56 protein-coding genes (2 of these 56 running past the window's edge) are annotated in these 57,671 nt (G+C 43.6%); 32 read left to right on the forward strand and 24 right to left on the reverse strand.

Translation table 11 applies throughout. The features are described from left to right. Both BMW86_RS23530 and BMW86_RS23535 read right to left on the reverse strand, forming a co-directional pair. Positions 1-122: the 5' portion of a hypothetical protein gene (locus BMW86_RS23530; RefSeq protein ID WP_143056673.1), read on the reverse strand. It extends 496 nt beyond the left edge of the window; 122 of the gene's 618 nt are visible here — the first part of the coding sequence; the start codon lies at positions 120-122; its stop codon lies off the left edge, out of view. Positions 123-201: 79 nt separating this feature from the next. After that, the gene (locus BMW86_RS23535) at positions 202-642 is read right to left on the reverse strand and encodes a hypothetical protein (RefSeq protein WP_089784526.1); all 441 of its coding nucleotides are present in this window, start codon (positions 640-642) and stop codon (positions 202-204) included. A gap of 426 nt (positions 643-1,068) precedes the next feature. Here BMW86_RS23535 and BMW86_RS23540 point away from each other — a divergent pair, with 426 nt between their 5' ends. After that, positions 1,069-1,944, forward strand: a complete 876-nt coding sequence (locus tag BMW86_RS23540; RefSeq protein ID WP_089784528.1) for a hypothetical protein — start codon at positions 1,069-1,071, stop codon at positions 1,942-1,944. A 122-nt stretch (positions 1,945-2,066) separates the two neighbouring features. Here the strand turns inward: BMW86_RS23540 and BMW86_RS23545 are convergent, their stop codons facing one another. The 3 genes from BMW86_RS23545 to BMW86_RS23555 all read right to left on the reverse strand — a co-directional run bounded on the left by BMW86_RS23545 (position 2,067) and on the right by BMW86_RS23555 (position 4,581). After that, the gene (locus tag BMW86_RS23545; protein ID WP_089784530.1) at positions 2,067-3,029 is read right to left on the reverse strand and encodes a phosphatidylinositol-specific phospholipase C; all 963 of its coding nucleotides are present in this window, start codon (positions 3,027-3,029) and stop codon (positions 2,067-2,069) included. A gap of 161 nt (positions 3,030-3,190) precedes the next feature. Then, positions 3,191-4,087, reverse strand: coding sequence for a site-specific tyrosine recombinase XerD (xerD, locus tag BMW86_RS23550; RefSeq protein WP_089784532.1), 897 nt, complete (start codon positions 4,085-4,087; stop codon positions 3,191-3,193). Positions 4,088-4,161: 74 nt separating this feature from the next. Beyond that, entirely contained in the window at positions 4,162-4,581 is a 420-nt protein-coding gene (locus tag BMW86_RS23555; RefSeq protein WP_089784534.1) for a nucleoside-diphosphate kinase, read from the reverse strand. Positions 4,582-4,822: 241 nt separating this feature from the next. Between BMW86_RS23555 and BMW86_RS23560 the strand changes: the two genes are divergently transcribed. Beyond that, entirely contained in the window at positions 4,823-5,827 is a 1,005-nt protein-coding gene (locus tag BMW86_RS23560; protein ID WP_089784536.1) for a DHH family phosphoesterase, read from the forward strand. A gap of 27 nt (positions 5,828-5,854) precedes the next feature. Beyond that, entirely contained in the window at positions 5,855-6,736 is an 882-nt protein-coding gene (locus BMW86_RS23565; protein WP_089784538.1) for an FKBP-type peptidyl-prolyl cis-trans isomerase, read from the forward strand. 62 nt (positions 6,737-6,798) lie between these two features. On the opposite strand, the gene cdaA is transcribed toward BMW86_RS23565, so the two are convergent. Both cdaA and folP read right to left on the reverse strand, forming a co-directional pair. Then, positions 6,799-7,605 carry a diadenylate cyclase CdaA gene (cdaA, locus tag BMW86_RS23570; protein ID WP_089784541.1) on the reverse strand — a complete coding sequence of 269 codons (807 nt, stop codon included), beginning with the start codon at positions 7,603-7,605 and terminating at the stop codon, positions 6,799-6,801. A 31-nt stretch (positions 7,606-7,636) separates the two neighbouring features. Then, positions 7,637-8,479, reverse strand: coding sequence for a dihydropteroate synthase (gene folP, locus BMW86_RS23575; RefSeq protein WP_089784543.1), 843 nt, complete (start codon positions 8,477-8,479; stop codon positions 7,637-7,639). 97 nt (positions 8,480-8,576) lie between these two features. Here folP and BMW86_RS23580 point away from each other — a divergent pair, with 97 nt between their 5' ends. The 6 genes from BMW86_RS23580 (at position 8,577) to BMW86_RS23605 (ending at position 12,862) form a co-directional block, all read left to right on the forward strand. After that, entirely contained in the window at positions 8,577-9,665 is a 1,089-nt protein-coding gene (locus BMW86_RS23580; protein WP_089784545.1) for a BT_3928 family protein, read from the forward strand. A gap of 3 nt (positions 9,666-9,668) precedes the next feature. Next, positions 9,669-10,721: an ABC transporter permease gene (locus BMW86_RS23585; protein ID WP_089784547.1), complete on the forward strand. Its 1,053-nt coding sequence runs from the start codon at positions 9,669-9,671 to the stop codon at positions 10,719-10,721. Positions 10,722-10,805: 84 nt separating this feature from the next. After that, the gene (locus BMW86_RS23590) at positions 10,806-11,324 is read left to right on the forward strand and encodes an RNA polymerase sigma factor (protein ID WP_089784550.1); all 519 of its coding nucleotides are present in this window, start codon (positions 10,806-10,808) and stop codon (positions 11,322-11,324) included. Next, positions 11,311-11,793: a hypothetical protein gene (locus BMW86_RS23595; RefSeq protein WP_089784553.1), complete on the forward strand. Its 483-nt coding sequence runs from the start codon at positions 11,311-11,313 to the stop codon at positions 11,791-11,793. The genes BMW86_RS23590 and BMW86_RS23595 overlap by 14 nt, the downstream gene beginning before the upstream one ends. Positions 11,794-11,831: 38 nt before the next feature. After that, complete coding sequence (locus BMW86_RS23600; RefSeq protein ID WP_089784555.1) at positions 11,832-12,347, forward strand: DUF4252 domain-containing protein; 516 nt, start codon at positions 11,832-11,834, stop codon at positions 12,345-12,347. Beyond that, positions 12,344-12,862, forward strand: coding sequence for a DUF4252 domain-containing protein (locus BMW86_RS23605; protein ID WP_089784558.1), 519 nt, complete (start codon positions 12,344-12,346; stop codon positions 12,860-12,862). The genes BMW86_RS23600 and BMW86_RS23605 overlap by 4 nt, the downstream gene beginning before the upstream one ends. A 42-nt stretch (positions 12,863-12,904) precedes the next feature. On the opposite strand, the gene BMW86_RS23610 is transcribed toward BMW86_RS23605, so the two are convergent. Next, on the reverse strand, positions 12,905-13,192 hold the full coding sequence (locus BMW86_RS23610; RefSeq protein WP_089784560.1) for a DciA family protein: 288 nt from the start codon (positions 13,190-13,192) through the stop codon (positions 12,905-12,907). 24 nt (positions 13,193-13,216) lie between these two features. Beyond that, the gene (recF, locus tag BMW86_RS23615; protein ID WP_255372988.1) at positions 13,217-14,293 is read right to left on the reverse strand and encodes a DNA replication/repair protein RecF; all 1,077 of its coding nucleotides are present in this window, start codon (positions 14,291-14,293) and stop codon (positions 13,217-13,219) included. A 189-nt stretch (positions 14,294-14,482) separates the two neighbouring features. Between recF and pdhA the strand changes: the two genes are divergently transcribed. From pdhA to BMW86_RS23640, 5 genes are all read left to right on the forward strand, one after another. Next, the gene (pdhA, locus tag BMW86_RS23620; protein ID WP_089784565.1) at positions 14,483-15,493 is read left to right on the forward strand and encodes a pyruvate dehydrogenase (acetyl-transferring) E1 component subunit alpha; all 1,011 of its coding nucleotides are present in this window, start codon (positions 14,483-14,485) and stop codon (positions 15,491-15,493) included. A 135-nt stretch (positions 15,494-15,628) separates the two neighbouring features. Then, complete coding sequence (locus BMW86_RS23625; RefSeq protein WP_089784568.1) at positions 15,629-16,327, forward strand: tetratricopeptide repeat protein; 699 nt, start codon at positions 15,629-15,631, stop codon at positions 16,325-16,327. Positions 16,328-16,350: 23 nt separating this feature from the next. Next, on the forward strand, positions 16,351-16,842 hold the full coding sequence (gene ribH / locus BMW86_RS23630) for a 6,7-dimethyl-8-ribityllumazine synthase (RefSeq protein ID WP_089784571.1): 492 nt from the start codon (positions 16,351-16,353) through the stop codon (positions 16,840-16,842). A 63-nt stretch (positions 16,843-16,905) separates the two neighbouring features. After that, positions 16,906-17,625, forward strand: coding sequence for a (Fe-S)-binding protein (locus BMW86_RS23635; protein WP_089784574.1), 720 nt, complete (start codon positions 16,906-16,908; stop codon positions 17,623-17,625). A gap of 24 nt (positions 17,626-17,649) precedes the next feature. Next, positions 17,650-18,060 carry an EVE domain-containing protein gene (locus tag BMW86_RS23640; RefSeq protein ID WP_089784576.1) on the forward strand — a complete coding sequence of 137 codons (411 nt, stop codon included), beginning with the start codon at positions 17,650-17,652 and terminating at the stop codon, positions 18,058-18,060. Here the strand turns inward: BMW86_RS23640 and BMW86_RS23645 are convergent, their stop codons facing one another. Further along, entirely contained in the window at positions 18,061-18,894 is an 834-nt protein-coding gene (locus tag BMW86_RS23645; protein WP_255372989.1) for a phosphatase PAP2 family protein, read from the reverse strand. Between the two features lie 81 nt (positions 18,895-18,975). Between BMW86_RS23645 and BMW86_RS23650 the strand changes: the two genes are divergently transcribed. Beyond that, positions 18,976-19,665: a Sir2 family NAD-dependent protein deacetylase gene (locus BMW86_RS23650; protein WP_089784581.1), complete on the forward strand. Its 690-nt coding sequence runs from the start codon at positions 18,976-18,978 to the stop codon at positions 19,663-19,665. A gap of 42 nt (positions 19,666-19,707) precedes the next feature. Here BMW86_RS23650 and BMW86_RS23655 read toward each other — a convergent pair whose 3' ends face one another. Then, the gene (locus BMW86_RS23655; protein ID WP_089784583.1) at positions 19,708-21,033 is read right to left on the reverse strand and encodes a saccharopine dehydrogenase C-terminal domain-containing protein; all 1,326 of its coding nucleotides are present in this window, start codon (positions 21,031-21,033) and stop codon (positions 19,708-19,710) included. A 389-nt stretch (positions 21,034-21,422) separates the two neighbouring features. Here BMW86_RS23655 and gyrA point away from each other — a divergent pair, with 389 nt between their 5' ends. Both gyrA and BMW86_RS23665 read left to right on the forward strand, forming a co-directional pair. Next, positions 21,423-24,032: a DNA gyrase subunit A gene (gene gyrA, locus BMW86_RS23660; protein ID WP_089784586.1), complete on the forward strand. Its 2,610-nt coding sequence runs from the start codon at positions 21,423-21,425 to the stop codon at positions 24,030-24,032. A 109-nt stretch (positions 24,033-24,141) separates the two neighbouring features. After that, entirely contained in the window at positions 24,142-25,383 is a 1,242-nt protein-coding gene (locus BMW86_RS23665; protein WP_089784588.1) for a tetratricopeptide repeat protein, read from the forward strand. Positions 25,384-25,433: 50 nt separating this feature from the next. Here the strand turns inward: BMW86_RS23665 and BMW86_RS23670 are convergent, their stop codons facing one another. From BMW86_RS23670 to BMW86_RS23685, 4 genes are all read right to left on the reverse strand, one after another. Next, on the reverse strand, positions 25,434-25,820 hold the full coding sequence (locus BMW86_RS23670; RefSeq protein ID WP_143056674.1) for an anti-sigma factor family protein: 387 nt from the start codon (positions 25,818-25,820) through the stop codon (positions 25,434-25,436). Beyond that, positions 25,817-26,383: an RNA polymerase sigma factor gene (locus tag BMW86_RS23675; RefSeq protein WP_089784592.1), complete on the reverse strand. Its 567-nt coding sequence runs from the start codon at positions 26,381-26,383 to the stop codon at positions 25,817-25,819. Before BMW86_RS23675 ends, BMW86_RS23670 begins: the two co-directional genes overlap by 4 nt. Before the next feature lie 107 nt (positions 26,384-26,490). Continuing rightward, positions 26,491-27,585: a tetratricopeptide repeat protein gene (locus BMW86_RS23680; RefSeq protein WP_089784594.1), complete on the reverse strand. Its 1,095-nt coding sequence runs from the start codon at positions 27,583-27,585 to the stop codon at positions 26,491-26,493. Beyond that, positions 27,575-28,150 carry a hypothetical protein gene (locus BMW86_RS23685; protein ID WP_089784595.1) on the reverse strand — a complete coding sequence of 192 codons (576 nt, stop codon included), beginning with the start codon at positions 28,148-28,150 and terminating at the stop codon, positions 27,575-27,577. Before BMW86_RS23685 ends, BMW86_RS23680 begins: the two co-directional genes overlap by 11 nt. An 81-nt stretch (positions 28,151-28,231) precedes the next feature. On the opposite strand from BMW86_RS23685, the gene BMW86_RS23690 reads away from it, so the two are divergent. Then, positions 28,232-28,993 carry a C40 family peptidase gene (locus BMW86_RS23690; RefSeq protein WP_089784597.1) on the forward strand — a complete coding sequence of 254 codons (762 nt, stop codon included), beginning with the start codon at positions 28,232-28,234 and terminating at the stop codon, positions 28,991-28,993. Positions 28,994-29,038: 45 nt separating this feature from the next. Here BMW86_RS23690 and BMW86_RS23695 read toward each other — a convergent pair whose 3' ends face one another. The 4 genes from BMW86_RS23695 to purE form a co-directional block, all read right to left on the reverse strand. Then, a complete protein-coding gene (locus tag BMW86_RS23695) occupies positions 29,039-29,581 on the reverse strand; it encodes an inorganic diphosphatase (RefSeq protein ID WP_089784599.1) in 543 nt (180 codons plus the stop codon). 165 nt (positions 29,582-29,746) lie between these two features. Beyond that, complete coding sequence (locus BMW86_RS23700; protein ID WP_089784601.1) at positions 29,747-30,229, reverse strand: DUF4878 domain-containing protein; 483 nt, start codon at positions 30,227-30,229, stop codon at positions 29,747-29,749. A gap of 194 nt (positions 30,230-30,423) precedes the next feature. Continuing rightward, on the reverse strand, positions 30,424-31,395 hold the full coding sequence (locus BMW86_RS23705) for a PhoH family protein (protein ID WP_089784603.1): 972 nt from the start codon (positions 31,393-31,395) through the stop codon (positions 30,424-30,426). Positions 31,396-31,525: 130 nt separating this feature from the next. Then, positions 31,526-31,981: a 5-(carboxyamino)imidazole ribonucleotide mutase gene (gene purE / locus BMW86_RS23710; protein ID WP_089784605.1), complete on the reverse strand. Its 456-nt coding sequence runs from the start codon at positions 31,979-31,981 to the stop codon at positions 31,526-31,528. A 204-nt stretch (positions 31,982-32,185) separates the two neighbouring features. On the opposite strand from purE, the gene BMW86_RS23715 reads away from it, so the two are divergent. Together BMW86_RS23715 and BMW86_RS23720 are read left to right on the forward strand one after the other, a co-directional pair. Then, entirely contained in the window at positions 32,186-34,381 is a 2,196-nt protein-coding gene (locus BMW86_RS23715) for a PAS domain-containing sensor histidine kinase (protein WP_089784607.1), read from the forward strand. A gap of 8 nt (positions 34,382-34,389) precedes the next feature. Further along, the gene (locus BMW86_RS23720) at positions 34,390-34,788 is read left to right on the forward strand and encodes a response regulator (protein ID WP_089784609.1); all 399 of its coding nucleotides are present in this window, start codon (positions 34,390-34,392) and stop codon (positions 34,786-34,788) included. Here the strand turns inward: BMW86_RS23720 and rpe are convergent. From rpe to thrA, 5 genes are read right to left on the reverse strand one after another with little or no spacing between them, the layout of a single operon-like run. Then, on the reverse strand, positions 34,785-35,444 hold the full coding sequence (gene rpe / locus BMW86_RS23725; RefSeq protein ID WP_089784611.1) for a ribulose-phosphate 3-epimerase: 660 nt from the start codon (positions 35,442-35,444) through the stop codon (positions 34,785-34,787). The two genes, BMW86_RS23720 and rpe, sit on opposite strands and share 4 nt — an antisense overlap. A 1-nt stretch (position 35,445) precedes the next feature. Then, positions 35,446-36,459 carry a tetratricopeptide repeat protein gene (locus BMW86_RS23730; protein ID WP_089784613.1) on the reverse strand — a complete coding sequence of 338 codons (1,014 nt, stop codon included), beginning with the start codon at positions 36,457-36,459 and terminating at the stop codon, positions 35,446-35,448. Positions 36,460-36,505: 46 nt separating this feature from the next. Continuing rightward, positions 36,506-37,795 (reverse strand): threonine synthase, encoded by a 1,290-nt coding sequence (thrC, locus tag BMW86_RS23735; RefSeq protein ID WP_089784616.1) that lies wholly within the window; start codon positions 37,793-37,795, stop codon positions 36,506-36,508. Positions 37,796-37,811: 16 nt separating this feature from the next. Continuing rightward, a complete protein-coding gene (locus BMW86_RS23740) occupies positions 37,812-38,738 on the reverse strand; it encodes a homoserine kinase (RefSeq protein WP_089784618.1) in 927 nt (308 codons plus the stop codon). A gap of 16 nt (positions 38,739-38,754) precedes the next feature. Further along, complete coding sequence (gene thrA, locus BMW86_RS23745; protein WP_089784620.1) at positions 38,755-41,202, reverse strand: bifunctional aspartate kinase/homoserine dehydrogenase I; 2,448 nt, start codon at positions 41,200-41,202, stop codon at positions 38,755-38,757. A gap of 765 nt (positions 41,203-41,967) precedes the next feature. Here thrA and BMW86_RS23750 point away from each other — a divergent pair. From BMW86_RS23750 to BMW86_RS23810, 12 genes are all read left to right on the forward strand, one after another. Continuing rightward, the gene (locus BMW86_RS23750; protein WP_089784622.1) at positions 41,968-43,125 is read left to right on the forward strand and encodes a homogentisate 1,2-dioxygenase; all 1,158 of its coding nucleotides are present in this window, start codon (positions 41,968-41,970) and stop codon (positions 43,123-43,125) included. 355 nt (positions 43,126-43,480) lie between these two features. Next, positions 43,481-44,473 carry an aldo/keto reductase gene (locus tag BMW86_RS23755; protein WP_089784624.1) on the forward strand — a complete coding sequence of 331 codons (993 nt, stop codon included), beginning with the start codon at positions 43,481-43,483 and terminating at the stop codon, positions 44,471-44,473. A gap of 293 nt (positions 44,474-44,766) precedes the next feature. Continuing rightward, a complete protein-coding gene (gene hppD / locus BMW86_RS23760; RefSeq protein ID WP_089784625.1) occupies positions 44,767-45,903 on the forward strand; it encodes a 4-hydroxyphenylpyruvate dioxygenase in 1,137 nt (378 codons plus the stop codon). Between the two features lie 386 nt (positions 45,904-46,289). Continuing rightward, positions 46,290-47,039 carry a L,D-transpeptidase family protein gene (locus tag BMW86_RS23770; RefSeq protein WP_089784630.1) on the forward strand — a complete coding sequence of 250 codons (750 nt, stop codon included), beginning with the start codon at positions 46,290-46,292 and terminating at the stop codon, positions 47,037-47,039. 136 nt (positions 47,040-47,175) lie between these two features. Continuing rightward, positions 47,176-47,751, forward strand: coding sequence for a gluconate 2-dehydrogenase subunit 3 family protein (locus BMW86_RS23775; RefSeq protein ID WP_089784632.1), 576 nt, complete (start codon positions 47,176-47,178; stop codon positions 47,749-47,751). A gap of 30 nt (positions 47,752-47,781) precedes the next feature. Beyond that, complete coding sequence (locus BMW86_RS23780; RefSeq protein WP_089784634.1) at positions 47,782-49,479, forward strand: GMC oxidoreductase; 1,698 nt, start codon at positions 47,782-47,784, stop codon at positions 49,477-49,479. A gap of 3 nt (positions 49,480-49,482) precedes the next feature. Next, on the forward strand, positions 49,483-51,180 hold the full coding sequence (locus tag BMW86_RS23785; RefSeq protein ID WP_089784636.1) for a GMC oxidoreductase: 1,698 nt from the start codon (positions 49,483-49,485) through the stop codon (positions 51,178-51,180). A gap of 239 nt (positions 51,181-51,419) precedes the next feature. After that, complete coding sequence (locus tag BMW86_RS23790) at positions 51,420-52,385, forward strand: hypothetical protein (protein WP_143056675.1); 966 nt, start codon at positions 51,420-51,422, stop codon at positions 52,383-52,385. Between the two features lie 102 nt (positions 52,386-52,487). After that, a complete protein-coding gene (locus tag BMW86_RS23795; RefSeq protein ID WP_089784640.1) occupies positions 52,488-53,891 on the forward strand; it encodes a GumC domain-containing protein in 1,404 nt (467 codons plus the stop codon). 20 nt (positions 53,892-53,911) lie between these two features. Further along, positions 53,912-54,976, forward strand: a complete 1,065-nt coding sequence (locus tag BMW86_RS23800) for a tail fiber protein (protein WP_089784642.1) — start codon at positions 53,912-53,914, stop codon at positions 54,974-54,976. A 216-nt stretch (positions 54,977-55,192) separates the two neighbouring features. Beyond that, complete coding sequence (locus BMW86_RS23805) at positions 55,193-56,377, forward strand: hypothetical protein (RefSeq protein ID WP_143056676.1); 1,185 nt, start codon at positions 55,193-55,195, stop codon at positions 56,375-56,377. A 170-nt stretch (positions 56,378-56,547) separates the two neighbouring features. Beyond that, positions 56,548-57,671, forward strand: partial view of a hypothetical protein gene (locus BMW86_RS23810; RefSeq protein ID WP_177189371.1) — the 5' end (the start) only. Its footprint extends 2,257 nt past the window's final position; the window shows 1,124 of its 3,381 coding nt (coding positions 1-1,124); it begins with the start codon at positions 56,548-56,550; its stop codon lies beyond the right edge, outside the window.

Genomic DNA, 57,671 nt, shown 5'->3' on the forward strand with positions numbered 1-57,671 from the left:
TTTTTCCAAAAATGTCCTATAAACAGGGAACCATATGCGAAAATCAGGCTGCTTAACAGGTAATAAAACATCCACTTACCACCCTTGTCAAGTACTTTAAAATAAATGAGAAAGGGGATCAAAAGCAAGCATTCGATCCCCCCCATAATGTAAAATAACAATAGATATGCGTACACTTAGAAAGGGTTTAAATCAATGAACTCAAGGGCAATATGTAGGGCAAGGAAGGCCGCCATCGAGGGCTTTCCCACCACTTGTAGTAGCAACACTATCAGCGCTACTTTCTGATTCGTCTGTACTTGCTGCTGCGGAGCGTGTTGCAGCATTAGGTTTCTGGGGATGCATGATCACATTCTTTCCATCCTCGTTTACGGGATAGATAACCATTTTCTTGTCATCTTTACCGTCTCCATCCAGATCAATACCATAATAGATACGCATGCCTACGATTTTGTCTTTGCCGTTGTCGTAATTCAGTACTTCATCCAGCTTATCTTTACCAAAGAAGTAGGCTTGGGTAAAATCATCATGGTGATGATGATCTCTTTCACGTTTACAATACGCCTCTCTTAATTTAAGTGCATCTTCTTCCGGAATAAAAGTCCCTGCATCAGGGTGAAACGTTTTAGAAATTGTACTCATGTGTTGTTGTGGTTTTTAATAGGCGGTAAAATTATCATAAATATTTTCTCCACAAAGAGAAAGCTTTTATTACATGTTTGTGGGATACGGATAGGGGAAGTTGATGTAAATGTTTGATTATTAATATTTTGAAAAAAATAGCTTGCGTTTGTACCGGTTTTGTTTGCGTATTTTACCCGTAAAAATGCGTAGAAGTACGTATTTATTTTTTACAGTAGGTTAACTCTTGTTTCTTTTTTGCTTCTGAACAATCTTTGCAATGTCGGTTAGAGATCGCGACTCTTTCCAACGAGCAATCTTTGGTGGGCCTTTCTACCCATGTTTGTTCTTATCCTTTACTAGTCTATGCAGAGAAAAAGCAGCTGTAAATGAACAGCTAAGAAGAGGTTAAGTAATGCTAACCCTTCTTTTTAAAACCTTAAAGCTATGTGTTACCTATTAATCGGAAACATTTCTGCATTGATCTCAGATGATTGTATAGAACCTTTGGTAAATGCGCGTTTACGTGTTTATTTACCGGATGGTAGTTACCCCACTGGTTACCCCAAAAGAAATATTTTTAATGGACCCGGTCAGCTGTCCTCAGCTGACGTAGCCGCTAAAAGTGATCGTTTGCTTGCGGAGGCTACGCTGGATGAGAGGGGCAATTTTACATTAAGCTGGGAACAATTGCATCTTTTTACAGAGCCATTAGAACTGGATCTCTGTTTCGACCGGATGCCCGAAGAACAACAAGTCTCAGGAAAGGGCACCGAGCGTCATTATCACCTGAGCACACTGGTGCCGCACTGGAAACGTTCATTGCAGCGATACGTAGCAGCTTTTGCCTACGTAATACCAGCCGAAAACTGGAGCCAGATAAGGGCCAGTTATGGTACATGGGTGATTGCCGGCGCTGTCCGGAAAATTCACCCGAAAGAGGGACAGTCACAATTAAGGGTAGAAGTGTACAATGCCATTGGGCACCGTTTACTGGCCAGCGCCAGGACAGATGAAAAGGGACGTTATCAGCTGCGTTTTGGCAGAAGGGAACTTACGGCAGGCCGTCTGATGCTGATCAGGGATTACCGGCTAAACACAGCACCGGATGTATACTTTAAAGTGTACAGGGACAACCGGTTGTTGTGGGAAGAAGCAGCGGAGCTGGCAACAATGCCGGGGCGTAAATCCATTGCTTCCTGTAGTGTAATCAACATCAACATGCAACAACGGCCTGTTGAGAAGAAATCCACCGGTTATGTATCGGGTTTGTTAAGCAGCTGGGCAGTTGTGGGGAGGAAATCGTCATTAGTAAGTTATTAGTTTCTAAGATATCATTTAACCTATATTAATTAAGCAATGTCTGACCCCTGTTGTTTGCACATCCCATTTATATAAAAACAGCTACCCATTCAGCCAGTTCCCGGGTAGCTGTTTTTTTCCTCTTAGAAATTTGTATTGTAAATCAATGTCGCTCTTGCTGATTCAGCAAAATCCATCGGAATAATACCAAACCTGCCGTGAGTGTTACTTGTAAAATAAGTAGTTACACTTGGGTTGATACTGTTTGATACAGTAGGAATGCTTGGGATGCTAAAAATCAGGGATTTGTATCCGCTGGTAAAGTTCACATACAGTACTGCAGGGTTCAATGTTTTAGCTTCATTTAACAATGCGCTGATGTTGTTCCATTTAGCAGTGTTATCAGGTACTACGTACTGGTCCTGTACTCTTAGACTGGCATTGCTGTTACTGATGGTAAAGGTGGTGTTATCTCCCCACGCAGTAGCGTCTATACCTTTAGGAGTGGTGGCCGCGCCGAATCTTCTCAGCAACATGATTTTACCTCTTACCTGGCCTAGGGTAGGGATGGTTGCACCCAGTGACCAATAGCTGGAATAAGTTTGTACATAAGAGTCGAATGTCTGCTCAAAAGTGCGGGTATTGTTTGAAGCGTCGTATTCTTCTTTTACGCTCATTACGATACATTCTCCCGGATGGCTGTTCAGGAAAGCCTTACAGGTTAACATTACATCATTGAAATTCTGATTCTGATAAATAGAACCATGATGAATAGCGAAGGCATTGTCAATGTGGCGGCAACGGATATCCAGGAAACGGATACCTGCTTCCAGTTGTTCTGCGATGGTCAGGTTCTGACATTTGGCAGTACCGGATACTGGTTCAAAACGGGCACCACTGTCGTGGGTACCAGGGATAGATAATGCGGCCAGACTACTATTGTCCGGCAGGGATGTCATCCAGTTGTTGGTAGCAACTGTGGCTGCCTGGGCAACGGCAACTTCTTTGTTAAGGGATAAATCTGGTGTAACATCTTCTTTTTTACAGCTGGAAAATGAAACGGCCAGCAGCATGCCTGCGGCAAACATCAAACGTGTGTTTCTCATGGGTGTGAGTGTTTATAGGTTAGGTATCGAATAACGTGTTACAGGGCATCACGGGTACGGGTATAACTGAGGCTGTAAATAGTTACAGCACTTAGCTTCTCTCGCAGTAAAGACACGGCTTGCGGAGCTTTTAACTAGTGTTAACAATACGGTAATATTTGTCAGAAACGGGGGTGAAACTGCTGCAGTGTATTGCGTAGAAATTCTCTGTCGAGGTGCGTATAGATTTCTGTTGTAGTAATGCTTTCATGGCCCAGCATTTCCTGTACGGCTCTCAGGTCTGCGCCACCTTCTACGAGATGTGTGGCAAAGGAATGGCGGAAGGTATGGGGGGATACCTGTTTGGTAATACCTGCGGCAGCAGTGAGATCTTTTATCACCAGGAAAATCATTACACGGGTGAGGGCACTGCCACGGCGGTTGAGAAAAAGAATGTCTTCCTGTCCTTTTTTAATAGGTACATGTACTCTTACTTCTTCTTTATAAATATTGATGTATTTCATGGCATCCCTTCCGATGGGGATCAATCTTTCTTTATCTCCTTTTCCTACTATGCGTATAAAGCCTGCATCAAAATGAAGCTGTGATATTTTGAGACTGGTGACTTCACTTACGCGTAGTCCGCAGCTGTACATGGTTTCTAAAATAGCGCGGTTACGCTGACCTTCCGGAGTACCTGCTTTTACTTTGGCGATGATGCGTTCTATTTCATCAAAGGTGAGTACGTCGGGGAGCTGGCGTCGTGTTTTGGGAGCTTCCAGCAATTGGGTAGGATCTATCTTAATGATATCTTCCAGCAGCAGGTATTTATAGAAGGCTTTGATACCGGAGATGATCCTGGCCTGTGAGGTGGCGGTCATACCCAGGGTAGCGATGGATTGTACGAAGTCCTGAAGGTGGGAGAGAACGACCTGGTCCGGTGGTAATTTATGACCGGCAGACAGCAGGTATTGAGCCAGTTTCTCTACATCCCGCAGGTAAGCCTCGATAGAATTGGCGGAAAGAGAGCGTTCCAGCTGCAGGTATGCTTTGAATCCTTTGAGGTATATATCCCACATGAGCGGTAAGATAAATTAAAAAGAGGGTGTATCAGACCAGATACACCCTCTTTTTTATAATGTTCAACCTGGAATTAGAACTTTTCCAGACCGGAGAAGAAGAAATTGCCTTCAATTTCAGCGTTTTCGTCAGAATCGGAACCATGAACCGCGTTACGGCCGATAGATTCTGCGTACAGCTTGCGGATAGTACCTTCTTCAGCGTTAGCCGGGTTGGTAGCACCGATCAGTTTGCGGAAATCTTCCACTGCATTGGTTTTTTCCAGGATAGCAGCCACGATGTGACCACTGCTCATGAATTCAACCAGTTCGCCGTAGAAAGGTCTTTCGCTGTGTACTGCGTAGAATTCGCCAGCTTTCTGGGTAGAGAGCCTGGTCATTTTCATCGCTACGATACGGAAGCCCGCTGCGTTTATTTTGTCCAGAATACCACCAATATGCCCGTTTTCAACGGCATCTGGCTTAATCATCGTAAAAGTTCTGTTAGTCGCCATATAATTTAGAATTCCTAATTACCTGATTTTGGCCGCAAATGTAACCAGAATTTGTATAGAGACGAAAAAAAAAGCCTGAAAAGGAGCTGATTAAGCACTATTAAGTGTTATTATCCAAATCCCCAGGGTAAAAATTTTGAAATTCTGTGCTAATTAGAGAACTTCGCACTTCATTTTTCGGTAAAAACAGTTACATTTTATTACTAATATAAATAATAGCAGCAATCTGCATACTTAAAGCATGAAGAGGATCGAGGAAATCAAGCCGTTGCTGGAAAGCCCTAAAAAAGTAGTCATTACTATGCATCAGAAACCTGATGCGGATGCAATGGGTTCTTCACTGGCCTTGTTCCACTATTTGAAGCAGAAAGGGCACGACGTAACTGTTATTTCTCCAACCAACTTTCCCGAATTCCTGGAATGGATGCCGGGGGCAAAGGAGGTACTGGATTTTGAATCTGCCCAGGATAAGGCGTTAAAGGCGCTGGAAGGGATTGAATTACTGTTTTGCCTTGACTTTAATGCGTTGTACCGCACAAAAGGTATGGAACCATACCTGGCGGCGTTATCCTGTATTAAAATACTGATAGACCATCACCTGGAACCTCAGCCCGACTTTGACTATGGTGTGAGCGATACTACGGCTTCTTCCACGGCACAGCTGGTATATGAGACGATTTACCTGCTGGGTGATGAGAAATACATCAACGAGGACATGGCACAATGTATTTATGCTGGTACCATGACTGATACCGGATCTTTCCGTTTTGCCTCTACTTCAGCCAGGGTACACCGTATGGTGGCAGACCTGTTTGACCGTGGACTGAAACATGAGATCATTCATCAGGCTATTTACGACAACTTCCTGGAGAACCGTCTGCGTTTCCTGGGGCATAGCCTGCTGAACCGTATGGAAGTGTATTATGAGTATAATACTGCCCTGATAGCCATTCCGTATACAGACCTGAAGCGTTTTGACCTGCAAACCGGAGATACAGAGGGAGTGGTGAACTACCTGTTATCTATACAGGGTATCAAGCTGGCAGCGCTGATCATCGACCGTCACCAGGAAGTGAAGCTCTCTTTCCGTTCCAAGGGAGATGTAGATGTTAACACCTTTGCGCGTAAGTATTTTGATGGAGGCGGTCATTTCCATGCAGCCGGCGGACATAGCGCTGATTCACTGGAAAAGACGGTTCAGCGTTTTATCAGCGCCATTCAGGAAAACGAGGAAATACTACAATAGTCATTACAATCCTACTAATACAGTAAAATGAAAAAGAACAATCAGTTTTTAGTTGTTGCAGCCTTAGGCCTGTTTATGGCCAGCTGCGGTACCGGAGTGAAAAAAACTCCTGGTGGCGTGGAATATATCGTTCATAAGTCAGGCAGCGGTGCGCAGCTAAAGCTGGGTGATACCGTCCTGATGAACGTTAGCCAGCGCCTGAACGATTCCCTGTTAGGCGAATCCCGTAAGATCGTTGGTAAACCCGTACCTGTAATCCTTACAGCACCAAAAGAAAAGTATGACCTGATGGAAGGTCTGGCTCAGCTGCACGAAGGTGATAGCGCTACTTTCTTCATTCCTATCGACTCTTTACCACAGCACCTGCCATTTGGTAAAAAAGGCGATAAGCTGAAAGTTACTTTTGCTGTAGTGAACAAATTCTCTGCTGCATCTCAGAAAGCTGCTGACGAAAAAGAAATCAAAGCATTCCTGGATAAAAACAGCCTGAAAGCTACACCTACACCAGAAGGCGTATATGTTGCTGTTAGTCAGGAAGGTAGCGGTGAATTACCTAAAGCAGGTGATACCGTATACGTACATTACACTGGTAAAACACTGGATGGTAAGGTATTTGATTCCAGCCTGGATTCTACATTAAGACCAGGTATGAAACTGGAACCAATTAAATTCCCTATCGGTCGTGGTTTCGTAATCAAAGGCTGGGATGCTGGTATTGGTTCCCTGAAAAAAGGAAGCAAAGCTACATTGTTAATTCCTTCTGGCTTAGCTTACGGTTTACAGGGCAGTCCTCCGGCAATTCCATCAAACTCTGTATTAGTGTTTGATGTACAGCTGGTTGATGTTAAGGCTGGTGCTGTTGCTCCTGCAACTTCATTGCCTAACATGGCGCCTCCTGCAGGTCACTAATTAAAATTATAAAAAAGCCCCCCTGGAATTATTCCAGGGGGGCTTTTTGTTATGTATGATTATCATCCGTCTACTAATACTTCGTACATTTTCACTTTCAGTTCTTCCAGCGATATGTCCTGTACGAGTTTTCCATCCTGTGCATATGAAATCGTTCCTCTCTCTTCAGAAACTATAATCGCAATGTTATCACTATGTTCTGTAATACCTACTGCAGAGCGGTGACGCAATCCTATACGGTGAGGAAGGTCCGGGTTTTCTGATACCGGTAATATTACTTTGGCAGCCAGTATTTTATTACCTACAATGATCAATGCACCATCATGTAAAGGACTGGCTTTTGCGAAAATGCTTTCAAGCAGTTTTGCATTGATATTACTATCCAGTAAGATGCTGGAAGCGGTATCAAATTTTACACGGTAGGTATTGGCAATCACCATCAGCGCGCCTGTGCGGGAACCCGCCATACGTCCTACGGCAGTGATTACCTCATTGATAATATTCTCTTCTTCCTTATAACTTTTAAACTTATCGGGGAGAAAGAGTTTGGTGAAAAAACTGTCTTTACTCAGTGGGGCTTTTTTACCCAGTACCAGCAGAAATTTACGTATTTCCGGCTGGAAGATGATGATGATAGCGATTAATCCAACATTGATAAAACTCTGTAAGATAGTGGTGAGAATAGGCATACGCAGCCTCTCTACAATGAAATACACCAGGTATATCATCAGTAATCCAACGAAAATATTAAAGGCAAGGCTGCCTTTTAACAGGCGGTACAATTGTATCACCAGTATAATAACAATCGTCAGGTCCAGGATATTGAGCCAATTGAAACGATAACCGTATAAATGAAAGAATTCCTGCATAGATAGTAAAAATAGCTAATTACAATGAATACTAAACCTTTTGCATATACTCTGTTATCCTGATAACTTCAGCAGCAGCTTTTACATCATGTACCCTTAATATAGCGGCTCCCTGTTGTAATGCGAGGGTGTTTAATACGGTAGTACCATTGAGTGCATCAGCAGGTGTACTGTCCAATAATTTATAAATCATGGATTTGCGGGAGATGCCAACCAGCAGGGGGCAGTCGAGCATATGAAACACAGACAGTTTTTTCAGCAGGGCGTAATTATGCGAGATGGTTTTACCAAAGCCAAAGCCGGGATCAATGATGACGTCGTTAATACCGGCCGCCAGGCATTGTGCTTTTTTATGGATGAAGTAGTCCAGTACATCCTGTACCACATCTGTATACTGAGGGTTTTGCTGCATTTTATCCGGGGTACCCTGCATGTGCATGGCGATGTAAGGCACCTGTAGTTTTCCTGCGGTAGCCAGCATATCGGGGTCCATGTCTCCGGCACTGATATCGTTGATGATGGCAGCGCCTGCTTTTATGGTTTGTTCTGCTACGGAAGCATAGTAGGTATCAATGGAGATGATGACCTGCGGATAGTATTTTACCAGTGTTTCAACGGCAGGGAGCAGTCTTTCCAGTTCAACCTGTGCACCTACATCCACTGCACCCGGGCGGGTACTCTGTGCACCAATATCCAGTATCTGTGCACCTTCCCTGAGGTGTACAGCAGCTTTTTCCAGTACCTGGTCCAGGTGTTGAGAACGACCGCCGGCATAAAAGGAATCATCTGTGATGTTGATAATACCCATGATCACGGGTGTTGTCAGATCGAGTGCTGTGCCGCGGCAGTTAATCGTACCATTCTTCCTTTCCATTTATCCGTTTGCTTTTTATTGATTATTTTGCCAGACAAAAATAGAATAATGTGTTGATGTACCGGTAAGTATATTAATGCTCTAAAAAAGGTTATCCATGAAATTGCTCCTAAACCTATTAAGAATTCTCGTAGGTGTATTGTTTATATTTTCAGGTCTGATAAAGGCAAATGATCCGCTGGGCCTCAGTTACAAAATGGACGAGTTTTTTGAAGTGTTACATCTGACATTTCTGTCGCCCTTTTCGCTGGTGTATTCAGTTACCATGAATACATTTGAAATAGTAGCCGGTGTGGCTGTGCTGCTGGGATACCGGATGCGGATCTTCTCTGTACTGTTATTATTACTGATCAGTTTATTTACTTTCTTAACGGCTTATGCCCTGTTCAGCGGAACGATCCGGGAATGTGGTTGTTTTGGCGACTGTATCAAATTATCCGCAACAGAAACCTTCTGGAAGGATGTGGCGTTGTTTGTAATGATACTGGTGATTTTCATCTATCGTAAACGCATACAGCCGGTATGGGGAGAGAAGCCTACCAATGCATTGATGATAGTGGGCCTGGTAGGTTCTCTGGGTTTGCAGTGGTATACACTGGAGCATCTGCCGATTGTGGATTGCCTGGGTTATAAAATAGGGAATAATATTCCTGAGAAGATGAAGCTGCCTGCAGGAGCTACTCCGGATGTATTTGAAACAGTGCTGATATATAAGAAGGATGGTAAAGAGAAAGAGTTTACGGCGGATAATTATCCATGGTCAGACAGTACCTGGGTATTTGTAGACCGTAAGGATAAACTGATTAAAGAAGGCAGCGGGGAACCACCAGTAAAGGATTTTATCCTTACAGATATGGATGGGGTGAACCAGACGCAGGCTATTTTATCTGAAGCGCAGCCGGTGTACCTGTTCCTGGTGCAGAATGTAAAGAAGGCTGGAAGTGGCTGGGATAAAAAAATGCAGGCGTTACAACAGCAATTTAAAGAAGGTAAGATTTATATATATGGAGTGACTGCCTCTTCCAAAGAAGATATTGCAGCTTTCTCCAAAGAACATGGCATAGAGTTTCCTTTTGTGCAAATGGATGGTACGGCCATCAAAACAGCCGGAAGAAGCAATCCCTGCCTGATATTACTGGAGAAAGGTACAGTTAAGGGCAAGTGGCACTACAACGATATACCATAAAATATGTTCAGATTCCTGCTGCGTAAACTCAGTTATGGTTTACTCGTTTTACTGGGGGTGGTGATGCTGGTGTTTTTCCTGTTTAACGTATTGCCCGGAGATCCGGCACGTTTAACACTGGGACAACGGGCCGACGTCACCTCCCTGGAGAATGTACGGCGGGAGTTGCATCTGGACAAGCCCATTCCTTTACAGTTTTTATTATACCTGAATGACCTTTCGCCTGTGAGTATACATACACAACAGGAGGCGGAAGGCATGTTGCATTATTTTACGCTTTTACATGTGGGTACGGATAAGATTATAGTGTTGAAAACGCCTTATCTGCGTCGCTCCTATCAGGGGAAAAAGGATGTGTGGGAAATCCTGACAGAGGCGCTTCCCGGTACGCTGGTGCTGGCAATAGCCGCTATGCTGTTTGCCACTGTGGCGGGGATCGCATTAGGGGTATTGTCGGCAGTGAAGCAGAATACCTGGATGGATACGGGCGCTGTTTTTGCCAGTGTGGTGGGTATTTCTGCCCCTTCTTTTTTTATGGGTATTGTGCTGGCTTATCTGTTTGGTTTTGTATTAAGTGATTATACGGGGTTGCACATGACCGGCAGCCTGTTTGAAACGGATGCTTTTGCCGGGCGTACCCTTAATCTTTCTAACCTGGTGTTACCAGCTATTACGCTGGGTATAAGGCCATTGGCTATCATTGTACAGCTTACGCGCAGTTCAATGCTGGATGTATTACACCAGGATTATATCCGTACGGCCTATGCGAAGGGGTTGCCCCAAAGGGTCGTTTTATTCAGGCATGCCTTGCGGAATGCCCTGAACCCGGTTATTACGGCCATTACCGGCTGGTTTGCAGAGCTGCTGGCAGGGGCATTTTTTGTAGAATATATTTTTGGCTGGAAGGGCATAGGTAAGGTGACGGTAGATGCCCTGGAAAAATTTGACTTCCCCGTGTTGATGGGATCTGTGTTGTTTACGGCAGGTATCTTTGTGATTATCAACCTGCTGGCAGATTTGTTGTATACTATTGTAGATCCCCGTATCAAGCTCTGATCCTCTTCTCAGAAAAAAGTTTTCTTTTTTTGTAACAAACCAGATAATGGGTCGTCTTCCCTGTATAAATGTCCTGTAAGTAATATGTCGTTATCAAGGTTTCTTTCCCAGGTAGTACCGATCAGGCAAAAGCTTTACCGCTTCGCTTACCACCTGTTGGGTAACGAAGAAGATGCCCATGATATCACACAGGATGTAATGATGAAAGTCTGGCAACAGCAGGAGCGGATGGCGGAATTGGAGAATATGGAAGCCTGGTGTATGCGGATTGTGCGTAATTTGTCGCTGGACCGTATGAAGTCGAAGAAATACCGGCGTTCGGAAAACCTGGACAAGGCAGGGGAGGTGGCAGCTGTGCATCAGCCCAGTCCTCATATGGCCACTGAGCGTCAGGACGTAATGAACAGGGTGCATACGACGATTGCGGAGCTACCGGAAAAATACCGTACTATTATACAATTACGCGATATTGACGGATATACTTACCAGGAGATAGCAGAGATTCTGGTAATAGAATTGAGTGAAGTAAAAGTGAACCTGCACCGCGCAAGAAAGGCGGTACGTGAAAAATTACAAAAACTGCATGTGTATGGAGTACAATAAGGTCAGAGAGTTACTGGAACGGTACTGGGAAGGTGAATCTTCCCTGGAAGATGAGGCATTGTTACGCAGTTTCTTTGCTGTGGAGCATTCCGATCTGCCAGCTGATCTGCTGGAAGCGCAGCCCATGTTCCGGTATTTCAATGAAGAAGCAAACAGGGAACTACCGGTTTTACCGGAACTGGAATTACCCCTGGTTATAAAGGTGCGTCCGCTGGACCACTGGATGAAGTATGCCGCTATATTTCTGATAGCCGTAGGGTTGGGATATGCAGCAAGGCAGTTCCAATTGAAGCAGCATCGTATGGATATAGTGCTGGCAGAGAAGGATACTTATGATGATCCGCAGAAAGCATTTGCAGCGACGCAAAAAGCATTGCAACTGCTGGCGAAGAACCTGAACAAGGGAACAACGAAAGTGCAGAAGCTGTCTTATTTCAATGAGGCAACGGAAAAGATCAAAGCGGATTAATAACGGCCATTCTAAAATCTAATAATAAAACTAAGAACATGAAACGCTTGTTACTTGCGTTGTTACTGGTGATAGCCGGTACGCCGCTCTTTGCCCAACAGGGGAGTACTATTGATCGCTTTTTCTCCAAGTATGAAGACGATCAATCCTTTACACTGATCAGTGTTACACCTAAGATGTTCAGCATGTTTACCAAGCTGGATGCAAACAGTGAAGACGGTCAGAATTTTATGAAAGTCATTAAGAAAATCAAGGGACTAAAAATTCTTGCAAAAGAAAACTCCAACGGTACCAGTTTGTTTAAAGAAGCATCTTCTTTGCTTACCAAAGATTATGAAGAACTGATGACGGTGCGGGATGGTAAAGAGGACCTTCGTTTTCTGGTAAAAGAAAACGCAAAAGGAAATATTGCGGAGCTGATTATGCTGATAGGTAGTCCAAGTGAATTTATGGCCATGAGCCTGGTAGGAGATATCGATCTGGCAGAGATCAGTGAGATAGCCGGAGGAATGAATATAGATGGATTTGATAAGCTGAAAAAATTAAAGAAATGAGATACTGTTCAATCATCTTAGTCCTGTTTTTTCTGGCAGCGGGTCCGGCAATGGGACAAAGAAAATGTCTGCGTCAGTTTTATCATGAGCATAAACGCGGACAACATGCAGAGACATTCAAAATAGGATTGGGACGTTTAACGATGAAGTTTGCCAACCTGTTTATTCCTGCCAACCTGATGGAAGAAGACGGGATACCATTTAAGCGCCTGTTTTCCAGTGTACACCGGATGAAGTTGTATGCCATCTCTGGTACCGGTCCTGATTCTACCGTAGAAACAGCTTCTATACAACGATTGAAACAGCGACTGATAGACAGATATAAATTCGAACCGTTAGTAGAAGTAAGGCATGAAGGGAGTATTGTTCATTTACTGAACAAGGGGAATGAAGATAATGTAGGGGACCTGATAGTGCTGGTACAGGACGCACATGATTTTGTGATCCTGGATTTACGAACAAGTCTGAAGATATCGGATATCAATCAGCTGGTCCGGCAATTAGCAAAGAATTAAAGGAGGTGAGAACATTAGCAAAAGCTGCTAATGTTTTTGCCGTTAACGGATAATGACTTCGCGGACTAATCTTTCGCCCAGCATTTCATTCACCAGTTTGATGATTTTATCTTTGGAATAATTTAATTCCTGTTTGAGGGGGGCAACAGTGGTAGTGATCATTAATTTACCATCTATCAACTGAATACTTTCAGTATAACGCGAAATAGTTTTACCCATCATTTGTTCCCAGTTCTCCTGAATTCTTACTTCAGTAAGCCTTGGTTTCATCCTGCTCTTATCCATGAATTCTTTCAGAGCGTCTCCCATTGATGTAATTCCGTGTCGCATGCCGTAAAGATACGGAATCCCTGACTACCTCATCTCCACCAATTGAAAACTCTCCTGATTTTCTTTAAAAGCATCGAGTAATCTTACAGCATGTGTATCTGTAATGAATACTTGTCCGTACACAGGGCCACTTACAAGGTTTATCAGCCTTGAAACCCTGTCCTGGTCAAGCTTTTCGAATACATCATCCAGTAGCAGCAAGGGTGGGAACTTTTTATATTCTTTAATCACTTCATATTGTGCCAGTTTGAGTGCAAAGAGAAAACTTTTGCGTTGTCCCTGTGAAGCACTTGACTTCATTGCATGATCATCTAAAAGAAATAAAAGATCATCCCGGTGGATACCGCCGGTAGTTCTTTGCATCATATGATCTTTATAGCGGTTGGCTTTTAATAACTGCGCAAAAGATTGTTCGTGCAGGCCACACTGATACTGAATACTCACTACTTCGTGATGACCCGCTAAGTAGTCGTAGAGTTTTTGTACCTGCTGAATAAATGCGGGCAGGAAAGAGCGGCGCCATTCAAACACGGGAGTGCCATGTTGAACCAACTGCTCGTCGAATACATCCAGCAGGGCATCCTGACTGCGACCCTGGGAAGCAATGGTTTTAAGGAGGCTGTTTCGTTGCAGCAGTATTTTCTGGTAGGTAATTAAATGTTCCAGGTAGCCGGGATGGAGCTGGCAGAGCAGGGCATCCAGCCATTTGCGGCGTTCTTCACTGCCTCCAAGGATAATTTCGGCATCATCGGGGGCAATCATTACAGCCGGGAATTTGCCGATATGCTGGGAGAAACGTTCGTAGTGCTCATCATTGAGGGCAATATCCTTCTTGCCGTCTTTGAGGGTACATACGATCCTGTTTTCGTGGTCGTCTTTGTCCAGGATACCTTCCAGGCGGAAGCCGTTGGTGAGGTACTGGGTGTTCTGGGCTTCACTGCTGGTAAAGTAGCTTTTGGTGAAGCAGAGGTAATATATGGCATCGAGCAGATTTGTTTTACCGGAGCCGTTGCGTCCGGTAATGCCTACTATACGTTTGTTGAATCCGAAGGTTTCCCCGGTGTAATTTTTGAACTGGACAAGTGATATCTTTCTGAGCAACAGCAAATTATCGTACGGATTAGCAGTTATGAATTAAAAATAAGCATATTGCGAACAGGCATAATATAGGAAAAGGCCGGCTCTGGTGGCCTTTTGTTACATATAATAGTGGTCTGCTAATGTTGCAAAGTTGCAAAGTATTTAGTTTTTAGGATTTTCCTGTTATATTTGCGGACAAATTAAGAAACAGTGGCTACAAAAACAGACGTAAAGACGAAATTCACCAAAGAGACGTATTTGTACTGGTATGAATTGATGGTCTTGCTGCGCCGCTTTGAAGAAAAAGCCGGCCAATTGTATGGAATGCAGAAGATCCGTGGTTTTTGCCACCTGTACATAGGACAGGAAGCGATAGCAGCGGGCGCAATGACAGCAACAAAACCTGAAGATAAATTCATCACAGCCTACCGTGATCACGCGCTGGCCATTGCAAAGGGAATGTCTCCTGACGCTTGTATGGCGGAGTTGTACGGTAAAGCTACAGGATGTTCTAAGGGTAAGGGTGGTAGTATGCACTTTTTCTCTCTGGAGCATAACTTCTTTGGCGGTCATGGTATTGTAGGCGCACAGATCGGTACCGGTGCAGGTTTGGCTTTTGCTGAGCAGTACAAAGGCACTGATAACGTGGCGCTTTGCTTCTTCGGCGATGGAGCTGCCCGTCAGGGTATGTTGCATGAGACATTTAACATGGCTATGCTGTGGAAACTGCCTGTAATATTTATATGTGAGAACAACATGTACGCGATGGGTACTTCAGTAGAACGTACTTCCAACGTACTTGACATCTATAAATTAAGTAACGCTTACGATATGCCAAGCGATACAATCGATGGTATGAGCGCTGAAGCGGTACATGAAGGTGTTGACAGGGCTGTTAAGCGTGCGAGAGCAGGTGAAGGTCCTACCTTACTGGAAATCAAAACTTACCGCTACCGTGGTCACTCTATGAGTGATCCTGCGAAGTACCGTACCAAGGAAGAAGTGGAAGATTACAAGGAAAAAGATCCGATCAACCAGGTACTGAAGACGATACAGAAGAACAAATGGGCGACAGAACAGGAAATTGAAGCTATCAATGAAAAGGTAAAACAACAGGTAGATCATTGCGTAGAGTTCGCGGAAGAGTCCCCATGGCCTTCTGACGATGAGCTGCTGAAAGATGTGTATACCCAGGAGGATTATCCTTTCATTGTTGATTAATAATATTTAAAGGTTAGCGGTCCTGTCCGTTCAGAACGGCGGAAGATTCGCTAACCTTTTTTATATTTGCGGGCAACGGCCAAAGCCGGAACCTGTACCTTAATAAGAAATAACAATTTAACGCTCACAATTACAATGACCGAAACAACACATAAAGCCGCTGATGCTCCTGTAACGAAGGACTTCCAACTGCAAGATTCTGTACATAAGGCGGAAGACTTCTATTACAAGAACAAAAACGTCATCAATATTGCCCTGCTGGTAATCGTAGTGGTAATAGGCGGTACGTTTGCCTACAACAAGTTCATAAAAGCTCCTAATGAGAAAAAAGCGCAGGACATGGTTTTCCATGCTCAGCAGTATTTCGAACAGGATTCTTTTAAACTGGCACTGAATGGTGACGGAAATAATTACGGTTTTATACAGGTACTGGATAAATACAGCAGCACCAAAACTGGTCAGCTGTCTAAATATTACGCAGGTGTTTGTTATGTAAAACTGGGTGAATTCCAGAAAGGAGCAGATTTACTGACTTCTTTCAGCGGAGGAGACCAGATCGTACAGGCAATGGCTTACGGTTTAGCAGGTGATGCTTACATGGAACTGGGTAAAACCAGCGATGGTATCGATTATTACAAGAAAGCAGGTCATTACAGTGATAATGAACTGACTGCTCCTGTATATTTGTTCCGTGCAGGTATGGCGCTGGAAAAAGCAGGTAAATCAGCAGATGCTGTTGAACTGTACAAAGAAATCCGCACTAAGTATCCGCAAACAAACGAAGGCCGCGAAATGGATAAATACCTGGCACGTTTGGGAGAAGTGAGGAATTAAGGATGATTGATCATAGCTGAATCATGTCAATACATAATCAAAGTTTATTGAACGATACTGGCATTCTCAATATAGAGGATGCCAGTATTGTTATAGTGTATACCGAATGGAATGATACCGTTATTAATGAGCTGGTAGCCGGTTGTGAAAGATCGCTTGCCCAGTATAACGTATCTAAAGTGACCAAAATAAAGGTACCGGGTGCTTTCGAGTTACCTTTTGCCTGCAAACAATATTGGGAACGTACACAGAATACAGGCAAACAGCCAGGCGCTATTATAGCTTTCGGATGCGTGATCCGCGGAGATACTCCGCATTTTGATTACGTATGCCAGGGCGTAACGCAGGGCATTATGCAACTGAATGTAGATTTGCCGGTACCTACCATCTTCGGTTTACTGACAGTAGAGAATATGCAACAGGCCGAAGAAAGGATTGGTGGGGTCCACGGCCACAAAGGGGAAGAAGCCGCAATTACGGCGCTCAAAATGATTAGTATGCTGCGTGCATTATAAGTCGCAGCGGAATGTAGCATACTTCTTGCACAGGTTGCAGCAATCTAATTAAAGACTAACTCAATGAACGTACAGCTTTTTATTCCTTGTTTTGTAGATCAGCTGTTCCCTGAAACGGGCTTCAATATGGTGAAGGTGCTGGAGAAACTGGGGTGTAATGTTAGTTATAACACCAACCAGACCTGTTGCGGACAACCCGCTTTTAATGCAGGGTATTGGGACGAGTCGCGTGCAGTGGCTACCAAGTTTGTAAAAGACTTTCATACGTTCGATTATATAGTGGCTCCCAGCGGGTCCTGTACTGGTTTTGTACGGAATTACTACGGTAAGTTATTCGACAATTCTGCGGTACATAACGAGGTGAAGCTCCTGCGTAAGAACCTCTACGAATTCACAGAGTTTTTAACGGATGTGTTGCATGTATCTGATATCGGTGCCTCCCTTAATGGCATAGCTACCTATCATGATGCCTGTGGCGCTTTGCGTGAATGCAATATCAAGGAAGGGCCCCGTCAGTTGTTATCTAAAGTGAAGGGCCTGGAACTGCAGGAGATGAACGATTGTGAGGTGTGTTGCGGCTTTGGCGGTACCTTTGCCGTTAAGTATGAACCCATCTCTATTGGTATGGGAGAGCAGAAGGTGGATAATGCAGTGGCCAGCGGTGCTGATTATCTCATCTCTACAGATCTTTCCTGCCTGATGCACCTGGATGGCTATATCCGTAAGCACAATCTGAATATTAAAACAATGCATATCGCAGATGTACTGGCCAGCGGCTGGTAACATCTCTTTAAAAATTATTGGACAATGAACTACTGGCTTGTTAAATCAGAACCTTTTAAATATTCCTGGGACCAATTTGTAAAAGATGGCAAGACTTTCTGGGATGGTGTGCGCAATTACCAGGCACGCAACAACCTGAGAGAAATGGCCAAAGGTGACCAGGTACTGTTTTATCACAGTAATGAGGGGATGGAAATAGTAGGGATTGCCAAAGTAGCGAAAGCACATTATCAGGACCCTACAACACCAGATCCTAACTGGGTAGTGGTGGACCTTCAGCCGGTGAAACCCTTGAAAGTGCCTGTTACACTGGCGCAGATGAAAGCGGAAAAACGTTTGGCTAATCTTTCTCTTATACGCCAGGGACGTTTATCCGTTTGTGCTATTACGCCTGAAGAATATCAGACGATATTAGAGATGGGAGGTATGAAATAATTACATTGCTGCGGCCATTGCTTTCAGCGCTTTTTTATGTTCCTGATCTCTGTGATGACGGAACACGCTTTTAGTCACAAAATACCCCAGGGAAGCACCTACCCATACATCACTGCTCCAGTGTCTGTTCTGGTATAAACGGGTAACGCCTGTCATTCCTGCTATGCTATAAGCCACCCATGGCACCCAGGGATGGTCTTTTCCATATAATTCAGCCAGAGAAGTAGCCACTGTAGTTACAGTGAGCATATGTCCGGAAGGGAAGGAGGTGTGTGTTTTATTCATTGAAAAAGCAGGATCGAAACTAAAGGGATCATTGCCATAAGTAGGCCGTCCGCGGCGAATTACAGATTTAGCTGTTACATAGATGAGGGTAGAGATCAGTACGGATTTGGCTGTCATCAGTGACGCACTTTCCAGTTTTCTGTCGTGTGCAATAACCCCCACCAGGTACATACCACCTATCAGGTATGGTGAATAGGCGTTACCGAAGGGTTCTATCTGGTTGGTAACGCTGGTCCAGAAATTCCCTGAGTTATGTATAAATACCTGTTTAATGCTGTAATCAGAAGCGGCTAACAAGCCGGCTCCACCTACCACTATTCCCAGTCGTGTAAAATCTTTACCATGCCAGTGAGCAGGGCGGGATACTTCATATTTCAGGTCGCTCCATAAACTATGCAGATAAGTGCCGTTAATCCGGTACAGGATCACGGAATCTGATGCCCGTATTTTTGGTATACTGTCGGCGGCGTATAGGCGTGTGGTATCTGACTGCGCATTGGCATGTAACTGTATCAGTAACAACGCAGCAAGCGTATAAATGATCTTCAAGAGGCTGTTATTTAATCGCTGTAAAGTTAAGCTAAAAGCTAAAAAACGTATCTTGTACTTATAAATTATAATACAAAAAAGATGAAAACAAGGTTGGTAGTGCTGACTGGCGCTGGTATCAGCGCGGAGAGCGGATTAAAAACATTCCGCGACAGTGACGGATTATGGGAAGGGCATGATGTGTATAAAGTAGCCTCACCGGATGGCTGGAAGGCAGATCCAAAGCTGGTACTGGACTTTTACAACCTGCGCAGAAAAGATGTGATGGCAGCAAAACCGAATGCCGCGCATATTGGACTGGCAGAGTTGCAGGATACATTTGACGTAGAGATTATCACACAGAATATAGATGATCTGCATGAGCGGGCGGGGTCTAAAAAAGTATTACATCTGCATGGAGAGATCCTGAAGATGCGCAGTGTGCTGGATGAAACGCGTAGTTATGCAATAGAAAAGGATATCGTATTGGGTGATGTAGCTGTAGATGGCGGGCAGTTAAGGCCGGACATTGTATGGTTTGGGGAGACGGTACATAAGATTATTGAAGCCGCAGACCTGGTATCAACAGCAGATATTTTTGCTGTAATAGGAACTTCGCTGGTAGTGTATCCGGCGGCAGGATTGCTGGATTATGTAAATCCGCAGGTGCCGGTATTTGTGATAGACAAAAGGCTGCCGGATGTAACGCCACGTGCGAGCCTTCATCTCATAGAAAAGCCTGCAACTGAAGGTATGATTGACTTCAGGCAGGCGTTGGCAGCATTTAAATAAGATGACCTAAAGCTCCGTAAAGGAGCTTTGGGGTCAATCCTTTTATTCAAAGCTCTCTTCAAAACGGATATTATAATCTTCCAGTTCTTTCAGGATTGGATTATAAATGTCTGGTAAGATAGGAATGTGTAAGCCGGTTAAATTGAATTTATCCTGTAACAGCAATTTGGCCATGATACCTAATGGTAATCCTACTGTTTTAGCCATGGCGGTACGCATATTATCTTCTCCCTGAGCGATCATGAAGCTGTGCAGTTTGGTAGTCATGCCTCTACGTTCAAACTCGATCTCATGCATCATCACGATCATATCTTTATCTGCCTGTTCCATACTGAGGCGTGATTCAACGATGTTCTGCAATACACTGGCGTTTGTTTGTTCGCCCAGGTTGATCTCTTCTCCATTTAGAAGTCCCAGGTATTTCAGCTGGCGGATGATTTTAGATTTAGCACTGATGCCCAGGTGATTGGCAATGTTCTCTTCATTACTCAGTTGCTTATCAATTTTCATATGCTGACTGGCCCACTTAAAGTAGGTGAGCTCATTTGTCTGTACTTTTTCCTTATCATCTGTTAATCCCAGTTTTACCAAAGTACTCCACCCTTCGCAGAAGTCGGGGTAGCGTAAAGTAGCACGCATAAACGTAGGGATTTCTTCCAGTTTATAAGCGCTCATATAACCCAGGGAATCCCGGTTGGGGTAATAAGCCAGTTTGCCCAGGCTGGGAATATGAATGGTTTTAGTCTGGTCGAACAGGTGCTCGTAAGGGATTTCCTTTACTTTCCCTTTTTCGCGGTAGGTAGCACCGGAGCTGCCGGCGGTTACCACGTTGCGTGCGTTCCAGGATATTTTATATTGCCATGGGTTGTCATTGCTTTCGGGGGAGATTAATCCGCCGCAATAAGACCTGAAGGCAGAGATTTGTCCGCCTTTCTTTTCGATAGAGTGGATGAGTTTCATGGCACTCATGTGATCTATACCGGGGTCCAGACCCATTTCATACATGAATAGCAGACCGGCTTTTTCGATTTCCTTTTCCAGCTTTTGCACCTCCGGATCGATGTAGGAGGCGGTGAGCAGATTTTTGCCGAACTGCAGGCAGTCTTTTGCTACAAAAATGTGCAACGTGGGGGGCAACAGGGAAATGACCAGATCCGTTTCCTGTACCAGTTTTTGTCTTGCAGCCTGGTCCTTGATATCGATGGCTGCAGGTGTAACATAGTATGATTTACCGGTTTTAGATTTGATCAGCATGAGATCATGATCCGCAACAGTCACATGCCATTTCTGCCGGGGAGCATTCACCAGCAGATAATCTATGAGGCAAGTGGCCGATTTTCCGGCACCAAACAATAGAATGTGCTTCATAATACTTTGTTCATCTTTAGTTTAGTATAGTTTCGGAACAGGGATTTAACATCGGTCAAGTAACTAATGTTCGAAATTTCAGGGAAATTTCAAGTTTTGACTACGACACTTTGATTCTCACGGGGTTAGAAACAAAATGTTTGCCAATATTTTATTTTCGCAATATTTCTGTTTTTTAAGATATAAAGTAATTCTTAAAGGAGTTCATGCAAATTAATGATAAATCTTGCTATCTGCATATTTTGTTACTATTGCATATGGTATTTGTATTATATGACAATTCCTTTTTTATTCACATTTTATGTCAAGCAGGCCGGAATACGGCTTGAAATGGGTATATTTGCGCTTATTTGTTTTTTCAGCAAAATTAATTGTAAACCAACATTATAATGTCAGAAAATACGGAAAGTCACAACGAAGGCAGAATCGTCCAGATCAACATTGAAGAGCAGATGAAAACTGCTTATATAGACTACTCAATGTCTGTAATCGTTGGAAGGGCACTACCAGATGTACGGGATGGTTTGAAACCTGTACACCGCCGGGTGTTGTTTGGGATGAGTGAGTTGGGCAACAACAGTAATAAAGCATACAAGAAATCAGCGCGTATCGTTGGTGAGGTAATGGGTAAGTTCCACCCTCACGGTGATGCTTCTATCTACGATACGATTGTGCGTCTGGCACAGCCGTGGACCATGCGTTACATCCTGGTTGACGGTCAGGGTAACTTCGGTTCTGTGGATGGTGACTCTCCGGCTGCGATGCGTTATACAGAGATACGTTTACAGCGTATTGCTGAAGCAATGCTGGAAGATATTGACAAAGAAACAGTGGATTTTACCCTGAACTTTGACGATACCTTACAGGAACCAACCGTATTACCTACAAGGATCCCTAACCTTTTGGTGAATGGAGCTTCCGGTATCGCGGTAGGTATGGCTACCAACATTATGCCTCACAACCTCAGTGAGGTGGTAGATGGTGCCATTGCATACATTGAGAACAAGGATATCACTATAGAAGAACTGATCAAACATGTGAAGGCACCGGATTTCCCTACCGGTGGTATCATCTATGGTTATGACGGTGTAAAACAAGGTTTTGAAACCGGTCGTGGCAGGGTAGTAGTGCGTGGTAAGGTGAATGTGGAAACTACGAAAGCCGGTCGTGAGCGTCTGGTAATCTATGAGTTACCATACCAGATCAACAAGGCGGTGCTGCATCAGAAAATAGCTCAGCTGGCAGATGATAAGATCATTGAAGGTATTGCAGAAGCACGTGATGAAAGTGACCGTGAAGGTATGCGCCTGGTTATTGATCTGAAAAGAGAAGCTATCGCAAACGTAGTCATTAACCAGTTATATAAATATTCAGAGTTACAGACTTCTTACGGTATCAATAACGTAGCCCTTGTAAAAGGACGTCCGCGTGTACTGAACCTGAAAGACCTGTTATCTGAATTCGTAGAGTTCCGTCATGAAGTAGTGATCCGCAGAACGCGTTTCGATCTGCGTAAGGCAGAAGAAAAGGCGCATATCTTACAGGGTTACCTGATTGCACTGGATCATCTGGACCAGGTGATTGCACTGATCCGTGCTTCCCGTACACCGGATGAAGCGAAGGAAGGTTTAATGACCCAGTTCGAACTGAGTGAGATCCAGTCTAAAGCCATCCTGGAGTTGCGTCTGCAACGTTTAACAGGTATGGAGCGTGATAAGATCAAGGAAGAATATGACGAGATCATGAAGCTGATAGGTTACCTGAAAGATGTATTGTCCGACGAAACACTGCGTTTCAAAATCATCCGCGATGAGCTGGAAGATGTGAAGAAACGTTTTGGTGATGAGCGCAGAACTGAGATCCAGTACCTGGCCAGTGAAATGCGTATGGAAGATATCATTGCAGAAGAAGACGTGGTAATTACCATCTCTCACCTGGGTTATATCAAACGTACCTCTGCTTATGATTACCGTCAGCAGAAACGCGGTGGCCGCGGTGCTGTAGGTGGTAAAACACGCGACGAAGATTACATAGAACATCTGTTCGTAGCATCTACTCACCATACAATGTTGTTCTTTACAGAGAAAGGACGTTGTTTCTGGTTAAAGGTGTATGAAATACCTGAGGGCGAGAAGAGTGGTAAGGGCAGAGCTATCCAGAATCTGATCAACCTGCCTACTGATGATAAGATCAGGGCAATTATCGATATCAAGGATCTGAACGATAAAGATTTCATCAACAGCCATTACATCATCCTTTGTACAAGTAATGGTACTATCAAAAAGACTTTACTGGAAGAATTCTCCCGTCCGCGTCAGAACGGTGTGAATGCTATCACTATCAATGAAGGCGACCAGTTACTGGAAGCTAAACTGACCAATGGTAACAGCCAGATCATGATGGCTATTAAGAGTGGTCGTGCGATCCGCTTCCCTGAAAGTACCGTTCGTGATACAGGCCGTGGTGCGATAGGTGTAAGAGGTATCGAAGTGGACAATGATAAGGATGAAGTAGTTGGTATGATTTGTGTAAATAAGGAGGACACCGAAAGAACCGTGCTGGTGGTGTCTGAGAAGGGATTTGGTAAACGTACTGATATAGAAGACTATAGGATTACAAACCGCGGTGGTAAGGGGGTTAAAACGATCAATGTTACAGAGAAAACCGGTAATCTGATTGCCGTGATGGACGTAACAGAGAAAGATGACCTGATGATCACCTGTAAATCCGGTATTACTATCCGTATGGCGGTAAAAGATATCCGCGAAGCGGGCAGGGCCACACAGGGGGTACGTTTAATAAGACTGGACGAGAGCGATGAAATTGCTGCTGTAGCACGTCTGGACGAACAGGAAGAGCCGGAAGCTGCATTGGCAGAAGGCGAAGAAGGGATTGTAGTTGCTGAACCTTTAGCTGAAGGGGAAGAAGCTTTGGAAGAAGACGAAACAGAAGAAGCAGGTGAAGATGATGCCGCAACAGAAGAAGAACCTGCAGAATAAATAATACATGTCAACTAATGGTTAACCGCTGGTTAATTGTATTTATTATATCTGTAGTAAACACGGAAACATCTAACATCAAACGTATAGCAAACAAAAAATTGAGCTCATGAAAAAACTATTGGTTTCTTTTATCTTTTGCGGTCTGGGCGTAGCAGCAATGGCACAGAAGGCGAAGGTAAGCAGTGCAGATGATGCAGTGAAGAGTAACGATCTGGTAAAGGCAAAAGCTGATATCCAGGCCGCACTCGAAAATGAAAAAACGAAGAACGACGCTAAAACCTGGTATGTAAAGGGTAAAGTGTATGAAGCTTTAGCCACTAAGGATAAAAATTCTGCAGAAGCACTGGAAGCATTCGAAGCTTATAAAAAGGCGCTTGAAATCAGCCCTAAACTGCCTGAAGCGCTGCTGGAACTGAACCAGCGTATGTTTAACCTGTATGCTACAGTAGGTAATGCCGGTTATGGTAACCTGAATGAGCAGAAATGGGATTCAGCTTACACTCACTTCAGCGAAGCATTTACAATTGCACAGTTTTATAATGGCAAGAATCTGGGTGGTTCTATTCCTACAGATACTTCCATGACTTTTTATGCCGGTTATGCTGCTAGTCAGGCTGGTAAAAAAGATGATGCCATCACTTACCTGAAGAAAGCAGCAGATCTGCAATTTAAAGGTGAACCTGCCCTGTTTGTAATCCTGGCTCAGGCTTACGAAGAGAAAGGTGATAATGCGAACTGGCTGAAAGCTATCGAAGATGGTAAGATCATGTTCCCTAAAGACAAGCGTTTTAACGATATGGAGATGATCTATTACTCCAAAACCGGTAAAACTGCTGAGCTGATCTCCATGCTGGAAAAGAAAGTGGCAGAAAATCCAAATGATTTCCAGACAGTATTGGACTATGGTATCCGTGTAGATAACCTGGCTAATCCTCATGATACAATTGCTAAACCAGCTGACTATGATGCTTTGATGACCAAAGCAGAAAACGCTTACAAAAAAGCTATTGAACTGAAAAGTGATGATGCTACTGCTAACTTCCAGTTAGGTGCATTATACTTCAACCGTGCAGTAGGTTATAATAAAGAGCTGAACAGCATGGACAGCAAATTACAGAACTCTCCTAAAGCAAAAGATCTGCAGACTAAAGTTGAAGGACTGATGAATACCGCACTTCCTTACTTTGAGAAAGCGGATGAGAACTTTACTTCAAAGCTGGCGTCTCTGGAACCAGGCGACAAACAAACTTACGAGAGCTGTTTGTATGCACTGCAGAAAATCTATGCTATCAAAAACCAGACTGATAAAGTGGAAGTTGTTAAGAAGAAGCTGGAAGGTTTGAAATAAGAAGATAAATTACACATATAAAAAAAGGGAACCGATCTGGTTCCCTTTTTTTATATTGATCTGTGTGTGATAAAATGATAGGCCCAGAAGGCTGCGAGTAGAATAAACAGTATCACAATGACGATGATGGCCAGTTGTGTGTAATAAGCTACCTGGTCTTTGCGGCGTTTGCGTGAACGTAGTTTGCGTAACATCTGATTTCTCATTTGCTGCAACCATACGGGGATTTGTTCTTTCTGTCTGATAGTGGCCAATCCCTCTACGGCCTCACTGCACAATTCACAATCAGCCAGGTGTATTTCCACCTCATGTTGCTGTTCCGGTGTCAGCCGGCCCTGCACATAGTCCAGCAGCTGTTGCTGCGAAGGGCATTGTGTAGTGGTGAACAGGTCGTTATATTCTTCATTCATAAAGTCGTCCATAATAAATTTCTTCACCCGTGTTTACTCAATAACTGTTTCAGGTTCCGCTTCCCATTCTGGATGTAACTCTTTACCTGCAACAGGGTGTAGCCTGTTTTTGCTGCAATATCCTGGTAGGATACTTTTTGCAGGTAGAACAGTTTCACGCATATACGTTGTTCAGGATTTAATTGTTCCAGTGCCTGCTGCATATTCTCCAGCAAGATATCCTTTTCTATGAATTTCGTCTTATCCTCGTCTGGTATGGCGGGGCTGTTCAGATGATTTTCATTCACTTCTTCCTGACGTACCTGTTGCTTGTGACGGAGCTGCATCAGGCAATAGTTTTTGGCTACCATATAAATCCAGGCGCGGAAGAACAGGACCTGGTGTTTGTTAACCTCTGCTAATACTTTTAAAAAGATCTGTTGTACACCATCCCTTGCGTCTTCTTCATTTTTAAGGTACTTCATGCAAAGACCCAACAGAAGTATGGCATACCTGTCGAACAGGATGCCAATCCAGTTGCTGTCTTCATCGGTTTTGTACCGCTGTAGCAATTCTTCGTCTGTTAATTCCCTGCTGTTTTTATAATTCACTGTATAAAGATAAAAACTTATAATATATAGATGCAGGAAATGTAAAATTCCATAAAAAGAGAAGGCTCCCCAATGGAGAGCCTTCTCTTTTATAAAAAAGTGTCTTATTACAGATTATCCAATGCAGCCTGTGCTTTATCTTTCATACTACCATTCATGCCTACCACTTCTTTGAACATACGGCGTGCTTTGCCTGTTTGTCCTTTGCTACGATAGCATACAGCCAGCTGGTAACGTGCTAATTCGCCATAACGGCTGCTGCTGGTAGAAAGGTGTTTATAGCGGGAAATAGCCTCATTCAGGTCGCCCTGCTGATGATAGACCATCGCTGCTTTATATAAAAACTCATCGGTATTATTTGTTTCTACAGGAGCAGTCACTTTTGTCACCGTTTTTTTATCATCAGTATCTTTAGCTGCTACCTTAGGCTCTTCCTTTTTTACAGGAGGAGGATCTTTTTTTACAGGAGGAGAATCTTTAGGTACAGCTACTTTTTTAGCATCTGAGTCGCTCTTTTTATCTTCAGGTGGTTTAACAGCCGGAGATGCTTTTTTAGCAACGGAATCTGTTTTCACTACCGGTTTTATAACAGGTGCCACTTTTACTTTCAGGGTATCCTTCACTTTCAGCGAATCCTTTTTAACCACTGGTTTTACTGCATTCTCTTTCACTACAACAGGTGGAGTGGGGACAGGAACAGGAACAGCAGTTACTGTATCCTGTTTTGCAGCACCAATCGGTTCTGTGCTGGAAGCCTGAATAGCTTTTACATCTGCCGCACTGGCCAGCGGCTTGGGCGACTGAATTTTGAACCTCTTTTCCTGTTGTACCAGGTAAATACCCCCGGCAGCCAGGGCAATAGCGGCCACTACCCAGAAATAGATCAACAGGCTTTCCTTTTTCTGTTCATTCCGCTGATAACGTTCAGCTTTCTGTACATGCGAAACCTGTTTGATACTGTTACGGATATATTGCTGAATGCTCACGGAAAGAGACTGGTATTTCTCTCTGTATTGAGGTTGCTGTAGTACATGTAAAGCCTCGTTACACAGATTGCAGTCGACCAGGTGTTGTTCCACCAGGTGTTTCTCCACATCAGTTAAACGGCCATCCAGATATCTGGGCAGCTGATCCCTGTTCAGGCAACGGATGTTGCTGAATACTTTTAATATCTTGTCGTTGTTTACTAAATTATTTGCCATCTGTTTGTGTCATCATTAAAGAAGCCATTTTCTGTTTCGCCCCCTGTAGTTTCAACCTAACCTGTTCAAGAGTATATTTTTTAGCAGCAGCCAGTTCAGCAAATGTTTTTTGCTCTATATAAAACTGCTGCAGGAAAAATTTCTCTTCTTGCTCCAGCTGTTTAAATACCTGTTGGATCTGGTTGGCAAGCTGTTGCTGTTCCAGCAGGTTATTACTGGCTTTTTCCACTTTATTTTCTACCTGCTGTACATTTCTTGACTCGCTGGAAGGAAAGAAGGGAATGTTCCTGTCTGCCTTATCATTCTGTGCCTTAACGGTATAATGCAGCCACTCATTGGCCTTGGGAATTGTTTGTGTTTTCAGGCTATTACTGAGGCGTTGTAAGATGGAAGTATACATTTCCTCTGGCGTGGTACCCGGACCCGTATTCAGATGAGGCATTGAGATCGCAACCAGCAGATGGCTGTATCTTTCCAGTAATACCCCTTCGGCTTCCTGATCCTTCAGTTTTCTTGCCCGGGAAATCAATTCTTTATCCGATAAATTAGTTAACTGCTGAAGCATAGTGTTACCTATATTTACATATAATAATCGAAAAGGTTCGATTATTCTCTCTGAATATATGATTTAATTTAGACAATTAATATGCCATATGCGATTACTGTTGTGCCAGTTATGCCATTGCGGGCTGAACCGGCACATAGAAGCGAAATGATCTCCCAGGTTTTATGGGGAGAAAATGTAGAAATCCTGCTTACGGGGTCAGACGGCTGGGTAAAGGTAAGGTGTCAGTGCGATAATTATGAAGGGTGGGCTACTTTTAATCATCTGGAAATCATTGAGGGTGATTTATTTCATGCACCTTATACGCATTATACAGCGGGATGGATCAATACAGTAGAACTGAACGGGAAGGCAATGCATGTACCTTATGGCTGCCTGGTAAAGCCTGTAACAATGTGGGGAAAGATCCCGGTACAATTTGAGGAAACATTGAAGAGTGTTGGTAATGGCGGAAAGGTGGATGAAAATGAGTTGCTGGACAGGGCATTTCTTTTCCTGAATACGGCTTATCTCTGGGGTGGAAAATCAGTATTTGGCGCTGATTGTTCCGGTTTTACGCAAACGGTATTTAAGACGTTGGGGATAACACTTTTGCGGGATGCTTATCAGCAGGCAACGCAGGGAGAAACAGTAGATTTTTTACAGGAAGTACATACAGGTGATCTGGCGTTCTTTGATAATGCAGACGGGCGTATCACGCATGTAGGTATTTTGATCAATGATCATGAGATCATACATGCATCGGGTAAAGTGCGGGTTGATTCTATTGATAATCAGGGTATTATTAATGTAGATACGGGGTTAAGAACACATAGTTTAAGGATCATCAAAAGATATTTTTAGCATAAAAAGGCCGGGATTGATATCAACCCCGGCCTTTTTATTTAATTATTTATTCCCGAACTTCTTATTATATCCATCGATGCTCTCCAGCACGATCCTTTCAGCAACTTCTTTGTTTTCGAATTCAGCAACTTCCACTTTCTTGTGTTCCAGCCTTTTGTATTCTTCAAAGAAGTGACGCATTTCTGCTGTGAAGTGAGGAGGTAATTCGCTGATATCATTGATATGGTTTACACTCATATCATTGGCAGCAACAGCGATGATTTTATCATCAGCTTCTCCGCCGTCGATCATTCTCATTACGCCAATCACTTTAGCATCCATGATACACATAGGAACTACGTCTACCTGGGAAAGTACGAGGATATCCAGCGGATCATCATCATCACAGTAGGTTTTTGGAATAAAACCATAGTTGGCAGGGTAGTATACAGATGAATACAGCACCCTGTCAAGTTTCAACAGACCACTTTCTTTATCCAGCTCATATTTGGCACGGCTACCTTTTGGTATTTCAATAATAGCATTTACTACCTTGGGTGCTTCTTTTCCTGGGCTGACGCTGTGCCAGGGATTATTCGTCGTCATCTTCTGTTTGTTTTGTTTATTATTATTTTGGTGCCAGGCCTTGTTATACGTTCATTACTTTAAAAAAAATAGATTGCCACAAAGTCGTTTTCATTTGACTGTGGCAACTGATTTACCTTAAGTAATGTGGAATTATAACGTTAGCTGGTGCGCGGCAAAAATATATTATTTTTCTGGTTGAGGCATTACCAAAGAATCCTGCTGTAAAATACTTTCGGATGAGTCTAATGGAGTTGCCGGAGGCATATAGTTTGGAATAATGCTTTCGAACGTCAGAGATATCTTCCACTGCCCGTTTTCTTTTACCAGTTGTAGTCTTTCCTTTTGTTTGGAAGAAGAATTCAGCACGGTAACGGTCGCTTTATCACCATTTTCCTCGGTTTCTATCACTTCTATCCCTGCTTTTTTGATCTTATTCCGTTCAGAATCGTTACGACGGGCATCAAAAAAGGAGTAGAGCTGTATTACCTGCTGCGATTCCTTTGTGGCGTAATCCCTGGCAAGGTCGAAATTCGACTCCTGTATAGCGTGCATAAAATTGAGCGCTACTTCCTGAGGGGCTGCATGTTTTTTGCAACCGCTCAATACAGTACCGAATAATAACGCCAGGTTAAGGATGCGCAGATAATTGGTCATGCAATTGTTCATTATAATACAATTAACAAAAATAGGCGGAATGTGGATAATTACAAAAAGCAGCTGTAGGAAGTTCCCGTAAATTCTCTGCGATTACACCTTAATTTGTTTCTTTACTGTAAACCGGTATAGGTTTATGAATACTTTAGCATTACAGTTTGGAGGGTGAACATACTACAAACACTGTTAATGAAGTGTTAATTGTACTAACGTTCTTCTTTTTCCTTTATTGCTGCATCTGCTGCATCATATGCCTTAATGATTGCTTTCACGAGGCGGTGTCTTACCACATCTTCTTCATCCAGTTCCAGGTAACCGATACCATTCACATTTTTTAGAATGCGGGTAGCTTTTACGAGGCCGGACTTGATATTCCTTGGTAAATCCACCTGTGTGAGGTCGCCTGTGATGATTGCTTTTGCGGATGGCCCTATACGTGTGAGGAACATCTTCATCTGCAGGTCGGTAGCATTCTGCGCTTCATCCAGGATAATAAAGGAATTATCCAGGGTACGTCCGCGCATATATGCCAGTGGTGCGATTTCGATCACCCTGTTCGTCATGAAATAGGTGAGCTTGTCGGCTGGTATCATATCGTCCAGTGCGTCGTATAACGGGCGCAGGTAAGGATCGATCTTTTCTTTCAGGTCTCCTGGCAGGAATCCGAGGTTTTCACCTGCTTCCACCGCCGGACGGGTTAAAATGATTTTACGTACAGCCTTGTTCTTTAACGCACGAACTGCCAGTGCCACAGCGGTATAGGTTTTACCTGTACCTGCGGGTCCGATGGCAAACACGATATCGTTCTTATCGCTGAGTGCCACCATATTCTTCTGGTTAGCAGTGCGGGCGCGAACATTGCGTCCGTTGGGGCCAAAAACGAGTATTTCGTTGGAATTGTTTTCTTTGAAGTTATCTACCTTTTCTTCATCTCCCAGAATCTGTTCAAAATAACCTTCGCTGAGGTTACCATTGCGTTCCAGGTAGGTGATGATCTGACCGATTTTTTCCTGGGCAACATTCACTTCTTCCTGTGCGCCTGACAGTTTGAGTTGTGTGCCACGGGAAAGTATTTTCAGCAGTGGGAATTTCTTTTTTAACAAGTCTAGCTTTCCGTTATTCACCCCAAAAAATTCTATGGGATTAACGCTATCTAAATTGATGATTGATTCTGTCAATTGCTATATGGATTTAAATGTTTGCGTGTTTAGGCTCTGCCAAAATGGAACTTCCTGAAGGAGTAAGTTATAGCTTTTTCTACAATCAGGAAGCTCCTGAATTTTGTAGCCTTTTCTCTACAAACAGTATTTATAGTTTATAGCCCTGTTGCTTGAAAGATTCCACTTTTGCAGCAATGGCAGGATTGCTGAGTGCAAGGATACGGGCTGCCAGTACGGCTGCGTTTCTTGCGCCAGCTTTACCAACTGCGAGTGTTCCTACTGGCAAACCGGCAGGCATCTGTACAATAGAATAAAGAGCATCTATACCTCCTGGTAAGCCACCTTCCAAAGGAACGCCTAATACAGGTAAAGAAGTATACGCAGATACTACTCCTGGTAAGGCAGCCGCCATACCTGCCGCGGCAATAACCACGCCAAAGCCTTTTTCCTGTGCTGTGATACACAGCTCTCTTACCTTGTCCGGATTACGATGGGCAGAAGCAACCACCATCTCACCTTCAATATTAAAATATTGTAAAAAATTCAGCGCTTCCTGCATTACCGGCTTGTCGCTTTCCGAACCCATTAGAATTAATACTTTCATTCCAGTTTATTTAATTTTTATTATCCCTTAAGGCCCAAAGATATTTATCCTTTCACACATGCAGAAAAAGGAAAATCCACATTGTTGAAAACTAACAAAATTAAGGGGTAAATCAATATAAATAGCTGAAATACGGGATAATAAGATATAGAATACTTCTTTTTAATAATATATTGAGTATTTTTAAGAGTTATTAGGAAAATTATGAATGAGGCCATTATAGGCAAAGCACTGGCTGCGCTTATACCGGCACTGTTACTGGACCAGCAGGGGAACCTGCTGTTTGCCAATGAGAGAGCTGCCGGGTTGGTGCAATTGGACGATGAGCATAAAGGGGGAGAGCATTACGATCAGATTATCGGTAAACGGACCCGTATCTATTGGGTTGAACTTTGTCACAAATTGCAGTCGGGGCTTCATGCCAGTGTAGAAATGCATTGTCTTACGGGTGAATGGATTGAATGGCAGCTAAGCGCTATTGAAAACGAGTATGTACTAACAGGTCATACTATCACATCCCGCCGCAGGCGGAATGATAAACAGATATTTGAAAATCTGCCGATCGGATTACAACAGTTTACTCCAGATGGTTATCACGTGGATATCAACCAGATCCAGCGGGAAATATGGGGAGATGACCATCCGATGTTTACAGAACCGGATTATAATATAGTAGAAGATCCTTATTATCTGCAGGCAGGATTGAGCCAGTTGTTCCGGGATGCTCTGCATACCCGTCAGCCTGTGAAGAATGAGATCCTGCTGAGATATAAAGAAAACCCAAGAGGAGACGTTACCCGCTTGCAACCTTATTATTACGAGGCTACCGTGTTTCCTGTTCAAAGCAGGGAAGCTGGTGTTACCGGCCTTTTCCTGATGCTGAACGAGATCACAGCACAGAAACTGGCAGCCATCAGCCTGGAAAAGAGCGAACGCCTGCTCGATAATATCGTGGAGAACCTGCCCATTGGTTATATGCAGTTTGATCACTACGGGTTTTTACGACGGGTAAATCAGACGCAGCGCCGCTTCCTGGGCCTTCGGGATGGCATGGAAGCTACCGCCTATAACATCATGAGCGATCCTTTCGCGACCATGTACCAGCTGGATGAACTGTTTGTGCAGGTGATGGAAGAAAACAGGGTACTGCGTTTAGAAAAACAGATAGATTTTTCACTGGAAGATACCTGGACTGACCAACAGAAAGAAGTATGGCTGGACATTACCATTTTTCCTTTACAGGATGCTGTTGATAAAAAACAGATTGTGGTAATGCTGGTGAATGATATCACCAATAAGAAACGGGAACGCCGTATCCGTACACAGTTGCAGCGGAACACGGCACAACTGCACCTGTTCTTTGATGCGGTGGATATGGGTTATGCCACCATAGAAAGAAACGGGCTGGTCACCTTTGTGAACAGTAAAGCGATGGAGATGGTGGGTGTAGATGTAAAACAAGGTAGTAACATCTTTATCACGTTACCGGAATTCTCTGCCAATACCCCCTTTGCTGTCCGTTTTTCAGAGGCGATGAAAAGTGAAGTATCAGAGACCTTTTACAGTTACTTTTCCCGCATGGACAAATGGTATGATTTCATGCTTACACCCATGCAGGATGGCGCTCTTTCCGTATTCATCCGGGATATTACAGAGAGCCGCAAGATGCAGAAGGACCTGTACAAAGCAAATAACCAGCTGAACCGCCTGAACCGTAACCTGGTAAATCAGAATCAGCAGCTGGAAGATTTCGCGCATATCACTTCTCATAACCTGCGTGCACCCATTGCAAACCTGAAAGCGTTAATGCAGATGTATGTGGCTACCAGTCTGCCCGGCGAGCAGGAGTTATACCTGGGTATGCTACAGGAAGTGATCCATAAAATTGATGAAACCCTGAACGACCTGGTAGATGTGGTGCAGATCAGGAAGAATGATGATGTGGAACGGGAGCCCTTGTATTTTGCGGAACGGCTGCAATCTGTAAAAGACGTGTTACTCGTTGATATTGAGGTGAGTGGCATTCAAATAACGACTAGTTTTGATAAGGCGCCTGTATTGGAGTTCCCACGGGTATACCTGGACAGTATCCTGCAAAACCTGATCACTAACGCGATCCGTTACAGAACGCTGGAACGTATACCGAGCCTGCATTTGAGTACCTGGAAAGAGAGCGGCCGCATCGTGCTTACCGCAGAAGATAACGGGGTAGGTATAGATATGGAGCGCTTTGGCAGTAAGCTCTTCGGATTCAGAAAGACCTTTCACAAGAACAAGGATGCGAAGGGAATAGGGTTATTTATAACAAAAACGCAGGTAGAAGCGATGGGTGGAAGTATCAGAGCTGAAAGTACTCCCGGCCGGGGAACCAAATTTATCATTACCTTTAAATCCGAATAAGTCCCTCTATGCAGTTGCTCAATTTGATCTTTATAGTAGATGACGACCCTATCCATCAACAAATCGCAAATATTATGATACGCCGGCAGGGTATCGGGGAGAACGTGAAGACTTTTTCGGATGCCCAGGATACGCTTGATTATTTGAAATTGCATCAGGATGAGCCAGCTCTTCTTCCGGACCTGATTCTATTGGACCTTAATATGCCTGTAATGGACGGATGGGAGTTTCTGAATGATTATGCGGGCTTTTATGAGCAGCTATCCAAGGAGATCGGAATTTTTGTACTTACTTCTTCTATTGATGATAAAGACAGGAAAAAGGTAGATAATTTCTCCTTTGTAAAAGGGTACCTTACCAAACCTTTGTCCAGCGAAATTATTACGAAACTGCAACAGTACAGTTAACTTTCTTTCAGTGCTTTAATGGTAGCAGCAGGATCTGCAGATGAAAATACCGTACTACCGGCCACCAATACATTCGCACCTGCATTGATAATATCCGTAGCATTATCCAGCGTTATTCCTCCATCCACTTCTATTAATGCATGTGCATTGTATGCCTTGATCATATCCCTTAGTTCACTGAGTTTTTTCAGTGTCTGCGGAATAAAATGCTGACCACCGAAACCAGGATTTACACTCATCACCAGTACTACATCAATATCGTTGATTACATTTTCCAGCAGATGTACAGGCGTGTGTGGATTCAGTGCCACACCAGCTTTCATACCCAGTCCTTTAATCTGCTGTATGTTGCGGTGCAGGTGTATGCAGGCTTCATAATGGACCGTTAAGATATCTGCACCTGCCTGTTTAAAAGCTTCTGCATATTTCTCGGGTTCTTCTATCATCAGGTGTACGTCGCACGTCTTTTTTGCGGCTTTTTTTATCTGGGCAATTACGGGAATACCATAACTGATATTAGGTACAAAACGACCATCCATTACATCCAGATGCAGCCAGTCGGCCTCACTACGGTTCAGCATATCCACTTCTTTTCCCAGCTCCAGGAAATTAGCTGCCAGCAGGGAAGGTGCTACGAGTGTGTTTCTTTTTTCCATTCTATTTATTTTTAAGACTGTCCAGTGCCGCTCTGGCTTCCGGGTACGATTTGCGGAAGGTGAGCGCTTTACTGTAATCATCAATAGCAGCTAATTTGCGGCCAAGTTTTTCGTGGCAGCGGGCACGGTAGTAATAAGCCTCTGCATCTGCGGGAGAAGCTTTGGCTGCCATATTAAAATAGCTGAATGCGGCAGACCATTGTTGCTGTCTGTAATATATTTTCCCCATGGAGAGGTAGAGGTCCTCATCATCAGGATCTATCACCACGCCTTTTTTATAAGCTGCTATGGCCTCTGCAAATTTACCATCCTTTTCATAATACTGACCGATGGCATATTGTGCATCTGCATTGGATGAATCGAGGCGGGAAGCCAGTTCATAATAATGAATGGCAGCCGGAAGATGTCTTTCCTGGAGCAGATCGCCCAGTTCCATTACGGCATCGTAATCACTTTGCATACCGGCTGCATCGATGGCAGTGGTAAGGTGTTTAATGGCAAGAGCGGTATCTTTCCTTTCTTCGGCAATGCGGGCTTTGAGGTAATAGGCTTTATCGTGTGTATCGTTAGAGGCAGCCAGTACGGAAGCCAGACTGTCTGCTTTTTTGTATTGTTTATTTTCTATCAGGGCAGTGGCCAGCCGGTATTCCAGGTAGGGATAATGAGGCGATGTTTTCAATGCTTTTTCGAAGTTGGCAACAGCCTGCGGATATTTTTCCACCAGAATGGCCGCTTCGCCTGCACCTGCCCAATAGTCTGTCACCTGTGGTTTCAGGTGGGCTGCTTTTTCGAAGTCTTTTTGTGCCAGTGCCGGGTCAGTATTGAATAATAATAATGCTCTGCGGAAGTGAAGATCAGCATCGTTTGGGAACATGCTCAGTGAATCCGTTAATGGTAGTACCATGGGTGCATACAGGGCCGAATCAGCGTCTGCCTTATCAGCATCCTGCTGTCCTGTGGAATTGGACTGACAAGAATAAAGGATAGGTATCAATAAAAGGGCGAGGTATTTCATACTACAATATTAAAGAATTAGCTGCAAGATAGCTTGCAGCTAATTACTAATTCTGCATCAGCCATGTTTTTAATGCATTGTAGTCGTTCGGCAGCAGTACTGCTTTCTTATCAAGGCTGTATAATGACTGTACACGCTCTGGTGTAACTATTTTTTCCTGAAGGGCCGCCGGGGCGGTATCAGCAAACTTTACAGGGTGAGCTGTTTCGAGGAAAACACCGGCCGTACTCTTTGTCTGAGACAGGTATTTTTGCAGGCCAAGGTAACCTACTGCACCATGAGGGTCCAGCATGTAATGTTCCTTTTCCCATACTTCTTCCATGGTAACGATAGTTTCCTTATCTGTAAAGCTGTAGGATGTTAATTTCTGTTGCAGCGCAGGCAGACTGTTGGCAAACAATTCCAGGATCCTGATAAAGTTGCTGGGATCTGCCACGTCCATGGCGTTGGAAAGGGTAGGAGTTGCCTGTCCGGGTTCATATTTACCCGAATGCATAAACCTTGGCACTGTATCATTGACGTTGGTACTGGCCACAAAATGTTGCACAGGGAGGCCCATGGCAGCAGCCATCATACCGGCACAGATATTACCGAAGTTACCGCTGGGTACAGAAAATACGATGTCCGATTTCAGTTGTTTGTACGCCAGCAGGTAATAGAACATCTGCGGCAGCCAGCGGGCTACATTGATAGAGTTGGCGCTGGTGAGCAGGCAGTGTGCCTGTAGTTCTGCATCCAGGAAAGCGGTTTTCACCATGCGCTGGCAATCATCGAAAGTGCCCTGAATTTCCAGGGCGGTGATGTTACCATTGAGGGTGGTGAGTTGTTTTTCCTGTAAGGTGCTTACTTTACCGGAAGGGTAGAGGATGACTACACGTACGCCGGGAACATTGTAGAAACCGTGTGCCACAGCGCCGCCGGTATCGCCGGAAGTGGCAACCAGTACGGTTACGGGGCGGCTGTCGTTCCTGCGGAAGTAACCCAGGCAGCCTGCCATGAAGCGGGCGCCTACGTCCTTAAATGCCAGGGTAGGGCCATGGAATAATTCCAGTGCGTAAATGTTGTCTTTTACCTTTTCCAAAGGGAAAGGAAAGCTGAGTGTATCTGCAATGATTTTGCGTAAGATCTCTTCGGGGATTTCTTCACCTACGAAAGGTTTGATAGCGGCGTAAGCGATATCAAGATCAGAATGTTCTTCTATCTTACTAAAGAACTCTTTTTCAAATGAAGGGATCTGTTCCGGGAAGTATAATCCTTTATCCGGTGCTAATCCCTGTACTACTGCATCTTCGAAAGTAACGACATGCTGTTTATTCTGTAAGCTGAAATATTTCATTGTCTTTAGACTTTTGTTACACTTTATCTATCCTGCATCCCCTGGTATTGATCTGAGATACATGGATCTTATAATCCACGCCCAGCGGAGCATACACCTTATCCATCATCTCTGCCACGTTACGTGCATTTGCTTCTCCTTTGCTCAGCATGAAAACGGAAGGGCCTGATCCGGAGATACCGCCACCCAGGGCACCGGCTTCCTTACATTTTACTTTCAGTTCATAAAAAGCCGGTATGAGGATAGCGCGTACCGGTTCTACGATCACATCTTCCAGGGAACGGCTGATGAGGTCATAATTTTCCTGGTAGAGACCTGCCACTAATGCACCTACGTTACCCCATTGACGGATGGCGTCTGTCATGAGTACTTTTTGTTTCAGTATCTCACGGGCATCGGAAGTTTTTACTTCTATCTGAGGATGGATGACGGTCACCCACAGGTCGGCGGGTGTATGCAGCCCTGTAATATCAAGTGGTTTGTAACTGCGTACCAGTGTGAAGCCGCCCATAATAGCCGGTGCCACGTTATCCGCATGCGCCGCGCCGCTGGCCAGCCGTTCGCCTTCCATGGCAAAACGTACCAGTTGTTTAGGCGTGAACGGGTTGTTCAGCAGGTAATTGGCGCCTGCTACGGCACCCGCAGAGCTGGCAGCACTGGAGCCGATACCACTGCCGGGAGGGATATTCTTGAAGAGTTCCAGTTCTATGCCTGTGTCTGGCTGGCCATACTTTTGTAACAAGGCCTGTATTGCCACACCGCAAACGTTCTGCGCCGGGTCTGTGGAAAGGTTGGCACCGTGTATCTTCGTGATGGTAACACCCGGAGTGGAGCTTAAGCGCATGATCATCTCATCGCCCGGAGCGTCCATTGCCAGTCCTATTACATCAAACCCACAGGCTACATTGGCAACGGTAGCAGGAGCAAATACTTTAATATCCATGTTGTAATTAGTTTAATTATCTCGCAGATCTGATCACGTCAGCAAATATACCGGAAGCTGTCACATCTGCACCGGCGCCTGCACCTTTTACGATCAGGGGCTGGTCTGCATAACGGTTCGTGGTATACAACACGATATTATCCTTGCCTTCTAAGTTAAAGAAAGGATGATCAGGAGCGATAGACTGTAATCCTACAGAGGCCTTTCCATTTTCATAACGGGCCACGAACTTCAGCTTTTTACCTTCGTCGTCAGCCTTCTGGCGTAAGTTAAGGAAATGGGCAGCATGTACGTCCAGTTGCTCATAGAAATCAGCAACAGATGGCGCGTTCAGGGCTTCTGCCGGCAGGAAGGAGTGGTTGGTGATTTCATCCAGTTCCATCACAGCGCCGCTTTCACGGGCAAGGATCAGTATTTTGCGCATTACGTCCACACCGCTGAGGTCTATACGTGGATCTGGTTCCGTGTATCCTTCATCCTGTGCAGCTTTCACCACCTGGCGGAAGTTAGCGCCATTCACGAAGTTGTTGAATACAAAGTTCAGGCTACCACTGAGGACCGCTTCAATACTGCGTACTTTATCACCACTGCGAATTAAATCGTTGAGTGTGTTGATCACCGGTAATCCGGCGCCTACATTGGTTTCGAACAGGAAGGAAGCGTTGAATTTACGCGCCAGTTCCTTCAGGTTCTTATAGTATGCATAGTCGGAAGAGCAGGCTATTTTATTGCATGTAACTACGGAGATACCATGTTGGAGGAATTCACTGTAGATAGCGGCTACTTCTTTACTGGCAGTATTATCAATGAACACGCTGTTACGCAGGTTCAGGGTTTTTATTTTCTGAGCGAAGGCTTTTAAGTCGGCCGGTTCTCCGTTTTCCAGTAAGGAACGCCATTCGGCCAGGTTGATAGACTCATGACCGAACACCATCTTTTTACTGTTGGCGATACCTGCCACACGTATGTGCAGTCCCAGTTCATTCATCAGGTAATTATGCTGCTGATTCAGTTGTTCCAGCAGTTTGCTACCTACATTTCCAGCACCGGCGATGAATACGTTCACCTGTTTGAGTGGTGTTTCGAAGAAGGCTTCGTGTATAACGTTGAGCGCTTTTTTAACATCTGCTTTATTAATCACTACAGAGATGTTCTTTTCTGTAGAACCCTGTGCGATAGCGCGTACGTTCACACCATTTCTACCTAAAGCACCAAAGAGTTTAGCGCTGGTACCGTGGTGATTTTTCATTTTATCACCTACTACCGCTACTATGCTCATATCTCTTTCTACTATCAGCGGTTCTATGCGTTTATCCTGTATTTCCTGTGCAAACTCACTGTCTACAGTCGTTTTGGCCTTCAGCATATCTGCTTCATGGATCCCTACGGTGATGGAGTGTTCAGAAGAACTCTGAGTGATAAGGATCACGTTTACGCGTTCCTGTAACAAAGCATCGAACAGGCGTTTGGAGAAACCGGGGATACCCACCATGCCACTACCTTCCAGGGTCAGCAGGGCTATCTTCTGGATACCGCTGATACCTGTTACGGGGAAGCTGCGGGTCTCACCATTGGGTGTATGGATAAGGGTACCGTAATCATCCGGAGCGAAGGTGTTCTTTATCCAGATGGGGATACGTTTATTCATCACTGGTTGTATGGTAGGAGGGTAGATTACTTTCGCACCGAAGTGGGAAAGTTCCATCGCTTCCGCATAGCTGATATGAGCGATAGGAATAGCCTGTGATACGAGGCGGGGGTCGGCGGTCATCATTCCGCTAACGTCTGTCCATATATCCAGCACTTCTGCATTGAGGGCAGCAGCCATGATGGCAGCAGTATAGTCGGAACCTCCGCGGCCCAGGGTGGTGGTTTCACCGTCTGCGCTGGCGGCTACGAAGCCGGGCAGTACGAAGTAATCGGCAGTTTCCTGCAGGAAGTATTGGTTAGCCTGATGATTTGTAGCGAGGAAGTTTACAGCGGCATTACCGAAGTGGCTGTCAGTAACGATCAGCTCGCGACTGTCTTTCCATACGGCTTTGAGGCCGTTTACTTTGAGTTTTTCGGCAAGCAGGTAAGAGGATACCAGTTCTCCGAAGCTCATGATCTTGTCCAGCGACCTGGCACTGAGTTCTCCCACCTGAAAGATCCCATCACAAAGGGTTTCGAGGGTGTTGAGTCTCTTTTTTACCTGGCTGATAAGGCCACTCTGTACGGTAATCGGGAAGAGGGTGCGGATGGTATCCAGGTGTTTATTTTCAATTTCCTGCAATACGCTTCTGTATTGTTCCTGTCCTTGTCCGGCAAGCTGTCCGCATTGGATCAGTTTATCGGTAATGCCACTCATAGCAGAAGCAACGATTGTAAAGCGCCCGTTTGGTTTTTTATGTTGTATGATATTGCAAACCTGTTCTATCGCCTGGGCGCTTCCCATGGAAGTTCCGCCAAATTTTAATACTTGCATTGTATAATGATATTAATACGTAAAGTTCCTATCCCTTTTACCGGTGGTACCACTAGGTGGTCGTTGGATGATATGTGAAATTAACCCCGTAACGGGGTAATTGTTGTTGTTGTAATAGTGCTGAAGCCTGTGCCGGAGAAGGCGCAGATTACAGATGAGAAGTATGTAGAAGAATGTAGCACTATTGTTGTATAATTTACTTTTCGCAAACAAAAATGCATGATTTCTTTTGAATTAACAAATGAATTGTCAAAGTTTTGAAATTATTTAAATTTAGATGCGGTTATTTGTGAAAAAATACGTGTACGGGGAGAATAGGGACAAATACCTGTAGATCACTGCTATAGGAGAACAGAGGCCGTTCAGAAGGTGGTAGTGGGTAGTGACTTGTTATTTGGCAGCTGTTATTGCTCATAAATACACTGGATCTGACTGTTTAGTTCTCTGATTTAGCTTTGGAATATGGGTTTAGGATTTGTTTTTCAATTTAACTTCACCTAATATTCACGTCAGATAAGGTGTATTTATGAGCAATAACAGCTGGCGCGAAGATTATGTAATTAAACTGAGTCGCTACCCGGAAGGTTACTACTAATTTACTTATATTTGTAATAACCACGTTACATCATGCCGTATTTCCGGAACTTCACATATTACATAGATAAGCGCAAATGGAAATATTGTTTCCTGCTTGCCGCCCTGCAGAAAGGGGTATAGAAATCCTGTAGCCACTCTCTGTTATATTCCATACATCAAAACATAGTCATGCCTCACTATCATAAGCTGGGAAAGATCCCGCATAAACGTCATACGCAATTCCGTAAACCGGATGGTACGTTATATTCCGAACAGTTATTTTCTACTGAAGGCTTTTCTTCCAATTCAACCTTATTATATCATTGTCATCCGCCTACTGAAATTGTAAAAGTGGACGAGCCTTATCATGTAGCGCCTAAAGTGGCGGAAGAGAAGATGCTGAAACACCGTAGCTTCCAGGGTTTTAACATCAAACCGGAGAATGATTTCCTGGAAAGCAGGAAGGCGGTACTGGTGAATAATGATTGCCATATTGTACTGGCTGCACCACGTGAAAGTATGACCGACTACTTTTACAAAAATGCAGATGCTGATGAGATGATCTTCATACATGAAGGAGCAGGCGTATTACGCACACAATACGGAGAACTGACTTTCGGATATGGAGATTACCTGGTGATACCAAGGGGTACTATTTATCAGATCAGCTTTAATGGTACTGATAACCGCTTATTCATCCTGGAATCTTTTAGTCCTATCCGTTACCCTAAACGTTATCTCAGCCATTTCGGACAATTACTCGAACATGCTCCTTATTGTGAAAGGGATATTCGTCAGCCGGAGAACCTGGAAACAATTGATGAAGCAGGAGATTTTTTAATAAGGATTAAAAAGAAAGGGGTGATGTATCCCATTCACTACGCACATCACCCTTTTGATGTGATCGGCTGGGATGGCTGTGAATACCCTTTTGCATTTTCTATTCATGATTTTGAACCGATAACAGGACGTGTGCATCAGCCACCGCCGGTACATCAGACTTTCGAAGGCAGTAATTATGTGGTTTGTTCTTTCTGCCCCAGGATGTTTGATTATCATCCGCAGTCTATTCCTGCACCATATAATCACAGCAATATAGACAGTGATGAAGTATTGTATTATGTAGATGGAGATTTTATGAGCCGCAAACATGTTACGAGAGGGATGATCACTTTACATCCCGGTGGTATCCCGCATGGGCCTCATCCTGGCGCTGTGGAGAGGAGTATAGGCGCGAAGGAGACGAAGGAATTAGCAGTAATGGTAGATACTTTCCATCCTTTACAGATTACAGAAGAAGCATTGGGAATTGAGGACGGACATTATGTAATGAGCTGGGCTGAATAAAATCCCTGGAGAGCCTGGAATTACTATGCGACGAGGCTAAAAATGATACGTGAACAGTATGATACACCTTCACAGATTATAATAAGACCCTATGTAAAGTAGAATTGAACAGGTATTGATAAGGTTCATCCTACGTTCATCCTACGTTCGCAACGTAGGATGAACGTAGGATGAACCTTATCAATACCTGTTCAATCCCTTTTCTTAACAATACTTCTTAGAATCTGAGTACCTGTTAATGTGTCTTATCGACCACTTGCATCGTGCCACTACATCTCCAGCTATCCAAATTGCTAGTATGTGCAACCGTTAATTATTCGATACTTTTGCCCCTTATTTTAAAATCAGCACAATTATGGAATACAGGCAACTGGGAGAAAGCGAACTGAAGGTATCTGCTATTACATTTGGCGCATGGGCCATTGGCGGATGGATGTGGGGAGGAACAGAGCGTAAAGACGCTGTAGAGGCTATCCGGGCTTCTATTGCAGAAGGAGTTACTTCTATTGATACGGCTCCTATATATGGCATGGGATTAAGTGAAGAACTGACCGGAGAAGCCCTGGTAGGCTTAGACCGCAGTAAAGTACAAATCCTGACCAAGTTCGGTATGCGCTGGGACCTTGAAAAGGGGAACCTGGCCTTTAAAAGCAAGGACAACGATGGTAAAGACATCAATATCCATAAATATGCAGGCAAAGAAAGTGTGATCCTGGAATGTGAGAACAGCCTGAAACGACTGGGAACAGATTACATAGACCTCTACCAGATCCACTGGAATGATGAAACAACCCCTATAGAAGAAACCTTTGAGGCCGTATTACGCCTGAAAGAACAGGGTAAAATCCTGGAAGCAGGGGTATGTAACTATAATGTGGAGCAGATGAAAAGGGCGGATAGTGTGATGAAACTGGCTTCCAACCAGGTGCCTTTCTCTATGGTAGAAAGGGGGATCGAAAGCGAACTCGTACCTTATTGCATTGAAAATAACAAAGGCATCCTGGCATACAGTCCTTTACAGAGAGGTATTCTGAGCGGTAAGATCAAACCAGGGCATCATTTTGGAGAAGGTGACCATCGTCCTGCCACTAAATTCTATCAGCCGGAGAACCTGAACCGCATTAATGCTTTCCTGGATGAAATCCGGCCTGTAGCTGAAAGCAAGGGTGTTACCCTGGCACAGCTGGTGATCCGCTGGACAATCGACCGTGACGGTATTACAGTAGCCCTGGTAGGCGCCCGTAATGCAGAACAGGCTATACAGAATGCAAGGGCTATCAATATAAAACTGGGTTCTGAAGAAATCAGGTATATCAATGACAGGCTGTACAAGCTGGAACTTATATAATTCGTATAGAACAGGGAATAGAACCGGGGCTAATCACCCCGGTTTTTTTATTTGGTTATTGCTAACCGAATTGCTAATATTGCAATAGCAACTATTTAATGCTCATACTACACACATATCATACTAAATCAAACCAGCTCCAGAGCGAATACTATTTCCTCATGGCAACGCTGGCAATGGATTCGACCCTCGCCTAATCTTTTACTACTACATCATCTTACTATAATCGCTTTTTAACTCGATGCCGCGTGCATTGTAAATTACGGTCATACACCAAAACTTTCTAAAATCTTATGCATACAGTTACAGATACTGCCACTACAGCAGCACGCGCAAATGCGCAGGACTTTTTACCATTAAATGGTACAGATTACGTTGAGTTTTATGTGGGTAATGCCAAACAGGCTGCTCATTTTTATAAAACGGCATTTGGTTTTCAGTCTGCCGCTTATGCTGGTCCTGAAACAGGCGTAAAAGACAAAGTTTCCTATGTAGTTACACAGAATAAATTACGTTTTGTATTTACCACACCATTAGTGCAGGATAGTGATATTGCAAAGCATATCCAGGCACATGGAGATGCCGTAAAAGTACTGGCGTTATGGGTGGATGATGCCCGTTCTGCTTTTGAAGAAACGGTGAAAAGAGGGGCTACTCCTTTCATGGAACCGGTTACTGAAAAAGATGAACATGGCACTGTGGTACGCAGTGGTATTCACACCTATGGAGATACCGTTCACATCTTTGTAGAACGTAAGAATTATGATGGCCCTTTCCTGCCTGGTTTTAGGCCATGGAAAACCGCATACAACCCTGCTGATACCGGGTTACAGTATGTAGATCATTGCGTGGGTAATGTGGGTTGGAATGAGATGAATATATGGGTGGATTTCTACGAAAAAGTAATGGGTTTCCGCAACTTATTATCTTTTGATGATAATGATATTTCTACTGAATATTCTGCCCTGATGAGCAAGGTGATGAGTAATGGGAACGGTCGTGTGAAATTCCCTATTAACGAACCTGCAGAAGGCAAGAAAAAATCTCAGATAGAAGAATACCTCGATTTTTATGGTGGCCCGGGCGTACAGCATGTGGCTATCGCCACCAATAACATTATCCAGACGGTTACCGAGCTGCAGAAAAGGGGCGTAGAGTTCCTGACAGTACCGGAGTCTTATTACGCCACATTGCTGGAAAGAGTAGGTGAAATAGATGAAGATCTGCAGCCATTAAGAGAACTGGGTATACTGGTAGACCGCGACGATGAGGGATACCTGTTACAGATATTTACCAAACCGGTACAGGACCGTCCTACTGTATTTTTTGAGATCATTCAGCGCAAAGGTGCCCAGTCGTTCGGCAAGGGTAACTTCAAAGCATTGTTTGAGTCGATAGAAAGAGAGCAGGCATTGAGAGGCAACCTGTAAGATCCGCCATTTTAGTTTTTGAGAAGGCTGTTCCATTCCGGAACGGCCTTTTTTGCGTGTATCGCACATTCAGGGTATTGCGATTGTCGAAAAAATTAAAATAATTTGCATAATAGATCGTTGTTTATGAGAGTACAAACTTTACTGGGTGTTTTATTTCTTTTAGGGGGGATTTTTCAGTGTATAACTGCTGTATTGATCTTCCAGGGAGAGAAGCACTACATATTACGTTTTGCAAATCGTAAGGTTGGAATGGTAATATATGCTATTTTTGCCATATTATTGTTCTATCTTGCATACAGGACTTTTACTATGCAGCCGTCTCAAAGTGTTCCTGTAAGGACAGAACACAGTTAGTGAACTTGTAAAATTGTGTTAAATTATCTATGAAGCAGGTCGTTTTAGCAGTGATGATGTTGTTAGGGTTTGGTAAACTACAGGCCCAGCAATCATTTCTGGATAATCAGAAGATGTTTCCCAAAGTAGTATATGCTTACAGGGATAAAGAAGAGCAGTTAAAGAAGGAGTTTGAGAAGAAAGGATTGGTATATCCTGCCAAATACATTTTTCTTCGCTCTTTTAAACTGGACAGTGAGCTGGAAATCTGGGTGAAGAATAATGCCACAGACACTTTCAGGTTATTTAAGTCGTACCGGGTATGTACGCTTTCAGGTAAAATGGGCCCTAAGCGTAAAGAGGGAGATATGCAGGTACCGGAAGGGTTTTATTATATCAATGATTTCAATCCTAACAGTAACTATCATCTTTCTCTTGGTATCAACTATCCCAACTTCTCAGATAAGGTGTTAAGTGATCCTAAAAAGCCGGGTAAGGAGATTTACATTCACGGTAGCTGCCTCACCATTGGCTGTATTCCGCTTACAGACGAATTCATAGATGAAGTGTATATCCTGGCTGTAAATGCCAAGAATGCCGGGCAGGATTTCATCCCCGTGCATGTATTCCCTATTAAGTTCGGCAACATGCGTTCTATGGACTATCTGGGTAGTGTAACCCTTACGGACAGTACTTCCCAGCGTTTCTGGGTAGACCTGAAAGGAGCGTATGATTATTTCGAAAGACATCACCGTTTGCCGGTAGTAATGGTAGACAGCAAGGGCAAGTATATTATGTAATTCATTACAGATAAATTGTTTAACGGAAGGGACTGGTTTTATGCCAGTCCCTTTCTTTTTTGCCGTTTAATTAATTTTTCTATGAAAAGTCGTTTTTTTTTCGAACCTTGAGTTAAGGTCAAATAATTTTATCGTTATGAACAGAAGACATGCCATCAGGAATGTGGCCCTGTTACTAGGGACTGCCATATCCGCTTCCACATTATCCGCCCTGGAAGGTTGTAACCCAAAGGCTCCGGAGAATTACGCCCTCAAGGCGCCTGAAACCAAGAGCTTATTAGCAGAAATCGCGGAAACTATCATACCGAAAACAGATACTCCCGGTGCCAAAGAGGCAAAGGTCGAAGATTTTATTGTTACGATGCTGAACGATTGCTACAAGACCAGTGATCAGCAGATAGTGCTGGATGGTATGAAGAAGATCGATGCAGCCAGTGAAAAACAGTATAAGAAGCCTTTTGTAGATATCACTGCAGAACAGAAGACCGCGTTACTGACTGAAATAGATAAGGAACGTGTAGCTTATAACAAGCGGGATAACAAAAAAGAAGGTGATCCAACCCATTACTTCCAGGTATTGAAAGAGCTGACATTATTAGGCTATTTCACATCTGAACCAGGTGCTACCAAAGCACTGCGTTATGTTGCCGTACCAGGCAAATTTGAAGGCTGTATCCCTTACAAGAAAGGGGATAAGGCATGGGCGATATAATTAGTTCGTAACAACAAATAAAGTAATTCCATGAATCTGAATATGAAAGCTCAGGAGCAAAATACGTACGATGTAATCGTGATAGGCTCCGGTGTAAGCGGTGGCTGGGCAGCCAAAGAATTTACTGAAAAAGGTCTGAAAGTATTGATGCTGGACCGAGGTAAACCATTAGAACACGTAAAGGATTATGATACGGCTACCAAAGATCCATGGGAGTTTAAACATGCTGGTCGTATTACGGTAGAACAAAGGGAAACACATCCTAAATTAAGCCGCGATTATCCATACAGCGAGCATAATGAAAAGTTCTGGATCAATGATTCTACAAGTCCATATAATGAAGTAAAACGTTTCGACTGGTATCGTCCTGATATCGTGGGTGGTAAATCCATTATGTGGGGTCGGCAGTCGTACCGTTGGAGCGATATCGATTTTGAAGGCAACCTGAAAGATGGGATTGCGGTTGACTGGCCTATCCGGTACAAAGACCTGGCACCCTGGTATGATTATGTAGAGCGCTTCGCAGGTATCAGCGGACAGGCAGAAGGATTGCCACAATTGCCAGATGGCCAGTTTATGCCAGCGATGGAAATGAACTGTGTGGAGAAAGACGTGAAGAAACGCATAGAAGATCAATATAAGGGCCGTATCATGACGATGGGCCGTGTGGCTAACATCACACAGCCATTACCTGGCCGTACCAATTGTCAGTACCGTAACCTGTGTAGCCGTGGTTGTCCTTTCGGAGCATACTTCAGCACACAGTCGTCTACGTTACCGGCAGCAGTAGCTACAGGTAATCTTACTTTACGTCCGGACAGTATTGTGAATTCTGTTATCTACGATGAGCAGAAAGGCAAGGCTACCGGTGTGAAAGTAATCGATAAACACACCAAGCAGATGACCGAATTCTATGCAAAGATCATCTTTGTGAACGGGTCTACGCTGGGAACTACTTTCGTACTGCTGAACTCTATCTCTCACCGTTTCCCGAATGGATTAGGTAATGATAGCGGAGTGCTGGGAAAATACCTGATGGACCATCACTTCCGTACAGGCGCTTCCGGTAAGGCAGTAGGTTTTGATGATAAGTATTTCTCCGGCCGCAGGGCAAATGGCATCTATATTCCCCGTTACCGTAATATCGGCAGCGACAAACGTGATTACATCCGTGGTTTTGGTTACCAGGGAGGTGCGAGCCGTGGCAGCTGGGCACGTGGTATTGCTGAAATGGGAGTAGGTAAAGATTTCAAGGATATGCTGACAGAACCGGGCGACTGGAGTATGGGACTGGGAGGTTTTGGAGAGTGTTTACCTTATGAGGATAATAAAGTAACGCTGGATACTTCTGTAAAAGATGATTGGGGACAGCCGGTATTGAAGTTTGACGCAGAGTTCAAGGAAAATGAGAAGAAGATGCGTGTGGATATGATGAACGATGCAGCAGAAATGCTGGAAGCAGCAGGTCTGAAGGATGTAAAGACATATGACAATGGTTCTTATCCCGGTATGGCTATCCATGAAATGGGTACTGCACGTATGGGCCGCGATCCTAAAACATCTATGCTTAACTCCTGGAACCAGTTGCATGCAGTGAAGAATGTATTTGTAACAGATGGCGCCAGTATGACGTCAGCAGCTTGTGTGAATCCATCTCTTACCTACATGGCCATGACAGCAAGAGCAGTAGATTATGCTGTGAAAGAAATGAAGAAAGGAAATATTTAAGATATGAATCTCAACATCAGAGCAGAGAAGGAGAATACCTATGATGCCATTGTTGTAGGCTCAGGGATCAGCGGAGGATGGGCAGCGAAGGAGCTGTGTGAAAAAGGGTTGAAAACGCTGGTACTGGAAAGAGGCCGCAACGTGGAGCATGTGAAAGATTACACCACCGCCATGATGGCGCCCTGGGAGTTTCCGCACCGTTTGAATCATACATCGGAAATGAGGGAGAACCATCCTATTCAGAGCCAGTGTTATGCATTCGATGAAGCAACACAACAGTTTTGGGTAAACGATAAGGAGAATCCTTATAACCAGGTGAAACCATTCAACTGGCTGCGGGGATACCATGTAGGGGGCCGTTCACTGATGTGGGGAAGGCAGGTGTACCGCTGGAGTGATGTAGACTTTACAGCTAATGCAAAGGATGGTCATGGTGTTGACTGGCCTATCCGTTATAAGGATATAGAGCCATGGTACGACTATGTTGAATCGTATATAGGTATTAGTGGTCAGGCAGAAGGTTTGCCGCAGTTGCCAGACGGGAAGTTCCTGAAAGCGATGGAAATGAACTGTCTGGAGAAACATGTGGCAGCACGTATTAAAGAGCAATATCAGGACCGTATCGTTACTATTGGTCGTGTAGCGCATGTGACTGAAAAGCATCACGATCGTGGTCCTTGTCAGTTCCGTAACCTGTGTGCCAGAGGATGTCCTTTTACCGGTTATTTCAGCAGTAACGGGGTTACTTTACCCGCTGCGGCCAAAACGGGTAATCTTACATTACGTCCGGATTCTATTGTGCTGGAAGTGATTTATGATGAGTTGAAAGGCAAAGCCAAGGGTGTACGTATCATGGACGCACATACGCTGGAAACAACGGAATATTACGCCAATATCATCTTCTTAAATGCTTCTACTATCGGCACTACTGCGGTGTTGTTAAACTCTGTATCCAGCCGCTTCCCTAACGGGTTCGGTAACGATAGCGGAGAAGTAGGGCATAACCTGATGGACCATCACTTTGGTGTAGGTGCGGGCGGAGATTTCGATGGTTTCCAGGATGAGTATTACAACAGCGGGCGTCGTCCTAATGGTATATACATTCCACGCTTCCGGAATATCAGTGAAGCTACTAAACGTAGCGACTATGTGCGTGGGTTTGGTTATCAGGGTGGAGCGGATCGTAGCCGTGGTACCAGCTTTGATGGCATTGGTATTACATTGAAAGAAGTGCAGACAGAACCTGGTATGTGGACCATGGGCGTTGGTGCCTGGGGAGAACATCTGCCTTATCACGAGAACAAAGTAACGCTTAACAAAGACAAGAAAGATAAGTATGGCCTGCCTACCCTGGACATCGACTGTTCATTCAAGGAGAATGAGCTGGCAATGCGTAAGGATATGCTGGAAAGCGCGAAAGAGATGCTGGAAGCTGCCGGTATCAAAAACGTGAATACTTATGATAGTATGCCGCCTCCGGGCCATTGTATCCATGAAATGGGAACAGCAAGAATGGGACGTGATCCCAGGACATCTGTCCTTAATGAATGGAACCAGGTGCATGCTGCAAAGAATGTGTTTATTACGGATGGGTCCTGCATGGCATCTTCTGCCTGTCAGAATCCTTCTATCACTTATATGGCTTTAACAGCAAGGGCGGTGGATCATGCGGTGAAAGAGCTGAAGAAAGGGAATGTGTAAGTGAATACATGAATTTTAAAAAAGCTACAGGAGATTTCTTCTGTAGCTTTTTTTATTGCGTAGATAGATTGCGCAGTAGGTTTGTATCATTGTGTTATGATATTATTATCTACACGAAAGTGTTATTATCGATCTGGAGAAGTATAAATACATTTGCTGCTTATTAAGTTATCCCTACTATAGCTGCTAACCAAAGTTAATAGCATTGTTCCTTTTTCAATTATTCATCTATATAATCTATGCGAGTTAAGAAGATTTTATTGTCATTGTTATCTGTATTCTTTTTTGCTAATACAGTGTTTTCCCAGGTTACCGGTACCATTACAGTTCAGGGAGATCCTACCAAATTTTATCCCGTTTCATTTTATGATGGGGGATGGGATAGTAATGTGGCTACAACACTGGAAATCGGACGGTCTGTTATTCACAAAAATGCTGCTAATACTGACTGGTGGGGTTCAATCATTGCCAAGGTAAGGTTTCACACCACTAACTGGGGGCATGGTTCCAATTTTATTGATGTGGATCTCCGGGAGAAATTCGGCACTCCTAATATAGCATTGATTGCAGGATGGATGGATGTAACAACTTTAAATGCGGACCATAAAATATTGATCTGGCTGCGTGGATTAACGCCGTATTATTATAAGGCAGATTATGCAGTGACCCCGGTTGTATATGATGGTGTTGCAAATGCGGTTACTTACCAAGAGACCAATGGAGGTACATACACATTTAAAACAGGACCGGATGCTTCCGTAAACCAGTATGGTATGAATTATCAGGGTACTGCTTATTTTACAGACATCAGTAATACTAGTTTTTTTGCTGGTAATGTAGGTATTGGTACAAGGGGTACCGGGACCAGCAAACTGGCAGTTGAAGGTACTATCGCTGCAAGAAAGGTAAAAGTAACGATGGCGGCACCCTGGCCTGACTTTGTCTTTGATTCATCTTATCAGTTACCTGCTTTAAAAGAAGTGGAGAATTATGTAGCTGTTAATAAGCATTTACCGGATGTACCATCTGCTGCTGAAATACAGAAGGATGGACAGGATCTGGGAGAAATGAACAGGGTATTGTTGCATAAAGTAGAAGAGCAAACTTTATACCTCATTGATCTTAAAAAGGAGAGTGAGAAACAGCAGGTTTTAATTGATCAGTTGATGAAGATGGTGCAGCAATTACAGAATGAGAAGAAGTAATATAGATAAAAGGCCGCAGGTGGTATCTGCGGCCGCTCTTTATTTCTTCAATCATCTAAGTAAGAGATACCTATTTCATATTATTTTAAAGACATTCCCTATATGCGTCAATTTTTACTCTTTGCATTGTTTGTTATTTTATCAGCTCTTCCTGTTTTTGCTATTGACGCAGACAGTACTGTCACAAAACTACCAGAGAAATATTTATCCCAGGTACAGCATAAATCCCATCATGTAGAGGAGCAGGTAAACAAACGCACTGAAAAGGCTTTGGACAGGTTTGCCAAACAGGAAAAGAAGATGCAGGCCAAATTGTGGAAGGTAGATTCTGTGGCTGCAAAGAACATCTTTACCCGTTCTATAGATAAGTTGAATGGGCTGAAATCCGGCCTTAAAAACAAGGTACCGGGTAATGTTCCATTAGGTGGCAATGCAGACCTGGATACTTTGCAGAACTCACTGAAATTCCTGGATGGGTCTAAAGACTTGTTGGGTTCATCGAAAGATAAACTTAGCAGTGCTACTCAAAGTGTACAGGATTTGCAGGGAAAGCTACAACAGGCGGAAGAAGTAAAGGCATATATCCGTGAACGCAGACAGCAATTGAAAGATCAGCTGGCGCAGTATACCGGGTTTGGTAAAGACCTGCAGAATATGAATAAAGAGGCCTATTATTATGGGCAGCAGATCAATGAATATAAATCTTTGCTCAAAGATAAAAAGAAGGCGGAAGCTAAAGCCGTAGAGATGTTAAAGAAAGTACCTGCCTATAATGATTTCATTCAGAAACATTCACAACTGGCCAGTTTGTTCAATCTCTCTGCTGCCAGTAATACAGCACAAAGCCTGGAAGGTCTGCAAACCCGTTCACAGGTAGAGCAGTTGGTACAGCAGCGGATTGGCGGTAGCCCTTCTGCACAGGCGGCAGTGAGTCAGCAGATGGAGCAGGCAAGGTCACAGTTCAGCGAATTGAAAAGCAAGTTCCCTGAGCTGGATAATGCAGGCGACATGCCGGATTTCAAACCAAATCCAATGAAGACGAAAAGCTTTTTGCAGCGTTTGGAATTTGGAGGGAATGTACAGTTCCAGAAATCCAGTAAGTATTATCCTACAACATCAGACATCGCTGGTCAGGTGGCTTATAAGTTCCATAAGAACGGTAGTGCCGGTGTTGGGATCTCTTATAAACTGGGCTTAGGTACTGGCTGGAATGATATTGCTATCAGTCATCAGGGAGTAGGTTTGAGAAGTTTTGTTGACTGGAAGCTGAAAGGGACCTTCTTTATAAACGGTGGTTTTGAAGAGAATTATCTGTCAACGTTTTCTCATGTGGAACAGTTAAAGAACTGGAAGGGCTGGCAGGGGAGTGCATTAATAGGTATCAGCAAAAAGTATAAAATCAGTGCAAAGCTGAAAGGAAATATAATGGTGTTGTATGATTTCCTGGCCAGCAGGAATGTTCCATCAACAAGCCCTGTTAAGTTGAGAATGGGGTATAATTTTTAAGATAAATCCAAATTTAAAATATGACTAAGAAATTTTTACTGCTTGCTTGTGCAAGCTCCTTTTTTACTGTGGTTAATTGTTTTTCCCAGGGAGTTGCTTTTGATAGTTTGAAGGCTAATACAGGGACTAATAAGACACTGATCTTTACACCAGTTGCCAATTATGGACACAAAATTTACGGTTTTGATGCGGGTACCAGGAGTGACCTTCGTTTTGCTACCCGTGCAAATACGCCTATCTGGTCAGATATCATGACTATCACTTCAGCAGGAAATGTTGGGATAGGTACTATTAGTCCTACAGAGAAGTTAACACTAAACGGAAATATTTTATTGGCATCGCAAAATTTCATCGGATTTGCATTAAATGACCGATTCACTTATGATGGTAAACTTCAGCCAAATTATGGTATGCAGTGGGCGCCGGATAGCTGGAGTGCAGCGGGGAACAGTTTGTGGATGGCCAGTTATGGAGGACTGAAATTCTTTACTACAGGTGTTCTCAGGATGGCTATTAATGATGCTGGTAATACAGGTATAGGGACTGCTAGTCCGGTAGTGAAACTGAGTGTGTATGGTGGCAATAACAATGAAGGTGCGATATCCATTCAATCAGGTGTTGATAGCCGGTTTTATATACAGGAAGGTGATAATATGCTGAAGATAGGAGGGGTTAATTCAGGCGTAGGCGTTATTAACGTAATTAACACCGGTAATGTAGGCATTGGTACTACTACTACCGGTAGTAATAAATTAGCTGTGGAAGGTACTATTGCGGCAAGGAAAGTTAAAGTCACCCAGGCTTCACCATGGCCGGACTTTGTATTTGATTCTTCCTATCAGTTACCATCTTTATGGGAAATTAAAAATTATGTAACTGTTAATAAACATTTGCCTGATGTACCGTCTGCCAAAGAAGTAGAAAAGAATGGACAGGATCTGGGAGAGATGAATAGAGTGTTGTTGCAGAAAGTAGAAGAGCTGACGTTGCATCTGATTGAAATGAATGAAAAGAAAAGTGATTTGGAAAAGAGGGTAGAAATACTGGAACGTTTGTATAATCAGGAGCATCCTTCCTGTCATTAAGCAGAAATATGTCACCAACAATATTATGTTGGTGACAATGAAATATATTTTTTAAGGCAAATCTGTGGCTAAATTTTAGGAGATCATGAATGTTTGTTATTTAAGGGGACTACTTCCGGAAAAGCATCTTTAGCACCGCATCAATTACCTAAAACAGATAATATCAAGGCCGGTCTTGGATATAACTTCTAATCAATATACCTTAAATTTTAATTCATGAAATCAGTTTTTTTCGTGTTATCCCTGTTGTGTGCATCGTTGTGCGTGGATGCTCAGTATTATAATGATGTGTATTCTTATTATACTAATGGAACGCCTGTAAATGGGGTAAAGATCAAAACCAATTTGCCCTTTACTTCTGTTTCACAGATGCCGACCATTATGATAGAAGGCTTCCAATACAGTACAGGTTCCCCTATTAACCTGACGCTGGTATATAACATAAATGGCACCGTATTTAACAATGCTTCGGTAAGTACTTCCGGTGCTGCAAATCCACCGGTTTATCTGGCTGCAGAAAATGGGAAAGTGGTCATTTTTATAGACAGTAAAACTATTTACCAGCGTTTACATATCCGTGCTTATGCAACGGGGCTGTCTGCCGAAACAGCGGCTAATTTCACCGGATGGACAGCTGTAGATTCTACACTATCTGGTAGTGCTACTGCCACCTTGCTGGTTCCTTACTTAAATAAGTTTGCAGGTAATGTCTATCTGCCGGGTACAGGTATCTGGAATAGTGCGGGGAAGCTGGGTGTAGGCACACTAACGCCACGTGCTACTGTTGATATTGGTACCATGGTAACAGATACAACCACATTAGTATTAGCCAGGTTACCAGAAGGTGATTATGCTGGCATAGGTACTTGCTTAAGCGCTCATGCTTATAATACCGTACCCGTGAATTCCGTGTCATTTTCACTGGAACATAAATACTACGGTAATCTTAACAGTGCGATCAACTTTTTCAGGGGTTCAAGTACTCTGGGAGGATTTATGACATTTTCTACGAATAACGGTACCGAAAGAATGCGCATTGATGGCAGCGGTAATGTGGGTATTGGTACTACGACTCCAGGTACTTATAAACTAGCAGTAGAAGGTACTATAGGTGCCAGAAGAGTGCAGGTGAAACAAACCAGCTGGGCAGATTTTGTATTCCAGGAGGATTATCAGTTAACCCCTTTAACCGAAGTAGAAAATTATATTAATGCGAATAAACATTTATCGGGTATTCCTTCTGCTGAGGAAGTGGTAAAAGATGGGATTGATGTAGGGGAAATGAATAAGAAGCTGTTGCAGAAAGTGGAGGAGTTGACATTATACCTGATAGAGATGAAAAAAGAGAATAATGATTTAAAGAAAAGAATGGATGCACTTGAACATGCAACACCCCAATGATAAGGGTATAATGTCGAATAGTTAACAGGCCAATATTAGAATATTAAACTATGAATAGGATACTTGTTTTTTTTATGTTTTGTTGCATCCCGGTACTTTACGTTGCAGCACAAAACAAACCGATAGTACCATTAAGCCCTGAGACAGCTGAGTTATTTAAATATAATGATATGCCTGTTAGTATGATGACAGGTGTACCTCAGATCAGTTATCCTTTGTATGAGATCAATACAGGTAAAATCAAACTACCTCTTTCATTGAGTTATCATGCATCCGGGATTAAAGTTACACAAAGAGCTACCTGGGTGGGGTTGGGTTGGTCATTAGCGCCTGGAGGTAGTATAGGAAGGGCTGTAAGGGGGAATGTGGATGAGAAGGATGTATATGGCTGGTTTAATCATATGTCCTCTCTCGATACAATACCATTGATTCAGAGTTATTATACCATGATGAATTGGGCAAATAATACTCCTGATCCGCAACCGGATTTTTTCGATTATAGTTTTTCTGGTAAATCAGGACGATTCATTTATTCAAGAACATCAAAATCATTTGTTACTATTCCTTATCAGTCTGTTCAAATAAAAAGAATAGCTGCTGATAATACATATCAGATCACAGATGATGATGGAACAAGATATTTTTTCGAACGTAAAAAGCTGGTTACTAACGATACTGAAGGATTTCAACAATATGTGCAGGAATGGAACCTTACCCGGATTATTTCAGATGATAGCAGTGACACATTATACCTGAATTATGATTACCCTGCTACATCCAATCCTGATTGGAGTACGGAAACGACTACAACATATTCCAGGAGCTATATGATGAAGACTGGTGAGGTCAATTATGTTAAAGGTGAATTGACATCTTCCAGCAGTCAATCTCAGTATGATGCATCCAAATTAAAAGAGATCGTTTTCCGGCAGGGGAAGGTTACATTTTATGCCAATACAGTGAGAAATGATTACGGCAATAATTTACTGGATAGCATCGTAGTTTATAGCAAGGATGGGTCAGGTTATCAGAGAGTAAAGAAGGTTTCTTTTGCATATGACTATTTTTCTGATGGAAATACATCTCCTGGTTTTGTAGACTACAGGTTGAAACTATTATCTTTTATGACTGAAGATATTAATGGTGGACAGCCTGAAAAATATCAGTTCGGTTATGTGAATACACCCATACCTTCTATAACGTCTTTTGCGGCTGATTATTGGGGCTTTTATAACGGCGCCACATCCAATGCTAGTCTGATGCCTAATATATTGCCGCAAGATGCTGCATTGAG

Source organism: Chitinophaga sp. YR573 (assembly GCF_900110995.1).
Classification (GTDB): domain Bacteria; phylum Bacteroidota; class Bacteroidia; order Chitinophagales; family Chitinophagaceae; genus Chitinophaga.

Bases quoted from the DNA above. Each gene is read 5' to 3' on its own strand.
- cdaA (WP_089784541.1), bottom strand. From the start codon at position 7,605: ATGCAGGAATTCTTTCATTTATACGGTTATCGTTTCAATTGGCTCAAT.
- BMW86_RS23635 (WP_089784574.1), top strand. From the start codon at position 16,906: ATGAACGTACAGCTTTTTATTCCTTGTTTTGTAGATCAGCTGTTCCCT.
- BMW86_RS23700 (WP_089784601.1), bottom strand. From the start codon at position 30,229: ATGAACAATTGCATGACCAATTATCTGCGCATCCTTAACCTGGCGTTA.
- BMW86_RS23720 (WP_089784609.1), top strand. From the start codon at position 34,390: ATGCAGTTGCTCAATTTGATCTTTATAGTAGATGACGACCCTATCCAT.
- BMW86_RS23650 (WP_089784581.1), top strand. From the start codon at position 18,976: ATGAAAACAAGGTTGGTAGTGCTGACTGGCGCTGGTATCAGCGCGGAG.
- BMW86_RS23625 (WP_089784568.1), top strand. From the start codon at position 15,629: ATGACCGAAACAACACATAAAGCCGCTGATGCTCCTGTAACGAAGGAC.
- BMW86_RS23535 (WP_089784526.1), bottom strand. From the start codon at position 642: ATGAGTACAATTTCTAAAACGTTTCACCCTGATGCAGGGACTTTTATT.
- BMW86_RS23565 (WP_089784538.1), top strand. From the start codon at position 5,855: ATGAAAAAGAACAATCAGTTTTTAGTTGTTGCAGCCTTAGGCCTGTTT.
- BMW86_RS23545 (WP_089784530.1), bottom strand. From the start codon at position 3,029: ATGAGAAACACACGTTTGATGTTTGCCGCAGGCATGCTGCTGGCCGTT.
- BMW86_RS23555 (WP_089784534.1), bottom strand. From the start codon at position 4,581: ATGGCGACTAACAGAACTTTTACGATGATTAAGCCAGATGCCGTTGAA.
- BMW86_RS23785 (WP_089784636.1), top strand. From the start codon at position 49,483: ATGAATCTCAACATCAGAGCAGAGAAGGAGAATACCTATGATGCCATT.
- BMW86_RS23795 (WP_089784640.1), top strand. From the start codon at position 52,488: ATGCGTCAATTTTTACTCTTTGCATTGTTTGTTATTTTATCAGCTCTT.
- folP (WP_089784543.1), bottom strand. From the start codon at position 8,479: ATGGAAAGGAAGAATGGTACGATTAACTGCCGCGGCACAGCACTCGAT.
- thrA (WP_089784620.1), bottom strand. From the start codon at position 41,202: ATGCAAGTATTAAAATTTGGCGGAACTTCCATGGGAAGCGCCCAGGCG.
- BMW86_RS23715 (WP_089784607.1), top strand. From the start codon at position 32,186: ATGAATGAGGCCATTATAGGCAAAGCACTGGCTGCGCTTATACCGGCA.
- BMW86_RS23605 (WP_089784558.1), top strand. From the start codon at position 12,344: ATGAGATACTGTTCAATCATCTTAGTCCTGTTTTTTCTGGCAGCGGGT.
- BMW86_RS23655 (WP_089784583.1), bottom strand. From the start codon at position 21,033: ATGAAGCACATTCTATTGTTTGGTGCCGGAAAATCGGCCACTTGCCTC.
- ribH (WP_089784571.1), top strand. From the start codon at position 16,351: ATGTCAATACATAATCAAAGTTTATTGAACGATACTGGCATTCTCAAT.
- BMW86_RS23600 (WP_089784555.1), top strand. From the start codon at position 11,832: ATGAAACGCTTGTTACTTGCGTTGTTACTGGTGATAGCCGGTACGCCG.
- BMW86_RS23585 (WP_089784547.1), top strand. From the start codon at position 9,669: ATGTTCAGATTCCTGCTGCGTAAACTCAGTTATGGTTTACTCGTTTTA.
- BMW86_RS23780 (WP_089784634.1), top strand. From the start codon at position 47,782: ATGAATCTGAATATGAAAGCTCAGGAGCAAAATACGTACGATGTAATC.
- purE (WP_089784605.1), bottom strand. From the start codon at position 31,981: ATGAAAGTATTAATTCTAATGGGTTCGGAAAGCGACAAGCCGGTAATG.
- rpe (WP_089784611.1), bottom strand. From the start codon at position 35,444: ATGGAAAAAAGAAACACACTCGTAGCACCTTCCCTGCTGGCAGCTAAT.
- BMW86_RS23740 (WP_089784618.1), bottom strand. From the start codon at position 38,738: ATGGATATTAAAGTATTTGCTCCTGCTACCGTTGCCAATGTAGCCTGT.
- BMW86_RS23685 (WP_089784595.1), bottom strand. From the start codon at position 28,150: ATGCTTCAGCAGTTAACTAATTTATCGGATAAAGAATTGATTTCCCGG.
- BMW86_RS23775 (WP_089784632.1), top strand. From the start codon at position 47,176: ATGAACAGAAGACATGCCATCAGGAATGTGGCCCTGTTACTAGGGACT.
- BMW86_RS23790 (WP_143056675.1), top strand. From the start codon at position 51,420: ATGCGAGTTAAGAAGATTTTATTGTCATTGTTATCTGTATTCTTTTTT.
- hppD (WP_089784625.1), top strand. From the start codon at position 44,767: ATGCATACAGTTACAGATACTGCCACTACAGCAGCACGCGCAAATGCG.
- BMW86_RS23800 (WP_089784642.1), top strand. From the start codon at position 53,912: ATGACTAAGAAATTTTTACTGCTTGCTTGTGCAAGCTCCTTTTTTACT.
- BMW86_RS23590 (WP_089784550.1), top strand. From the start codon at position 10,806: ATGTCGTTATCAAGGTTTCTTTCCCAGGTAGTACCGATCAGGCAAAAG.
- BMW86_RS23750 (WP_089784622.1), top strand. From the start codon at position 41,968: ATGCCTCACTATCATAAGCTGGGAAAGATCCCGCATAAACGTCATACG.
- BMW86_RS23680 (WP_089784594.1), bottom strand. From the start codon at position 27,585: ATGGCAAATAATTTAGTAAACAACGACAAGATATTAAAAGTATTCAGC.
- gyrA (WP_089784586.1), top strand. From the start codon at position 21,423: ATGTCAGAAAATACGGAAAGTCACAACGAAGGCAGAATCGTCCAGATC.
- BMW86_RS23640 (WP_089784576.1), top strand. From the start codon at position 17,650: ATGAACTACTGGCTTGTTAAATCAGAACCTTTTAAATATTCCTGGGAC.
- BMW86_RS23755 (WP_089784624.1), top strand. From the start codon at position 43,481: ATGGAATACAGGCAACTGGGAGAAAGCGAACTGAAGGTATCTGCTATT.
- BMW86_RS23665 (WP_089784588.1), top strand. From the start codon at position 24,142: ATGAAAAAACTATTGGTTTCTTTTATCTTTTGCGGTCTGGGCGTAGCA.
- BMW86_RS23730 (WP_089784613.1), bottom strand. From the start codon at position 36,459: ATGAAATACCTCGCCCTTTTATTGATACCTATCCTTTATTCTTGTCAG.
- BMW86_RS23595 (WP_089784553.1), top strand. From the start codon at position 11,311: ATGGAGTACAATAAGGTCAGAGAGTTACTGGAACGGTACTGGGAAGGT.
- BMW86_RS23690 (WP_089784597.1), top strand. From the start codon at position 28,232: ATGCCATATGCGATTACTGTTGTGCCAGTTATGCCATTGCGGGCTGAA.
- BMW86_RS23805 (WP_143056676.1), top strand. From the start codon at position 55,193: ATGAAATCAGTTTTTTTCGTGTTATCCCTGTTGTGTGCATCGTTGTGC.
- BMW86_RS23540 (WP_089784528.1), top strand. From the start codon at position 1,069: ATGTGTTACCTATTAATCGGAAACATTTCTGCATTGATCTCAGATGAT.
- thrC (WP_089784616.1), bottom strand. From the start codon at position 37,795: ATGAAATATTTCAGCTTACAGAATAAACAGCATGTCGTTACTTTCGAA.
- BMW86_RS23695 (WP_089784599.1), bottom strand. From the start codon at position 29,581: ATGACGACGAATAATCCCTGGCACAGCGTCAGCCCAGGAAAAGAAGCA.
- xerD (WP_089784532.1), bottom strand. From the start codon at position 4,087: ATGTGGGATATATACCTCAAAGGATTCAAAGCATACCTGCAGCTGGAA.
- BMW86_RS23770 (WP_089784630.1), top strand. From the start codon at position 46,290: ATGAAGCAGGTCGTTTTAGCAGTGATGATGTTGTTAGGGTTTGGTAAA.
- BMW86_RS23580 (WP_089784545.1), top strand. From the start codon at position 8,577: ATGAAATTGCTCCTAAACCTATTAAGAATTCTCGTAGGTGTATTGTTT.
- BMW86_RS23610 (WP_089784560.1), bottom strand. From the start codon at position 13,192: ATGCGACACGGAATTACATCAATGGGAGACGCTCTGAAAGAATTCATG.
- BMW86_RS23560 (WP_089784536.1), top strand. From the start codon at position 4,823: ATGAAGAGGATCGAGGAAATCAAGCCGTTGCTGGAAAGCCCTAAAAAA.